The 56,500-nt window shown below is 70.4% G+C and carries 48 protein-coding genes and 8 pseudogenes (1 of these 56 cut by a window edge); 29 read left to right on the top strand and 27 right to left on the bottom strand.

The window, feature by feature from the left end; translation table 11 throughout:
* From ACWD6R_RS24180 to ACWD6R_RS24165, 4 genes are all read right to left on the bottom strand, one after another.
* Nucleotides 1-648, bottom strand: partial view of a sensor histidine kinase gene (locus tag ACWD6R_RS24180; protein WP_451820604.1) — the beginning only. Its footprint begins 675 nt before the window's first position; only the first 648 of its 1,323 coding nucleotides appear in the window; its start codon is at nt 646-648; the stop codon falls past the left edge of the window.
* Nucleotides 649-834: 186 nt separating this feature from the next.
* The gene (locus ACWD6R_RS24175) at nt 835-2,001 is read right to left on the bottom strand and encodes an acyltransferase family protein (protein ID WP_451820603.1); all 1,167 of its coding nucleotides are present in this window, start codon (nt 1,999-2,001) and stop codon (nt 835-837) included.
* Nucleotides 1,994-2,995 (bottom strand): alpha/beta hydrolase, encoded by a 1,002-nt coding sequence (locus ACWD6R_RS24170; protein ID WP_451820602.1) that lies wholly within the window; start codon nt 2,993-2,995, stop codon nt 1,994-1,996. The genes ACWD6R_RS24175 and ACWD6R_RS24170 overlap by 8 nt, the downstream gene beginning before the upstream one ends.
* 229 nt (nt 2,996-3,224) lie before the next feature.
* Nucleotides 3,225-4,439 carry a thiamine pyrophosphate-binding protein gene (locus ACWD6R_RS24165; RefSeq protein ID WP_451820601.1) on the bottom strand — a complete coding sequence of 405 codons (1,215 nt, stop codon included), beginning with the start codon at nt 4,437-4,439 and terminating at the stop codon, nt 3,225-3,227.
* Between the two features lie 313 nt (nt 4,440-4,752).
* Between ACWD6R_RS24165 and ACWD6R_RS24160 the strand changes: the two genes are divergently transcribed.
* Nucleotides 4,753-5,466, top strand: a complete 714-nt coding sequence (locus ACWD6R_RS24160; RefSeq protein WP_451820607.1) for a hypothetical protein — start codon at nt 4,753-4,755, stop codon at nt 5,464-5,466.
* A gap of 211 nt (nt 5,467-5,677) precedes the next feature.
* Here the strand turns inward: ACWD6R_RS24160 and ACWD6R_RS24155 are convergent, their stop codons facing one another.
* Nucleotides 5,678-6,793 (bottom strand): PP2C family protein-serine/threonine phosphatase, encoded by a 1,116-nt coding sequence (locus ACWD6R_RS24155; RefSeq protein WP_451820600.1) that lies wholly within the window; start codon nt 6,791-6,793, stop codon nt 5,678-5,680.
* A 360-nt stretch (nt 6,794-7,153) separates the two neighbouring features.
* Nucleotides 7,154-7,723, bottom strand: coding sequence for an RICIN domain-containing protein (locus ACWD6R_RS24150; protein WP_451820599.1), 570 nt, complete (start codon nt 7,721-7,723; stop codon nt 7,154-7,156).
* 588 nt (nt 7,724-8,311) lie between these two features.
* Between ACWD6R_RS24150 and ACWD6R_RS24145 the strand changes: the two genes are divergently transcribed.
* Entirely contained in the window at nt 8,312-8,818 is a 507-nt protein-coding gene (locus ACWD6R_RS24145; protein WP_451820598.1) for a GNAT family N-acetyltransferase, read from the top strand.
* 125 nt (nt 8,819-8,943) lie between these two features.
* A complete protein-coding gene (locus ACWD6R_RS24140; RefSeq protein WP_451820597.1) occupies nt 8,944-9,165 on the top strand; it encodes a hypothetical protein in 222 nt (73 codons plus the stop codon).
* 33 nt (nt 9,166-9,198) lie between these two features.
* Here ACWD6R_RS24140 and ACWD6R_RS24135 read toward each other — a convergent pair.
* Nucleotides 9,199-9,671, bottom strand: a pseudogene (locus tag ACWD6R_RS24135) (AMP-binding enzyme); the annotation flags it as partial.
* Between ACWD6R_RS24135 and ACWD6R_RS24130 the strand changes: the two are divergent.
* Nucleotides 9,564-9,989 (top strand): annotated as a pseudogene (locus ACWD6R_RS24130) (recombinase family protein); the annotation flags it as partial. The pseudogenes ACWD6R_RS24135 and ACWD6R_RS24130 overlap by 108 nt on opposite strands.
* Before the next feature lie 198 nt (nt 9,990-10,187).
* On the opposite strand, the pseudogene ACWD6R_RS24125 reads toward ACWD6R_RS24130, so the two are convergent.
* Nucleotides 10,188-10,406: pseudogene (locus ACWD6R_RS24125) on the bottom strand (FAD-dependent thymidylate synthase); the annotation flags it as partial.
* Between ACWD6R_RS24125 and ACWD6R_RS24120 the strand changes: the two are divergent.
* The 3 genes and pseudogenes from ACWD6R_RS24120 to ACWD6R_RS24110 form a co-directional block, all read left to right on the top strand.
* A pseudogene (locus ACWD6R_RS24120) lies at nt 10,314-11,003 on the top strand (N-acetylmuramoyl-L-alanine amidase); the annotation flags it as partial. The pseudogenes ACWD6R_RS24125 and ACWD6R_RS24120 overlap by 93 nt on opposite strands.
* A 72-nt stretch (nt 11,004-11,075) precedes the next feature.
* Nucleotides 11,076-11,345, top strand: a pseudogene (locus ACWD6R_RS24115) (peptidoglycan-binding protein); the annotation flags it as partial.
* A 4-nt stretch (nt 11,346-11,349) separates the two neighbouring features.
* Nucleotides 11,350-11,556, top strand: a complete 207-nt coding sequence (locus ACWD6R_RS24110; RefSeq protein ID WP_451820596.1) for a DUF7439 family protein — start codon at nt 11,350-11,352, stop codon at nt 11,554-11,556.
* A gap of 48 nt (nt 11,557-11,604) precedes the next feature.
* On the opposite strand, the gene ACWD6R_RS24105 is transcribed toward ACWD6R_RS24110, so the two are convergent.
* Nucleotides 11,605-11,919: a hypothetical protein gene (locus tag ACWD6R_RS24105; protein ID WP_451820595.1), complete on the bottom strand. Its 315-nt coding sequence runs from the start codon at nt 11,917-11,919 to the stop codon at nt 11,605-11,607.
* A gap of 103 nt (nt 11,920-12,022) precedes the next feature.
* Here ACWD6R_RS24105 and ACWD6R_RS24100 point away from each other — a divergent pair, with 103 nt between their 5' ends.
* The 6 genes and pseudogenes from ACWD6R_RS24100 to ACWD6R_RS24075 all read left to right on the top strand — a co-directional run bounded on the left by ACWD6R_RS24100 (nt 12,023) and on the right by ACWD6R_RS24075 (nt 15,452).
* Nucleotides 12,023-12,499 carry a hypothetical protein gene (locus tag ACWD6R_RS24100; RefSeq protein WP_451820594.1) on the top strand — a complete coding sequence of 159 codons (477 nt, stop codon included), beginning with the start codon at nt 12,023-12,025 and terminating at the stop codon, nt 12,497-12,499.
* 102 nt (nt 12,500-12,601) lie between these two features.
* Nucleotides 12,602-13,045: a hypothetical protein gene (locus tag ACWD6R_RS24095; protein ID WP_451820593.1), complete on the top strand. Its 444-nt coding sequence runs from the start codon at nt 12,602-12,604 to the stop codon at nt 13,043-13,045.
* A 43-nt stretch (nt 13,046-13,088) separates the two neighbouring features.
* Nucleotides 13,089-13,526: a hypothetical protein gene (locus ACWD6R_RS24090; RefSeq protein WP_451820592.1), complete on the top strand. Its 438-nt coding sequence runs from the start codon at nt 13,089-13,091 to the stop codon at nt 13,524-13,526.
* Between the two features lie 75 nt (nt 13,527-13,601).
* Nucleotides 13,602-14,078, top strand: a complete 477-nt coding sequence (locus ACWD6R_RS24085; RefSeq protein WP_451820591.1) for a deoxycytidylate deaminase — start codon at nt 13,602-13,604, stop codon at nt 14,076-14,078.
* 492 nt (nt 14,079-14,570) lie between these two features.
* Nucleotides 14,571-14,993 (top strand): annotated as a pseudogene (locus tag ACWD6R_RS24080) (transposase); the annotation flags it as partial.
* A 21-nt stretch (nt 14,994-15,014) separates the two neighbouring features.
* Nucleotides 15,015-15,452, top strand: a complete 438-nt coding sequence (locus ACWD6R_RS24075; RefSeq protein WP_451820590.1) for a cytidine deaminase family protein — start codon at nt 15,015-15,017, stop codon at nt 15,450-15,452.
* 192 nt (nt 15,453-15,644) lie between these two features.
* Here the strand turns inward: ACWD6R_RS24075 and ACWD6R_RS24070 are convergent.
* Nucleotides 15,645-15,909 (bottom strand): annotated as a pseudogene (locus tag ACWD6R_RS24070) (AMP-binding protein); the annotation flags it as partial.
* Nucleotides 15,906-17,582, bottom strand: coding sequence for an AMP-binding protein (locus tag ACWD6R_RS24065; protein ID WP_451820589.1), 1,677 nt, complete (start codon nt 17,580-17,582; stop codon nt 15,906-15,908). The pseudogene ACWD6R_RS24070 and the gene ACWD6R_RS24065, both read right to left, overlap by 4 nt.
* Nucleotides 17,583-17,692: 110 nt before the next feature.
* Between ACWD6R_RS24065 and ACWD6R_RS24060 the strand changes: the two genes are divergently transcribed.
* On the top strand, nt 17,693-18,535 hold the full coding sequence (locus ACWD6R_RS24060; RefSeq protein ID WP_451820588.1) for a response regulator transcription factor: 843 nt from the start codon (nt 17,693-17,695) through the stop codon (nt 18,533-18,535).
* A gap of 132 nt (nt 18,536-18,667) precedes the next feature.
* Nucleotides 18,668-19,315 carry a LysE family translocator gene (locus tag ACWD6R_RS24055; protein WP_451820606.1) on the top strand — a complete coding sequence of 216 codons (648 nt, stop codon included), beginning with the start codon at nt 18,668-18,670 and terminating at the stop codon, nt 19,313-19,315.
* Nucleotides 19,316-19,489: 174 nt separating this feature from the next.
* On the opposite strand, the gene ACWD6R_RS24050 is transcribed toward ACWD6R_RS24055, so the two are convergent.
* Nucleotides 19,490-20,656: a winged helix DNA-binding domain-containing protein gene (locus tag ACWD6R_RS24050; protein WP_451820587.1), complete on the bottom strand. Its 1,167-nt coding sequence runs from the start codon at nt 20,654-20,656 to the stop codon at nt 19,490-19,492.
* Between the two features lie 130 nt (nt 20,657-20,786).
* On the opposite strand from ACWD6R_RS24050, the gene ACWD6R_RS24045 reads away from it, so the two are divergent.
* Nucleotides 20,787-21,665, top strand: coding sequence for a DMT family transporter (locus ACWD6R_RS24045; RefSeq protein ID WP_451820586.1), 879 nt, complete (start codon nt 20,787-20,789; stop codon nt 21,663-21,665).
* A 550-nt stretch (nt 21,666-22,215) separates the two neighbouring features.
* Here the strand turns inward: ACWD6R_RS24045 and ACWD6R_RS24040 are convergent.
* Nucleotides 22,216-23,109, bottom strand: coding sequence for a DUF2510 domain-containing protein (locus ACWD6R_RS24040; protein ID WP_451820585.1), 894 nt, complete (start codon nt 23,107-23,109; stop codon nt 22,216-22,218).
* Between the two features lie 236 nt (nt 23,110-23,345).
* Between ACWD6R_RS24040 and ACWD6R_RS24035 the strand changes: the two genes are divergently transcribed.
* Both ACWD6R_RS24035 and ACWD6R_RS24030 read left to right on the top strand, forming a co-directional pair.
* Nucleotides 23,346-24,188, top strand: a complete 843-nt coding sequence (locus ACWD6R_RS24035) for an alpha/beta fold hydrolase (RefSeq protein WP_451820584.1) — start codon at nt 23,346-23,348, stop codon at nt 24,186-24,188.
* Between the two features lie 137 nt (nt 24,189-24,325).
* On the top strand, nt 24,326-24,694 hold the full coding sequence (locus ACWD6R_RS24030) for a nuclear transport factor 2 family protein (protein WP_451820583.1): 369 nt from the start codon (nt 24,326-24,328) through the stop codon (nt 24,692-24,694).
* 127 nt (nt 24,695-24,821) lie between these two features.
* Here ACWD6R_RS24030 and ACWD6R_RS24025 read toward each other — a convergent pair whose 3' ends face one another.
* The gene (locus tag ACWD6R_RS24025; protein ID WP_451820582.1) at nt 24,822-26,024 is read right to left on the bottom strand and encodes an FAD-dependent monooxygenase; all 1,203 of its coding nucleotides are present in this window, start codon (nt 26,022-26,024) and stop codon (nt 24,822-24,824) included.
* Nucleotides 26,025-26,135: 111 nt separating this feature from the next.
* Here ACWD6R_RS24025 and ACWD6R_RS24020 point away from each other — a divergent pair, with 111 nt between their 5' ends.
* From ACWD6R_RS24020 to ACWD6R_RS24010, 3 genes are all read left to right on the top strand, one after another.
* On the top strand, nt 26,136-26,855 hold the full coding sequence (locus tag ACWD6R_RS24020) for a TetR/AcrR family transcriptional regulator (RefSeq protein ID WP_451820581.1): 720 nt from the start codon (nt 26,136-26,138) through the stop codon (nt 26,853-26,855).
* A 215-nt stretch (nt 26,856-27,070) separates the two neighbouring features.
* Nucleotides 27,071-29,476: an endonuclease/exonuclease/phosphatase family protein gene (locus tag ACWD6R_RS24015; RefSeq protein WP_451820580.1), complete on the top strand. Its 2,406-nt coding sequence runs from the start codon at nt 27,071-27,073 to the stop codon at nt 29,474-29,476.
* A gap of 456 nt (nt 29,477-29,932) precedes the next feature.
* Nucleotides 29,933-31,492, top strand: coding sequence for an N-acetylmuramoyl-L-alanine amidase (locus tag ACWD6R_RS24010; RefSeq protein WP_451820579.1), 1,560 nt, complete (start codon nt 29,933-29,935; stop codon nt 31,490-31,492).
* 246 nt (nt 31,493-31,738) lie between these two features.
* Here ACWD6R_RS24010 and ACWD6R_RS24005 read toward each other — a convergent pair whose 3' ends face one another.
* A complete protein-coding gene (locus tag ACWD6R_RS24005) occupies nt 31,739-32,224 on the bottom strand; it encodes an SMI1/KNR4 family protein (RefSeq protein ID WP_451820578.1) in 486 nt (161 codons plus the stop codon).
* A 462-nt stretch (nt 32,225-32,686) separates the two neighbouring features.
* On the opposite strand from ACWD6R_RS24005, the gene ACWD6R_RS24000 reads away from it, so the two are divergent.
* The gene (locus ACWD6R_RS24000) at nt 32,687-33,907 is read left to right on the top strand and encodes an MFS transporter (protein ID WP_451820577.1); all 1,221 of its coding nucleotides are present in this window, start codon (nt 32,687-32,689) and stop codon (nt 33,905-33,907) included.
* A gap of 294 nt (nt 33,908-34,201) precedes the next feature.
* On the opposite strand, the gene ACWD6R_RS23995 is transcribed toward ACWD6R_RS24000, so the two are convergent.
* Entirely contained in the window at nt 34,202-37,849 is a 3,648-nt protein-coding gene (locus tag ACWD6R_RS23995) for a S8 family serine peptidase (protein ID WP_451820576.1), read from the bottom strand.
* A gap of 516 nt (nt 37,850-38,365) precedes the next feature.
* On the opposite strand from ACWD6R_RS23995, the gene ACWD6R_RS23990 reads away from it, so the two are divergent.
* A complete protein-coding gene (locus ACWD6R_RS23990) occupies nt 38,366-38,971 on the top strand; it encodes a hypothetical protein (protein ID WP_451820575.1) in 606 nt (201 codons plus the stop codon).
* Between the two features lie 200 nt (nt 38,972-39,171).
* Here the strand turns inward: ACWD6R_RS23990 and ACWD6R_RS23985 are convergent, their stop codons facing one another.
* The 6 genes from ACWD6R_RS23985 to ACWD6R_RS23960 all read right to left on the bottom strand — a co-directional run bounded on the left by ACWD6R_RS23985 (nt 39,172) and on the right by ACWD6R_RS23960 (nt 45,712).
* On the bottom strand, nt 39,172-39,792 hold the full coding sequence (locus ACWD6R_RS23985) for a hypothetical protein (RefSeq protein ID WP_451820574.1): 621 nt from the start codon (nt 39,790-39,792) through the stop codon (nt 39,172-39,174).
* 1 nt (nt 39,793) lies between these two features.
* Nucleotides 39,794-40,327, bottom strand: coding sequence for an RNA polymerase sigma factor (locus ACWD6R_RS23980; RefSeq protein ID WP_451820573.1), 534 nt, complete (start codon nt 40,325-40,327; stop codon nt 39,794-39,796).
* 79 nt (nt 40,328-40,406) lie between these two features.
* Nucleotides 40,407-41,558: an XdhC family protein gene (locus ACWD6R_RS23975; RefSeq protein WP_451820572.1), complete on the bottom strand. Its 1,152-nt coding sequence runs from the start codon at nt 41,556-41,558 to the stop codon at nt 40,407-40,409.
* Nucleotides 41,559-41,838: 280 nt separating this feature from the next.
* Nucleotides 41,839-44,223: a xanthine dehydrogenase family protein molybdopterin-binding subunit gene (locus ACWD6R_RS23970; RefSeq protein ID WP_451820571.1), complete on the bottom strand. Its 2,385-nt coding sequence runs from the start codon at nt 44,221-44,223 to the stop codon at nt 41,839-41,841.
* A gap of 2 nt (nt 44,224-44,225) precedes the next feature.
* Nucleotides 44,226-44,819 carry a (2Fe-2S)-binding protein gene (locus tag ACWD6R_RS23965; protein ID WP_451820570.1) on the bottom strand — a complete coding sequence of 198 codons (594 nt, stop codon included), beginning with the start codon at nt 44,817-44,819 and terminating at the stop codon, nt 44,226-44,228.
* A gap of 2 nt (nt 44,820-44,821) precedes the next feature.
* Nucleotides 44,822-45,712, bottom strand: coding sequence for an FAD binding domain-containing protein (locus tag ACWD6R_RS23960; protein WP_451820569.1), 891 nt, complete (start codon nt 45,710-45,712; stop codon nt 44,822-44,824).
* A gap of 260 nt (nt 45,713-45,972) precedes the next feature.
* On the opposite strand from ACWD6R_RS23960, the gene ACWD6R_RS23955 reads away from it, so the two are divergent.
* Nucleotides 45,973-47,718, top strand: a complete 1,746-nt coding sequence (locus tag ACWD6R_RS23955; protein WP_451820568.1) for a PucR family transcriptional regulator — start codon at nt 45,973-45,975, stop codon at nt 47,716-47,718.
* Between the two features lie 202 nt (nt 47,719-47,920).
* Nucleotides 47,921-48,706: a hypothetical protein gene (locus ACWD6R_RS23950; protein ID WP_451820567.1), complete on the top strand. Its 786-nt coding sequence runs from the start codon at nt 47,921-47,923 to the stop codon at nt 48,704-48,706.
* Between the two features lie 187 nt (nt 48,707-48,893).
* Here the strand turns inward: ACWD6R_RS23950 and ACWD6R_RS23945 are convergent, their stop codons facing one another.
* Nucleotides 48,894-49,349 carry a hypothetical protein gene (locus ACWD6R_RS23945; protein ID WP_451820566.1) on the bottom strand — a complete coding sequence of 152 codons (456 nt, stop codon included), beginning with the start codon at nt 49,347-49,349 and terminating at the stop codon, nt 48,894-48,896.
* A gap of 86 nt (nt 49,350-49,435) precedes the next feature.
* Entirely contained in the window at nt 49,436-50,257 is an 822-nt protein-coding gene (locus tag ACWD6R_RS23940) for a GntR family transcriptional regulator (protein ID WP_451820565.1), read from the bottom strand.
* Nucleotides 50,258-50,402: 145 nt separating this feature from the next.
* Here ACWD6R_RS23940 and ACWD6R_RS23935 point away from each other — a divergent pair, with 145 nt between their 5' ends.
* Nucleotides 50,403-51,251 (top strand): (2Fe-2S)-binding protein, encoded by an 849-nt coding sequence (locus ACWD6R_RS23935; RefSeq protein WP_451820564.1) that lies wholly within the window; start codon nt 50,403-50,405, stop codon nt 51,249-51,251.
* A gap of 191 nt (nt 51,252-51,442) precedes the next feature.
* Nucleotides 51,443-52,523: pseudogene (locus tag ACWD6R_RS23930) on the top strand (DUF2637 domain-containing protein).
* A 69-nt stretch (nt 52,524-52,592) separates the two neighbouring features.
* Here the strand turns inward: ACWD6R_RS23930 and ACWD6R_RS23925 are convergent.
* On the bottom strand, nt 52,593-52,994 hold the full coding sequence (locus tag ACWD6R_RS23925) for an ATP-binding protein (RefSeq protein ID WP_451820563.1): 402 nt from the start codon (nt 52,992-52,994) through the stop codon (nt 52,593-52,595).
* A gap of 387 nt (nt 52,995-53,381) precedes the next feature.
* On the opposite strand from ACWD6R_RS23925, the gene ACWD6R_RS23920 reads away from it, so the two are divergent.
* Nucleotides 53,382-53,774 (top strand): ribonuclease, encoded by a 393-nt coding sequence (locus ACWD6R_RS23920; protein WP_451820562.1) that lies wholly within the window; start codon nt 53,382-53,384, stop codon nt 53,772-53,774.
* Nucleotides 53,775-53,886: 112 nt separating this feature from the next.
* Nucleotides 53,887-54,276 (top strand): barstar family protein, encoded by a 390-nt coding sequence (locus ACWD6R_RS23915; protein ID WP_451820561.1) that lies wholly within the window; start codon nt 53,887-53,889, stop codon nt 54,274-54,276.
* 392 nt (nt 54,277-54,668) lie between these two features.
* Here ACWD6R_RS23915 and ACWD6R_RS23910 read toward each other — a convergent pair whose 3' ends face one another.
* Both ACWD6R_RS23910 and ACWD6R_RS23905 read right to left on the bottom strand, forming a co-directional pair.
* Entirely contained in the window at nt 54,669-55,382 is a 714-nt protein-coding gene (locus tag ACWD6R_RS23910; protein ID WP_451820560.1) for a GntR family transcriptional regulator, read from the bottom strand.
* Nucleotides 55,383-55,469: 87 nt separating this feature from the next.
* The gene (locus tag ACWD6R_RS23905) at nt 55,470-56,327 is read right to left on the bottom strand and encodes an ornithine cyclodeaminase family protein (protein ID WP_451820559.1); all 858 of its coding nucleotides are present in this window, start codon (nt 56,325-56,327) and stop codon (nt 55,470-55,472) included.
* Nucleotides 56,328-56,500: the final 173 nt, after the last annotated feature.

Raw genomic sequence — 56,500 nt, 5'->3', positions numbered from 1 at the left:
CCGCTCCCCGGCGGTGAGCTCCTCCTGGACGACGAGCTGGGTGCGGGCCACCCGCAGGCCGCGCAGCGCGGCGCCGAGCACCACGGCGGCGATCAGGACCGGAGTGGCGCGGTCGATGTCGTAGTTGTGCGACGTGGTGGTGAAGAGGGTGCAGGCCAGTCCGGCGAGGAGAGTGATCACCAGCGCCCCGGCCGCGCGGCGGGGCGGGACCCGCAGCGCCAGCAGGAAGAGCACCCCGCACTGGAGCGCGAGCCCGGAAACGCTCCATGGGAACAACTGGTCCCCGCTCATATCGGGCTCGTTGAGCCGCACGGTGACGACCATGAGGACGGTCGACGCCCACCAGGCCGACACCGGGCGGAACATCGCGGCGACGAGCGCCGCGCCCTGGGCGATGCCCAGCCGCACCGCGTACTTGGGTATGGCGCCGCCGTCGACCGGACTCAGCTCGTTCACATGGAGCACGGTGACGACGGTCGCGCAGATGACCAGCAGCATCCCGAACACCGGCCGCCAGATGGGCCATCCGGGCTGACCCATGCCCGGCAGCGGGTCGGCGGGCGTCGTCAGATCCTTGAGCAGGACGCGCGGCGCCCTCCGCAGGGCGGCCTTCAACCGCTCCTTGTCCCCCACCGATTCCCACGTCATCCCGACCACCCTATGGGTTGTCCCGTCATCCCCGGCAGGCGCCCGACGACAGTTGCGGCACCTTGCCGCGTTGCCGGAACGCCCGGATGCGCCCAGTACGAGGACGCTCCTCCGGCGCCTTGCGATGCACCGCGTCCGATGCCGCGCGGCCGCCCTCGGACGACGACGGCAGTGTGACGACAGGAGCTAGGCACGGCGCATCACCGACGTCCTGGTGGGACGGTTCTCGCGGACGATCCGCCCCTTCCCGCGTCGCGGCCGCCCCTCCTCGTACTTACGGAACGCCGCCCAGCAGACCAGCAGCGCCACGGCGAACGCCGGCAGCCACGCCAGACGGGCGAGCACCCAGCCCGAATCCCTGGGCACGGTGTGCAGTCCGGGCAGTGCCTCGCCCGCGAGCAGACCGATGGCGGTGACCGCCATCATCGCGGTCTGGTGCCAGAGGAAGACCGTCATCGCGGAGAGGTTGACCAGTGCCACCGCCGCCAACGCCGCGGGGCGGCGCAGGACCCGCCGCAGCGGGCCGAGCAGCAGCCGGGCCGCGCCGCACTGGGCAAGACCGAAGGCGACGGCCGCGAGGGTGGGCGGGTCGAGGTTGGAGATCCTGCTGCCCGGCACCCCGACCATGGACGCGGGGTAGCCGGCCCACAGAACGAGTCCGACGGTGGCCGCGGCGCCGACCAGCAGCAGCGCCCATCCGGTGGCCCGGCTCTGCAGGCCACCGCGGGCCCAGGTCGCGCCCAGGCAGTACGGGACCAGCCAGCCGGCCGCCACATTGATCCATCCGAGCCAGGCGGGCCCGCCCAGTCCGAACCGGATCAGGTCGACATGGAGCACGACGGCGAGCGGCCAGAGCGGATGGAGCCTGGAGACCAGCGGGGTCACCACGGTCAGCGCCGCGAAAACGAGCAGGAACCAGAGCGGCGACAGCACCAGCTTGAGCAGCGCGTGCACGGTCTCCGTGCCCACCCCGGAGGCGAGCAGCGTGCCCGCTATCACGGTCCACACCACCAGCACGGCGGCGACCGGCCGGAACAGCCGGAGCGTCCGGGCGCCGAGCCACTGCCCGTACGTGGTGCCGCGGGCGCGGGCCGAGGCGTAACTCTTCGCGGCCATCTGTCCGCCGACGAGGAAGAATACCGCGAGGGTCTGGAACAGCCAGGAGACCGGGATCAGTTCGGGCATGTGCTGGAGGGGGCTGGCGGCGCGCACCGTGCCGGTGTCGGCGATCAGCGCGGTGACCAGCCAGTGGCCGAGCACCACGCCCAGGATGGCGAGGGCGCGCAGGGCGTCCACGGCCCGGTCGCGGTCGGGCGGGGTGGCGGCGTCGATCCGCCGGACGAGTTCACGCATGGCGGCCCTCCTCGGCAGGGGTCCGGCCGGAGACGATCCGGGCGAGGTTCTTCAGGGACAAGGAGCCGGGCTTCAGGTAGTCGCTGTGGCCGCCGTCGCCCGCCGCGAAGTGCCGGGCACCGAACCCGGGCGAGACCGGGTCGGTCCCGAACCCGAGGGTGACGAAGGGAAGTCGGAGCTGTTCGTGCGGTACGTCGGCGATCCAGTCGCTGCCGCCCCGGCCGGCCCAGACGGTGGCCGGGGTGTGCAGCGCGGCGACGCTTCGCGCGCCGGTGCCGGGGCTGCCGTACAGGACGATGCCCGCGGCCTCCAGCCCGGACGCGGCCTTGGCGCAGACGACGGATCCGTAGGAGTGGCAGAGCAGCGTGATCCGGGCGGACGGTTTGGATGTCTTCAACTCGTCCAGGAATGCGCGTAGTTCGGGGGCGGCATGCTCGGCCAGGCCGGACGTCACCGCTTCCGGGCTCACCGTGGCCGGCGTTGCGTACCCGAGCCAGCCGATGACCGCCGAGCCGTCGCCGAGCTCCCGCCGGAGCGCGACACCACCGGCCCTCAGCCGCCAGTACTTGTCGAGACCGATGCCCGCGCCCGGGACCAGCACGGCGATCCGGCGTGCCGTGGACAGATCACCGAAGACCTCGACGCCGCGTCCGCCGTCGCGGCCGTCGAAGGAGAGGAAGTGGCGTGCCGGGTCGGCCAGTTCGCGCAGCGCGGCAGCCCGCTTGCGGTCTCCGTGGCCGGTGGCCATCCGTTCGGCCGCCCGGATGGAACCGCGGTTGACGGCGTACCGCTCGGCCAGGGCGGCGGGGGTCGCGCGCAGTGGGGCGAGAGCGGCGGGGGCGGGCGCCGGGACGGCGGAGGGGCGGGCCGCACCCGAGACGGGCACGGTGACCGCGGCGATGACGAGAGCGGCGAGGAGGGTACGGGCGCCGCGCGGGCGGCTCGTGAAGAGCCGGCGCGTGCGCGGGCGGCTCCTGGGCTGGCGGGGCGCCATAAGGGGATGGTCCTTCCGTACCGGATGTCCGTCGTGCTTCCGGTACAGAAGCTAGGGAGCGGACCGTGTCGTCGGCGTCCACCCGTGGAGGGCACCTTCCGCGTAGCTCTGAAGTACTACGGGTAGGGGCGTCGGCCGTGTTCGGCCTGGCCGGGACGGGCAGGTGGGGGCGGATCACCGGGTTCCGGTGATCCGCCCCCACCTGGGAGACGTACCGAGGAGTGGTGCGTCAGCTCGCGACGAACGGGCGGATCGCCGTCGGGGCGTGGCCCGGCTCGGTGGCAATGCCCTCCCACTTGTTGACGGCGTCGATCCCGGCGCCGCTCATCGAGATGTTGGTGATGCGCTCCAGGATCGCCTCGACGACCACCGGGACGCGGAATTCGGCGGCCAGCTTCTTGGCCTCCTCGAACGCGGGCAGCAGCTGGTCCGGCTCGGTGACCCGGATCGCCTTGCAGCCCAGCCCTTCGACGACCTTGACGTGGTCGACGCCGTAGACGCCCAGTGCCGGGGAGTTGATGTTCTCGAACTCCAGGTTGACCTGGAAGTTGATGTCCAGGTTGCGCTGTGCCTGGCGGATCAGCCCCAGGTAGGAGTTGTTCACCAGGACATGGACGTACGGGCGGTTGTGCTGCGCGCCGAAGTTCGCGTTGCCGTAGCGGTGCGAGGTCTGGAGGCCGACCATCCCGGCGTTGAGCTCGTGGTCGTCGGCGAGGATGCCCCAGCCCATCAGCGTCGGGATGACCGGGGTGCCGGTCAGCTCGGCGAACTCGACGGGGAGTTCGGAGGCGTCGGCGTTGATGATGCCGCCACCGGCGACGATCACCGGGCGCTCGGCGGCGAGCAGGAACCCGATCGCCTTCTCGATCTGGGCACGGGACGCGGCCGGCTTGTAGACGGGCAGCGGCTGGTACGTCTCCGGGTCGAACTCGATCTCGGTCAGCTGGATGTCGACGGGCAGGTCGATGAGGACCGGACCCGGGCGGCCCGAGCGCATCAGGTGGAAGGCCTGCTGGAAGACGCCGGGCACCTGCGCGGCCTCCAGGTCGGTCGTCGCGGCCTTGGTCACCGGCTTGGCGATCGACGCGATGTCGACGGCCTGGAAGTCCTCCTTGTGGAGCTTGGCCACCGGCGCCTGGCCGGTGATGCAGAGAATCGGGATGGAGTCGGCGATCGCCGAGTAGAGCCCGGTGATCATGTCCGTGCCGGCGGGTCCCGACGTACCGATGCAGACGCCGATGTTGCCGGCCCCGCTCCGGGTGCAGCCCTCGGCCATGTGGGACGCGCCCTCGACATGGCGGGCCAGGGTGTGGTCGATGCCGCCGCCGGCCTTGAGCTCCGCGTAGAAGGGATTGATCGCCGCTCCCGGCACGCCGAACGCGTGGGTGACGCCTTCCAGCTTGAGGCTCTCAACTGCCGCTCGGACAGCGGTCGTTCGAGGCATTTGAGTACTCCTGCTCGGACCTGGTGGAGTCGGGCTCCGTCGCGCCACCTGAGAGCGCCAATTCTGTATTACGGAAGTTTATTTCTGCTATACGGAAGCAATCTAAGCGGCGGCCCGTCGGCCGTCAAAAGAGGGCGCCGGGCCGCTGCCACGCGGCGCCGGAAGAGCCGCGAATCCTCCAAGTCACTCCCCCGCGCCCCACTCGTGGTGGAGCATGGGGGCACGGGGCGCGGTCGGACGGTGACGGCCACGGAGCGCCGACGCGCCCGAAGACAGGCACCGGGGGCGGCAGCGGTGCCGGAGGGAGGCCATGGTGGAGTCCGTGCCGGTACGCTGCCCGGCCTGCCGCCGCGAGCACGCGTACCTCGCACCGGTCTACCCGTGCCCGTGCGGGTCCCCCACCGCTGCCCCGATGCTGCGCGGCACCGCGCCCGAGCCGATCACGCACCGCACCTGGAACGACGACTGGGTGACCGTGCGCTGCCGCGCCTGCGGGCGCCACGACCAGTGGCCGCAGCCGGAGCTGTGCTGCCCGTGCGGGACGGTGCTGCGGATCCCGGTCGGACCGGTCACGGCGGCCGGCGCCGACCCGGCGGACGGGTTCCGGCCGTCCCACATCCCGCTGCCGCGTACGGCGTCCGCGCCCCGCCCGTCGTTCCGGCCGATGACGATCCGCACCGGCCGCGACGCGGTCACCACCGCCGCGATATATCTGCGGTGGCTGGGCTACCGCGACGTCGTCATGCCGGCGGAGCGGCCCTCGTCCCGGATCGGTCTGCGCGCCGCAGGACTGATCGCCCAGGTCGACTCGACCACCCGGCCGAGCACCCTGCGCGACGTCGAATGTCTCTGGCTGAACGCCCTCAACGCATCGGTGACCAGTGTCTTCTTCTCGCTGGCGGGGTATGCGCAGGACGCCAGGGCGCGCGCCGACGGGCTCGGTATCCCGCTCTTCGTGATGGACCTCACCGGGACCCCGCAGCCGGTGAACAGCCCGGCGGACGAGCTGCTCTCCACGGGGGCCTGAGGGTGTCCGCAGAGTATCGCCGTCCGGCCGAAGGACGGGACCCGCGGCGACCGGTGCGGTGCATCGCAAGGCGCCGGAGCGCCCTGCCGGCGGAGCGGTTCGGGCGCGGTCCGGTCCGGCGCGGACCGGGGTCCGCTGACCGGTCCCGGGGCGCCATGCGGCGGGGCAATCAAGGCAGCTGAACCACGCTGCTGCGGACACGGCGGCCGGGTCAAAGCTGCACGACGACCAGGGCGGTGTCGTCGGTGACGCCGCAGAGCGGGAGCAGGTCGGCCAGCAGGGCGTCCGCGAGGGTTTCGGGGTCGGTTGTCCGGTGGCCGGCCAGGGAGCGGGCGAGCCGCGCGAGACCGGTGTCGATGTCTTCGCGGCGGCGCTCGATCAGGCCGTCGGTGTACAGCACGAGGACGGACCCCTCGGTGAAGGGCACGGTGGCCTGGGGCCGGGGAGCGGGTTCGGGGCGGGCGCCGAGCGGGGGGTCGGTGGCCCGGTCCAGGAACTCGACGGTTCCGTCCCCGTGCAGGAGGGCCGGAGGAGGGTGGCCCGCGCTGCTGTAGGTGATGGTGTGGGTGTTCCAGTCGATGAACGTGTTGGCCACAGTGGTGTTCTCGGCGCCGTCGACCGAGCGGGCGTACAGCCCGAGGACTTCCAGGGCACGGGCGGGGCCGTCGGTGACGCGGAAGGAGGCGCTGAGCGCGCTGCGCAGTTGCCCCATCACCTGGGCCGCAGGCAGGCCGTGGCCGACGACGTCGCCGACGGCGACCGCGATGCGGTCGCCGGGCAGTTCGACCAGGTCGTACCAGTCACCGCACACGTCCAGCGCGTCGACGGCGGGCCGGTAGCGTGCGGCCGCCGGGTGGCGCCCGACCGGGCGGAGAGCGGGCAGCATCGCCTCCTGCAGGCTCAGCGCCACCACGCGGGCGCGGATGAGTTCGGTGACCTCCTCCACGCGGTGCATCAGCAGCGTCACCCGCCCGTCCGAACCGAGGACGGGAATGTTGATCATGGTCCAGTAGCGCTCGCCCAGCACCCCGGGCCGGTCGGGATCCTTCATGTCGTAGCGCTGCAGCTCCATGGTGTCGCGCTCACCGGTTTCCGTCGCCCGACGTAGTGACGCCTCGATGTTGCGCACCACGGCCGCGCCGGGGTCGTTCGGTCTGTGGGCAAAATCGTCGCGCATGCAGCGTCCGATGACTTCGCTGCGGGTGCGGCCCATCACGCGCAAGAACTCTTCGTTGACGTCCGCGTAGACCAGCTGCGGGGTCAGCAGCGCCACCGCACCGGGAAGGGCCTGGAACACCGCTGCGTAATCGATCTCCGGTTCCGTCACGTCTGCCCCGCCTCGACGCCGCCGCTGGTGTGTCTTTTCACGATAGGCACGGCAAGCCGAGGCAGCGGGCCTCCTCTTCCCGTGGAGCTGGGCAGGTCACACGGTTGGCCCCCGGCAACCGCCGGCGAGGACCGGGAGAGCCGGATAGGCAGCCTGGCAGGCACGTCACAGAGGAGCAGCCGGTACGCAGTCGTCCCCGGAGCCCCGCTGACCGCCCAACGGATCGATCCGTGCGACCAGCGGCGTGCCAGATCTTCGCGCTGTCCGTCGTCCGCTGCCCACGACCGAATGTGGCTGGGTCCCCGAAGGAGAACCCAGCCACACGGTGTCAACGCCTGCCCCACGGGCTCCCGCGAGGACTCAGAGGTTGTTGGGTTCCCAGACGGGCAGCCAGACATCGTTGGTCGCACCCTGGGCGGTGCAGTCGTACTGGATGAGGGGGCGTCCGGCGCCTACTCCCCCCGCGACGTTGAGGCACTTGTTGCTGGACCTGACGACGATTTGGTAACCGATGCCCTTGGGCACGAGCCTCCACAGGTCGTTGTCGGCGTTGCTGCAGGTGTACTGGATGACCGGGGCGCCGTTGGCGTTACCGCCGCCGTTGACGTTGAGGCATTTGCCGCTGCTGACGGACTTGAACCGGTAGTAGGCGCCCCCGACCGCATTCGCTTCCCAGCGCTCGTTGGCCGTACCGGACCACGGGTACTGGATGATCGGGACGCCGTTGCCCTGGGCCGCTCCCTGCACATTGGCGACCTGGCCCGGATCCGCGGCCAGTCTCAGGGTCAGCTGCCTGGCGACGACGGACCGTGGGGCTGCCCCCGCGGAGTCGCTGGCGACGGCCGGGCTGAATGCGCCCGACATCAGCCCGGCACTGATCGCGACGGCTCCCAGGCCCACAGCCCACCGCTTGCAAGTTTTCACGTTCATTTCTCCGATCCCGCTGCTGCACACACCAACCCCAATGTCGCCGTACGCAATCAGCTCGCTACAGAAGGTAGCCAATCGACTGCATGCGCCACAGATGACATTGGGGTCGCGCGGGAATCGACAAACGCCTCCACACGCCCCCTCAGTACCAGCAGCATCACCCTTGGCGGGCGTTTGTTTTTGTTGTGGTTGACCGCCCGCCAAGGAGCCCTACGCGGTCCGGCCCGTCCACGACGGAACCGGACCGCGCGAGGCCGAGGCCGAGGCCGAGGCCGAGGCCGAGCCCGAGCCCGAGCCCGAGCCCGAGCCCGATCCCGGCTCCGGCTCCGGCTCCGGCTCCGGCTCCGGCTCCGGCTCCGGCTCCACCACGAAGACCCGGCTTTCCGGATTCCGCGACCCCTGATGCCCGTCGTCCGCTTCCCCTGATGCGCCGTGCGCGGCAGCGTGGCGTGTGCCGGGCCGGGCGGACACCAAGTGAACCGGGCGGACACCAAGTGAAGTGGGGGACAGTGCCCGAACGGGCGCCCGCGGGTCCGCAATCCGGGGCCCCTGCCCCCGCGCACCGGCCGCCGACGCCATACTGGCGGCATGCGTATCCGTCCCGCACGCCGCTCCGATCTCCCGCTGCTCCAGGACATCGAACGCGCCGCCGGCGAACCGTTCCGCACCCTCGGCATGTCCGCCGTCTCGGACGACGACCCGCCACCCCTCGACCTGCTGGACGACTACCGCAGGGCCGGCCGCGCCTGGGTGGCCGTCGAATCCGACGACCGCCCCGTCGGCTATCTGATCGCCGACGAGGTCGACGGCGCGGCCCATGTCGAGCAGGTCTCGGTCCATCCGTCCGCCGCCCGGCGCGGCGTGGGCCGCGCGCTCATCGACCACCTGGCCGGCTGGGCGGGCGACCGGCGGCTCGTCGCCCTCACCCTGACAACGTTCTCCCATGTCCCGTGGAACGCGCCGTACTACACGCGCCTCGGCTTCCGTACGCTCGCGGAGGCCGAACTCACCGACGGGCTGCGGAAGATCAGGGCGGAGGAGGCGGAACACGGCCTGGACCGCTGGCCGAGGGTCTGCATGCGACGAGAACTCTGACCCGGCGTCGAACCCCCTGACCCCGGAGCGGAACCGGTCGGCGACAGCGAGTGCAATCGGTCACGTTCGCGCCTGGGGCCACAATTGTTCGGGCTGTGTCAGTGGGCGGCCATAAGATAGCGCCCATGGTCTTAATTCCACGGCACTCTCCCTCTTCCGACCCGCTGCACGCCGCACAGCCGACGCACCCGTCCGCCGTCGAGGCGAACGAGGCGATCCGTGCGCTGGTGGACGCGCGAGCCGGGCAGGACTGGTCGTCCGTGGAGTCCGCGGCGTACGAGGTACTGCTCATCGAATGGGCAGCGGCGACCCGCGGCGCCGCCGGGGACATCATCAAAGCCGCCTGACCGCACCCCGGGCACCGCCTCCCGCCTCACCGACTATCCGTAGTTCTCCCGCAGTTCGATCTTCCGGACCTTCCCGCTGACCGTCATCGGGAAGGCCTCCAGGATCTGCAGCCTCCGCGGGATCTTGTAGTGCGCAAGCTGCTCGCGGCAGTACGCCGTCACCTCGTCCAGGCTCGGCGGGTCCGCCGCGTCCCTGGGGATGACACAGGCGAGGATCTCCTCGCCGTACGTGGCGTCCGGTATGCCCACCACCTGCACGTCCGCGATCTTCGGGTGGCCGTAGAGGAACTCCTCGATCTCCCGCGGATACACGTTCTCGCCACTACGGATGATCATGTCCTTGATCCGGCCGACGATCTGTACGTAGCCGTCTCGCGCATCATCGCGAGGTCGCCGGTGTGCATCCAGCGCCCCGCGTCGATCACCTCGGCGGTCCGCTCGGGCTGCTCCCAGTAGCCGAGCATCACGCTGTAGCCACGGGTGCAGAGCTCGCCCGCCTCCCCGCGCTCCCGGGCGAGCAGAAGGCGGAGCGGCAGAAGCTGGCCAACCTCCAGGCCGCTCGCTCCGGTAAGCCGTACACGGCGGGAATCCGGCCCTTCGGGTACGCCGACGACCACGTGACGGTCCTCCCGAAGGAGGCGGAGGCCATCCGCGAGGGTGCGGCGATGATCCTGGCCGGCGAGTCCCTCTCGGCGGTCGCTCGACGGTGGACCGAGGCCGGGCGCCTGTCTCCGCGCGGAATCGCGGCGGGCGGGAAGGCGTGGACCCTGCGAGGGGTCAAGCAGGTGCTCACATCGCCCCGCTACATCGGGCAGGTGACCTACCGGGGCGAGGTCATGGGCGATGGGCAGTGGTCGGCCATCCTCAACAACCCGGAGCGGTTCAGCGGAGGTAAGCGCACGGGCCGGACGCCTCAGACCCTGCTCACCGGCATCGGCCTGTGCGGGGTGTGCGGGGAGACGGGCAGCGGTCACGGCTACCGAGGCGTGCCGGTCTACGGTTGCGTCGACACTCACACCCAACGCGGCGTGCGTGACGGGCATGTGCGTGGCGAAGTGCTCTTCCATCTGCTCGGCACACATCTCGATTTCCCGCTGGGGGAAGCTCGGGAACTTGCTTGCCTCGTCCGTCGTGCGGAGCGAGAGGAAGTGCATCAGGGAGCGGGCGTTGCAGGTGGCGTAGAAGCTGGTGTAGATGCCGACCGGGAGGACCATGGGGGCCACCTCGCGGGCGATGCCTGCGACGGCGGCACTCCGATCACCTACACCGGGGTCAAGGTCCCGCAGGCGATCGAGCGCACGCACCTGAACCAGGGCTGGGCCGGCGTCGGCTACAACTTCGTCATCGACCAGGGCGGCACCATCTACGAGGGCCGTGGCTGGACCATGCAGGGCGCCCACTGCCCCGACCACAACGTGTCCGGCATCGGTGTCCAGATAGCCATCGGCGGCGACCAGGAGCCGAGCGCGAAGGCTCTGTCTGCGGCTCGTACGCTGTACGACGAGGCGTGCGCCAAGACCGGCCGGACCCTGGCCAAGAAGGGGCACAAGGACGGCTTCGCGACCGCCTGCCCCGGCCCCAAGCTGTACGCATGGGTCCAGGCCGGGATGCCCGCTGACGGCTACGTGGCGGCACCCAACCCGGGCGGTGACGCTGGCGTGGCCCGCTACCAGGTCACGATCAACGGCCTGAAGTACGGGTACGACGCCTACGGCAACCACGTCACCAAGGTCGGCAAGGCGCTGGTCGCGAAGGGCTTCGGCAAGCACTACACCGAGGGCCGCGGCCCTCGTTGGACCGACGCGGACACGCTGAACTACGCGGACTTCCAGCGCAGCATCGGCCACTCCGGCTCGGATGCTGACGGCGTCCCCGGCGAGTCCAGCCTGAAGCAGCTCCTCGGTACGCTGCCCGGCGCGGCCGCGGTCGTGCGGTACGAGCCCTTCCCCGGCGCCACGTTCTTCAAGAACAAGCCGAAGTCGGCGATCGTCACCGCGATGGGCAAGCGCCTGGTCGCCGAGGGCTGCTCGGCCTACTCCTCGGGTCCTGGCCCGCAGTGGACGGAGGCCGACCGGCTGTCGTACGCGAAGTGGCAGCGCAAGCTCGGATACTCCGGTGTGGACGCTGACGGCTACCCGGGCAAGTCGTCCTGGGACAAGCTCCGCGTCCCGGAGGTGTGAGGTGGTGGCCAAGCACGGTAAGCCCGTCTCGCTGATTCTTCCGCTCCTGCCGAAGAAGGTGCAGCCGTACGCCAAGGCGGCTGTCGCCACGATCGGTACGCTCGCCGGCCTGGCCGCCCTGTACTTCGCCGACGAGCCGAAGGTTGCTGTCGCCGTCCATGTGCTGACCGCGCTGGGTGTGTACGCGCAGCCCAACGGAGAGTCCGAGTAACGCAGAACGCCCCCACCGACTCCGGTCAGTGGGGGCGTTCTTGCCGTCTCAGACCTGCTTCTTCGCCTCGATCTCGGCGAGCGAGGTGATCTTCGGGCGCCTGCGGGCGGTCGTCTTCTTCGCCGGGGCGGGCTTCTGCTGTGTGGGGACGGCTTCCCTGAACTCCGGCCGGACACGCTTCTCCGGCTCGGCCTCGGGCTCCGTCTCCTCGGCCTGGCCGAAGTTCGTGAGCAGATCCTCGATGCTCTCGGCGTGCATCTCGCACAGGTCTGCCTTCACGGTTCGCCCATCGCTGGCCGTGATGGTGTACGTCAGGGCCGGAACCTGCCGGTCGACATCGCACGCGATGACTTGGATCTTCATGGCCACTCTCCGGTGTGATTCTTTCGCGACGTGTCCCACGATACCCCTGCGATCTTGACCCTGCCGGAGTATTGTGCAAGTGTAAGCGAGACGTAAGGTGATCATGAATTCGGGAAGCGGGAGCCGCATGGCGAAGAAGAAGATCCAGGATGAGCAGGAGGTCATCCGCTGGTTCGAAGAGGGCAAGACGTACCGGTGGATGATCGACGAGTACAAGCGCAAGTACAACATCGAGACGGTCCCGTCGATGTGGGGCAACTTCCGGCGTCGCCGGGGGCTGGATCGGCGGATCACTCGGGATGACGACCTCATCCCCTGGTTCGTGAAGGAGGAGCACCGCTGGCTCTACCCGCTGGCGATGCTGCGACTGGAGGCTCGCCTCCGCGACGGCCGGAAGCTGTCCGACCCGGACAAGGCCCGGCTTGATTCATGGAAGGAGATGCTCACTGAACAGGACGCGGTTGTGCACTACGACCTGGACACCGAGGAAGGCTTCTTCTATGTGCCACGGCAGGCCGGCGACGATGACCTCATCCATCGCCCGAAGCACAAGACCACCCAGCGCAAGCGGGTGGACTGAGCGTCATCCCGGGTGAACCCCTCGCACAGAGTGCGGGGGGTTTCTTCGTGTCTGGGGACGGCTTAGCCGGGGGTATGTGAATCTTCAAGTTTCTCCCCTGTAGTGTGCAACAGCCTGATCGCCACGGCGCTCGGCGCCACGGTCGTCGAGGAGACGACAAACGACGAGCCGGCCAAGCCGGAGGGCGACCCGTGGGCGGCTGCGGCCAACGTGCAGTCCGGACCCTGGCCCGGTAGTGCAAGTGGGACGGAGGCGAAGGCCGAAGACCCCAGCGCCTACATCCTCGGCGAGATCGAGAAGCAGACCTCGGTCGACGGGCTGAAGAAGCTGTGGGCCGAACCAGTCCTTCTTCAAGGACGCGGCGGTCATGGCCGCTTGGAAGGCCAAGGGGAAGTCGCTCCAGTGAAGAACTGGCCCGAGGTCGTAGCCGGCCTCTGCTTCGCCGGCCTGCTGGCCCTGTTCGCCTGGGTCTGGGCGTCCGCTCCGTGCGGGCTCTGGACCTTCGCAAAAGTCGGGGACGTCCCGGCGCGCTGCATCACCAAGTAACCGAACACCCTTCACAGAACACCGAACAAAGGAGATCGCCACAGTGGCACTCAACCTCATCGACATCCCGGTCCAGGGCGGCGGCTGGTTCAAGCCGAAGGACAACGTCAACGCGGTAGCGATCCTCATCGAGGTCCACTCCTACGACCGTCAGCGCCCCACCCCGAACGGCCCGAAGGACTCCGCCCTCGCCGACATCACCGTCTTCCAGGACGCGGCCTCGCTCACGGCCGGCTCGCCCCAGGCGACCAAGGGCCAGAGGATCGAGCAGACCATCCTCGCCCGCGACCTGGAGACCATCGTCGGCGGCGCAACCATCGTGACCCTGGCGCAGGTTCCCCCGAAGAAGCCCGGCGCGGACCCGGCGTGGGTGTGGCGTCCGCTAACCGACGCGGCTGCCCGTACCGCCGTGATCGAGTACGCGAACAAGCGTGAGGCCGAGGCCGAGGCGGCTGTCGCCGACGTCCCCGACTTCGACTGACCTAATGTGCTAGTTGGACCCACCGAGCGAGAGGAGGTCGATGAGCGGGCGCCTGCCCGCAGGAAGGAGGTCCCGGTGAGACCGAGTCGGGACGAGTGGGCCCTGAACGTCGCCAAGGCGGTGGCTACGGGAGCCGACTGCACGCGCGCCCAGGTGGGTGCCGTCATCTTGAACACGCGCAAGCGGGTCATCGGACTGGGCTACAACGGACTGCCCTCCGGAGTGCCTGGCTGCGCGAGTGTGGGCAACTGCCCGCGAGGACAGCTCTCCGTCGAGGAGTGCGCACGAGACAGCGACTACGCCAACTGTGCGGCCACACACGCCGAGCGGAACGCGATCGAGGACGCCATCGACAAGGGCATCGACGCCACGCAGTTCGACGCCGCGACCCTGTACGTCACGCGCAAGCCGTGCCCTGCTTGCACCACGCTCATCGCCGCCGTTGGTATCCAGCGGGTCGTCGTCGCCGAACGAGAGGAGTCCGGTAAGTGCTCACCCCAGGAAGGTCCCTGGCGCTCCATGCCGAATCAGGCCGAGAGCTCCCCCGCGTAGAGGCGTTCGACGCGCTGTACGCGATGGGCGTCAGGCCCCGGCACGGCGAGGTCATCATGATCGCCGGCCGCTCCGGTGCGCAGAAGTCGGGCCTGGCCCTGTTCTGGGTCGCCAGCATGAACCTGCCGACCCTGTACTCCTCGGCCGGCATGAGCGCCTTCACGGCGTCCTCGCGGCTTGCGTCGACGGCGACGCGGGACACGACGGAGATGGTCGAGGCCGGCATGGCTGAGGGCGGGAAGTACCGCCAGGCGTACCTCGATGCGCTGGCCCACCTGAACATCACCTTCTCCTTCGGTTCGCCGCTGCGCTGGCAGACGGTCGACGAGGAGCTGGAGGCGTACATCGAGCTGTGGGACGCGTATCCCGAGGTGATCGTGTTCGACAACCTGATGGACTTCGAGAACGCGGAGTCGGACTACACCGAGCAGATGGCGGTCATGTCCAACGCCACCGAGCTGGCGCGCGCCACGGGCGCGACGGTGATCATCACGGCACCTGTTCGCCGCACTCGACCTGGCCAAAGACAAGCTCTACGGCCACATCAAGCCCATCAAGCGGCGCACCCAGTTCCTGGAGTTCTGCCGCTACCTGCGCTCGCTCTACCCACCGACGGTGCGGATCGCGATCGTCTGCGACAACTTCTCACCCCATCTGACCACGAGGAAGTGCCAGCGGGTCGGCACCTGGGCCGTAGCGAACAACGTCGAGATCGCCTACACCCCTACCAACTCCTCGTGGCTGAACCGCATCGAGGCCCAGTTCACCGCCCTGCGCTACTTCACCCTTGACGGCACCGACCACGCCAGCCACAAGGAGCAGGGCAGCATGATCCGCCGCTACATCATCTGGCGGAACAAGCACACAGCCGATATTCGCTTGCGCACCATCGTCACTCGGGTCAACGTCGCCTGACACCCTACGAAGGCAGAGAAAATGACCACGCAGACCCACCACGTCGACCACGAACTCATCCAGGCCGCAGCCCAGGTCGCGCGCACTTGCTGCCGGGGTGACAACCACACCATGGCGGCCGCAGCCCGTGCGCAGGACGGCCGGATCGTCACCGCAGTGAACGCATACCACTTCACGGGAGGCCCCTGCGCCGAGCTGGTTCTCATCGGCGCGGCAGCCGCCCAGGGCGCCTACGAACTGGACACGATCGTCGCCGTGGGCGACCGCGACCGGGGGGTCGTTCCCCCATGCGGACGGTGCCGCCAGGTCCTTGTCGACTACTTCCCGGACCTGAAGGTCATCGTCGGGGCAGGCGACCGCCTCCGGACCGTTTCCATCACCGACCTGCTTCCCGAAAGCTACATCTGGGCCGATCACCAGCTCGACACTGAGCAAACCGAGCCACTCAGCACGAGCTGACACCGCCAGACGTCAACAGCTCGTGGGCACCCCCGGCTGGTTCTAGCCGGGGGTGTTCGTCGTACCGTCCGTCGGCTTGAAGAACAGGGCGAGGGCCGCCAGCCCGAAGCCGAAGACAGCGCCCGCAACGACGGACCCGCCTGTTACACAGTCCTTCGCCTGATCGCCGAACGCGGCCAGCGTCAGACCGCCGACGAGCACCCACTCGGGGCAGTTGATCGCCCAGATTCCGACGCGGTCCCCCTTGGCCACCCCGGAGCCCATCAGCCCGCGCGCCAACTCATCGACCCCCGCCGAATTCTGCGTACGTCCAGCGCCGCCCCGAGGCGACGTCGACGAGCGCCTCACGTTCCGGGTACGCCTCGATCGCCCGGTCGAGATTGCGCCCGATCGTGTCGCCGAGCAGAGCGGTGGTGCCGGTGCCGTGCGCGTAGGACAGCCCGGTCCGTCCGGTCACCGCAGGTCCCCCTCGTCGTATTCGGTGCCGGCGCCCTGGGCCGTGCGCTCGCGCAGCTCGATCCGGCGGATCTTTCCGGAGACGGTCTTCGGCAGCTCGGCGAACTCCAGACGGCGGATCCGCTTGTACGGGGCGAGGACCGCCCGCGAGTGCGCGAACAGCACCTTCGCCGTGTCCGGGCCGGGCTCCCAGCCCTCCGCCAGGACGACGTACGCCTTCGGGACGGCGAGCCGGACCGGGTCGGGCGCGGGCACGACCGCGGCCTCGGCGACCGCTTCGTGCTCCAGCAGCGCGCTCTCCAGCTCGAACGGCGAGATCTTGTAGTCGGACGCCTTGAACACATCGTCGGCGCGGCCGACATAGGTGATGTAGCCGTCCTCGTCGCGGGAGCCGATGTCGCCGGTGCGGTAGTAGCCGCCGGCCATCGCCTCGGCGGTACGGTCCGGGTCGCCGTGGTAGCCGGTCATCAGGCCGACCGGGCGGTACGACAGATCGAGGGAGATCTCGCCCTCGATCGCACCGGGCTCACCGGTGACCGCGTCGAGGAGCTCGACCTTGAAGCCGGGGCTGGGCCGTCCCATCGAACCGGCCTTCAGTACCTGGCCGGGGGTGTTGGCGACCTGGACGGCGGTCTCGGTCTGGCCGAAGCCGTCCCGGATCGTGACGCCCCACTCGCGCCGGACCGTCTCGATGACCTCGGGGTTCAGTGGCTCTCCGGCGGCGACGACCTCGCGCGGCGGGGTGTTCAGCTGGGAGAGGTCGGCCTGGATCAGCATCCGCCAGACGGTGGGCGGGGCGCAGAAACTGGTGACGCCCGAGCGGTCCATTTCGGCCATCAGGCGGCCCGCGTCGAACCGGGTGTAGTTGAAGATGAAGACGGTCGCCTCGGCGCTCCACGGCGCGAAGAGGTTCGACCAGGCGTGCTTGGCCCAGCCCGGTGACGAGATGTTGAGGTGGACGTCCCCGGGCTTGAGACCGATCCAGTACATCGTCGACAAGTGACCCACGGGGTAGGAGACATGGGTGTGCTCGACCAGCTTGGGGCTGGCGGTCGTGCCGGAGGTGAAGTACAGCATCAGTGGCTCGTCGGCGTCGGTCTCCCGGTCCGTCTCGAAGCTCTCCGGCTGCTCGTCGGCGCCGGTGTAGGGGAGCCAGCCCGGTACGTCCTCGCCGACGGCGATCCGGGTGTAGTCGCCGGGCACCTCGTCGAACTTGGCGGCGTCGGCGTCCCGCACGATCACATGCCGGACCCGGCCGCGCTCCACCCGGTCGCGCAGGTCGACGGGGCCGAGGAGCGGGGTGGCGGGGATGACGACGGCGCGCAGCTTCATCGCGGCGAGGGCCGTCTCCCACAGTTCGACCTGGTTGCCGAGCATGACGAGGATCCGGTCGCCGGCGCGTACCCCTTGGGCGCGGAGCCAGTTCGCGGCCCGGTTGGAGCGGGCGGACATGGCGGCGAAGGACACCTCGGTGCGGCGGCCGTCCTCCTCCACGATGTGCAGGGCGGTGCGGTCGTTGTTCTCGGCGATGACGTCGAACCAGTCCAGCGCCCAGTTGAAATGGTCGGCCCGGGGCCAGCGGAAGCCCTCGTACGCCGTCGCGTAGTCCTCGCGATGCTGCAGCAGAAAGTCCCGGGCGGCCCGGAACGTTTCCGTCGCGCTGGTTGCCGACATGTGCCCTCCTTATTGCGGACCGGACCGGTCCCTTAACATCATGTAAACAGTGACCCAGGTCTCACCACCCCCGAACGGGGGTACCGCAGGCGGGGCAGAGAGGCGACAGCGTGCCGGAACCGGTCGATGCGGTCGAGATGCAAGCGGCCCTGCTGCGGTTGCGCCGGACGAGCGGGCTGCCCGTGGCGTTCGGCGGACTGCTGTCGGATGCGCGTCACGCCAGGATCGCGGAGCTCAATGGGGCGCAGACCACGGCGCTGCGCGGCCTTGTCATCACTGCGGGCAGCGGGCTCGGCGGCAAGTCGATCGCCCTGTCCCGGCCGTGCGCGGTGACCGACTACCCGTCGTCGCGGCACATCAGCCACGAGTACGACACCGCGGTCGCCGCGGAGGGGCTGCGCTCGGTGGTGGCGGTGCCCGTCGTCGTACGCCGCAAGGTACGGGGCGTGCTGTACGGGGCGCTGCGCGAGCCCCTCACTCTCGGGGACCGTACGTTCGACGCGGCCGTTGCGGCGGCCCGCGACGTGGAACAGGCGCTCGCCGTGCGCGACGAGGTGCAGCAGCTCCTGGCCGTCACCCGGGACCAGGTGACGGACCCGCGGGCGGCGCCGGGTGCTTGGGAGGACGTCCGCGAGGCGCACCGCGAGCTGCGCGCGCTGGTCCCGAGGGTGACCGATCCGGCGCTTCGCGAGGAACTCCTGTCGGTGTGCGGGCGGCTGGCCTCGGCGTCCGGGACATCGGTGCCGGGCGCCCGCGGGGTGCAGCTGGCGCCGCGCGAGATCGATGTCCTCGCCTGCGTGGCGGCGGGCGCGACGAACGCGGTGGCGGCCGACCGGCTGGGGCTGCGGCCGGAGACGGTGAAGGGGTATCTGCGCGCGGCGATGCGGAAGCTGGGGGCGCACACCCGGCTGGAAGCGGTCGTGGCGGCGCGCCGGGCGGGGCTGCTGCCGTAGGTGCGCGCCGGGCGTCCGCCTCGGTCGCGCGCCGGGCGTCCGCCTCGGTCGCGCGCCGGGCGTCCGCCTCGGTCGCGCGCCTGACGTCCGCCGGGGTCTCTGCCGTACGGTCGGGGCCAGGGGGTGACGGACATGGTGTCCACGCATCAATATCTTGCCTTCGCGGCGATGTCCCTGCTGGTGGTCGTGATCCCGGGGCCGAGCGTCCTCTTCGTGATCGGCCGGGCGCTGGCCCACGGCCGCCGCACCGCGCTGGCCACGGTGCTGGGCAATGTCGCCGGTTCGTACGCCCTGGTGGTGGCGGTCGCGCTGGGCATCGGTTCGCTGGTCGAACGCTCGATGATGGTCTTCATGGCGGTGAAGCTGGCGGGTGCGGCGTATCTGGTCCTCCTGGGGGTGCAGGCGTTCCGGCACCGCAAGGAGCTGAGGCTGGGGGTTGTCGAGGCGTCGCCGGAGCGGCCCGCGCGCGGTGATCTGCGGACGGTGGTGGACGGTGTGGTCGTCGGCGTCACCAATCCCAAGGGCATCGTCTTCTTCGCCGCGGTACTCCCCCAGTTCGTGGACCCGTCGACCGGTCATCTCCCGGCGCAGATGCTGCTGTTGGGGCTGGTGCCGATCGCGATCGGACTGGTGACGGACACGCTCTGGGGGCTCGGCGCGTCGGCGGCCCGGAGCTGGTTCGCCCGGTCGGACAGGCGGCTGTCGATGATCGGCGGGGCGGGTGGCTTCGCGATAATCGGTCTGGGCGTGACGGTGGCGACGACGGGTCGCGCCGACTGAGACCGGCCGGCAATTGAGGGGCGGCGTCACGGGGCTGGGGCACGCACCTCGCGGCGTTGTCGTCCATCACCATGGCTCCGCCATGGCTCAATCCTCCGCCTTGCGATGCACGCACCCCAGCCCCGCTCCTTCACCCACCCCCCAATGGCCGGTCGGTCTGAGCCCCGCTCCCGGTCAGTCCCCGAAGTCGACGAAGGGGGCGAACCGGATGTCGTGTGCGGCCGGGTCCGCGGGTCCCATCGTGGCGAGCATCCGCAGCCCCTCCTCCGTGACGGCTTCGCGCTCCGCCGGGCTCAGCCTCCCCAGCGCCTGCACGGTGACGGTCCCCTCGCCGCCGGGCTTCTGCCCGGGCGCGCCGAACCGCCAGATCGCCGCAAGGAAGCCGTCGACGAGCACGGCTCCGTACGCCTGATTGCCGTTCCCGTTGCGTCCCTTGAACTGCGGCGGGATGACGCGCGTACGGTCCGCATGGCCGAGCAGGACGTTGTCGAACTCGGGCAGGAAGCGCGGCGGGGCGGGGGTGTCCGGGTCGGGACGCGGGGCGTCCGGCAGGTCGAAGAGTTCCACGCCGTGCTCGTCGCGGAAGGTGATCAGCCGCGGCCGCAGTCGTTCGAAGACCTCCCGCAGCCGGGCCAGTCCGGCCCACATCTGCATGTCCTTCACGGAGGCGGGGCCGAAGGCGCCGAGGTAGCGCAGCACGGTTGCGCCGGGCGTGGGTGCCGGCTCCGACGGCCGGCCGAGCCAGTGCTCGGCGGTGGTCAGCGCGACCTGTCCGCTCCGGCCCCAGAGCCCGCGCGGGGTGACCTGGACCAGGGGCAGGGTGCAGCGGGCGGCCACGGTCAGGGCCTGCGGGTCGGCGTCCGGCCAGTGGGCGAGCAGCGCCTCGCGGAGTTCCTTCGGGGTGCGCGGGCGCTCCTCGACAAGCTCTCTGCCGATCGCCGCGAGCCGGTCCAGGTCCACACCGCCGAGCCCCTGCCGGAATATCTTCAGCTCCCGGCTGCGGGCCGGCTGGACCAGCGGACGCAGGGTCAGCGCGTCGTCGGCGGTGTGGGTGTGAATGGTGGAGCGGAGGGTGACGATGCGGACCACCTCGCGGGACCCCATCAGCGCGGAGAGCTCGGCCGGATCGAAGCCTTCGAGCCGGGCGAAGAGCTGGTAGTACGGCGGCTTGGTGTTCTGCGCCTGGAGCCCGACGAGATGCCCGACGGCTTCCTTCGCGGACATCGGGCTCCGGCGCAGGAGCAGTTGGCGCTCCAGGGTGGCCCGGCCCAGTGCGCGGGGCGTGAGCCGCGGGGGCTGGGCGGATGCGGCTCGTGCGGCGGGGTTCGTCTTCGTGGCCATGAACGGCACGGTACGCGGATATGCGGACAACTCCCGTCCGCAACCACATCGTCCCCTCCCTTCTCATGTCCGCCGCACCGCAGGCCGACAGGACCCCGGATTGCCTGCGGGCCGCCCGCATCATGGACGGGTGATCAGCGTCCTGTTCGCCATCCTGACCGCACTCAGCAACGGCGCCGCGTCCGTACTGCAACGCCGTGCCGCCCTCGCCGTACCCGGCACAAAGGCGATGCACCTGTCGCTGATCGGCCATCTGCTGCGCCAGAAGGTGTGGCTGGCCGGGATCGGGCTGGTGATCGTCGCCGCCGTCTGCCAGGCCGTCGCGCTGGCCACCGGCCCGATCTCGGTGGTCCAGCCGATCTTTGTCATCGAACTCCCGGCGACGCTGCTGCTGGCCGGTTTCGTGATGCGGGTCCGGGTACCGCGCGAAGTCTGGTGGGGCGTGGTCGCCGTGACCGTCGGGCTGGCCCTCGGCATGGCCTCCGCCGCTCCGGGCGGCGGCAGCACGTCGGTGCAGGGCGCGGCCTGGGTCCCGGCGCTGATCGTGACGGGGATCTTCGAGGCCGCGCTGATCACCGGCGCGATGAGCACCCGCGGGAACCCCCGGGCGGCGCTGCTCGGGCTCGCCGCCGCGTGTGGGTACTCGCTCACCGCCGCCCTGATGAAGGACGCCATGGGGCGGCTCGGTGACGGCGGGGTGACCGCGCTCATGACGTCCTGGCAGCTGTACGCCACCGCCGCCGCCGGGGTTGGTGCGCTGTTCCTCCTTCAGAACGCGCTCCAGGCGGGCACCCTGGTCGCCGTCCAGCCGATGCTGACGCTGGGCGACGCGCTGATCAGCGTCCTGTACGGGGTGACGCTGTTCGGCGAGGAGCTGCGCACCGGCTGGTGGCTGCTGCCGGAGCTGGTCGCGATCGTTCTCATCGCGCTGGGCTGCATCGAACTGGCCCGTTCGCCGCTGGCGTCCGGGAACGCCGTACCGCCGCGGCGCAGCACCCGCGTGTCGTGACGGCGCGGGCCCCGGGGTCGGGCGTCCGGGTTCCGGTGGCCGGCGAGGTCGAAGCCGGGGTGGCCGGCGAACAGCACGACGGCGATCGGGCCGAACAGGTGGCAGACGGTGCACGCGGTGGCGGCGTGGCCCTGCTCCGTACTCACCTGTTCGGCGGAGAGCCCACTGAGTCCGGCACGACAGGGAGAGTGCGAGTTCCGGATGGTCCCGGACGACGCCCATCCGGCCTCGCCCGCCCGTGGGTGTATATGCGGTCAATCAGCGCATGGAGGTGACATGGACAGCGGGGTGCCATGACGGCATCCCGCATACGGCCGCCGGCCCCTGCGACGCTCGCCCGACGCGCGGAACCGGCCCGGGGAAGGAATCCCGTGGGCCGGTTCCTGCCGAGTCGCTTCAGGGCAATTGGGGGGTGGGTGAAGGAGCGGGGCCGGGGTGCATGCATCGCAAGGCGGAGGATCGAGCCATGGCGGAGCCATGGTGATGGACGACAACGCCGCGAGGTGCGTGCCCCGGCCCCGTGACGCCGCCCCCCAATTGCCGGTCGGTCTCAGGTGGTCTGCCCGGATCCCGAGCCTGTCAAGGCCGCCGCCTTGATCCCCTTGGTGATCTCGTCCATCACCGAGAGCGCGGGCGCCTTGGGGCTGACGTCGAAGCCGGACCGTACGACAACCAGCATGTCCGCTGAGTGCGGGGAGACAAAGGCCAGCGACTGGACGTAGCCGTCGTCGCCCTCCTTCGTGACCACCTTCCAGCGCACCAGATAGCCCTTGCGGCCCGCAACGGTGACCGCCTCGGACTTGAGCTGCTCGTGCGAGGTGATGGCACCGTAGGCCTTGCCGCCGTACGACGACGTGGCGTTGACGGAGATGTCCGCCTTCGCCGCCGCCTCCGCCGTCTTCGCCGTGATCTTCAGCGCCTGGGCCGGGGCGACGAACGCCCCTCCGCGCTCGCACTTCTGCGAGGCGTCGGCCGGGCATGTGTACGATCCCGTGCTCACCGAGGCACCGATCAGGGCCGACTTGCCGGTCCAGCCGTCGGGCACCGGCAGGCTGATACCACTGCTGGCGTCCGTGGCATACCCCTCCTCGGACGGCGGTTGCTGCTGGTCGGGCGCCGGACTTCGGCCACCGGGACCACCGGGACCGCCCTGGCCGTTCTGTCCCCCGGGGGAACTTGGCGCCGGCGACACGGCACCGCGGGAGGTGTTCTCGGAACTGTGGGATCCATCGGTCAGCAGGATGGCGCCACCCGCGATCGCGGCCAGCACCAGCACGCCCGCGGTGACGCCGACGCCGATCCGGATCCGACGGCGCCGGACGGCCGCGGGCGGCATCCGGAGCTGATCCGTCCACTGACTCCCGTCCCACCAGCGTTCCTGGACAGGGCCTGTTCCTGTATACCCGGGGTCCGTATGCCAGCCGGGAGGGCTCATCTCGGTCACGACGCCCACCGTAGAGGTGCTCCGTGAAAATCCCATGAAACGGTGCGAGGAACCCGCTCAGGGCCGCCGGCAGTGCGCGGACCACCGAATGGGGGCGTAATGGGCTTGGACCTCTCTTTTCGGATCAGGCTGCGGCCTAAGGAGTGCAGGCAGGACCCGGCGCGCCGGGCACGCTCCGAAGAGAGGCCCCAGGAGCACCGGACCACGACGGGACCGGGCCGTGCGATGGGAGAGCCATGCCGTACATCACCGTTGGCGAGGAGAACTCCGCCGGCATCCATGTGTACTACGAGGACCACGGGACGGGGCAGCCCGTCGTCCTGATCCACGGGTTCCCGCTGAGCGGCGCATCCTGGGAGAAGCAGCTCCCGGTCCTGCTGCGCGCCGGGTACCGGGTGATCACGTACGACCGGCGCGGCTTCGGCCGCTCCTCGCAGCCCACCACGGGGTACGACTACGACACACTCGCCACGGATCTCAACGCCGTCCTGGAGAAGCTCGACCTGCAGAACACCGTCCTGGCCGGGTTCTCCATGGGCACCGGCGAGGTCATCCGTTACCTGGGCAATTACGGATCCGCCCGGGTCGACCGGGCGGCACTGATCGCCCCGATCCCGCCGTTCCTCCTGAAGACCGGGGACAACCCCGAGGGGGTCGACCAGAGCGTCTTCGACGGCATCATGAGCGCCATCGCCTCGGACCGTCCCGCGTATCTGACGACCTTCCTCCATGACTTCAACAACGTCGACAAGCTCGGTGGCACCCGGATCAGTGACCAGGCGCTGCAGCTCCAGTGGACGGTGGCCGCCGGTGCGTCGGCCCACGCCACACTGGCCTGCGTGCCGGCCTGGCTGACGGACTTCCGCGACGACCTGCCCAAGATCGACGTGGAGACGCTGATCGTCCAGGGCGACGAGGACCGCATCCTGCCCATCGAATCCTGCGGGCGGCGGCTGCCCGGCCTGATCAAGAACAGCCATCTCGTCGAGATCCCGGGCGGCCCGCACAACATCGGCTGGACGCACGCCGAGGAACTCAACGCAATTCTCATGGGGTTCCTGGGCCGGACAGCCTCCTGAGCGCCGCACGCCGCCGGGGCGTCCGGCCATGCCCCGGGAGGTAATCGACGCTTCTTCCCGCGTCGGACATCGTGTTCCTCACGAGCCGCACAGGAGCCCGGCCGCAGGGCCGGGACCGTGACCGAGAGGACAGCACGATGACTGCATACGAGGACGCCGTTCAGCGCTACTTCACCGCCTGGAACGCGGCCACCCCCGAGGATCTGGCGAAGGCCGTCGCCGCCGCCTTCACCGAGGGCGCCACGTACACCGACCCGCTGGCCTCCGTGCGGGGTCACGACGAGCTGGTGGCCGTGATCAGCGGTGCCCATCAGCAGTTCCCCGGCTTCGAGTTCAAGCTGACCGGCGCCCCCGAAGGACGCCACGACATCGTCCGCTTCAGCTGGGACCTGGTCTCCACCGCCGACGGCTCGGCGCCCGCCGCCGGGTCCGACGTCGTCACCCTCGACGAGGACGGGCGCATCACCTCGGTCAGCGGCTTCCTGGACCGGGTCCCGGGAGCGTGACCGGCGCTGCGCGGGTGGCGCACACGTAGCCGGAATGGCGTAACCCGGTCGAACTGCTTCCCGCATCATGGACACCCTTACGAGCGGCGCGTGTTGCCCGCGTGTCACTGCCGTATGACCGGTCCCTTCAGCGCATGGCCGGCGGGGATTTCCGGTGCGCCCGGTAGTCGGGCAGTTCGATGTTCGTGACCTTCCTCCCCTCTGCCAGCATCCAGTTGAGGACGAACGTGCGGCTGAGCATCCAGTTGCGCATGCGCAGCGCGAACGCGGAGCCGGGGGCGAGGAAGGGGCCGGTCCGGTCACCGCTCTTCTGGCAGCCCTGCGCGTAGGTACGCAGCAGGCTCTCGTAGCGGGCGAAGGCGGCGGCGTGGTCGCCGCGGTGGGCGGCCAGCTCCCCCGCGAGCACGTACGCGGCGACAATCGCGGTCCCGGTGCCCATGCCGCCGATGGTGGCCCCGCAGGCGGCGTCACCGAGGAGGGCGACGCGGCCCCGGGACCAGGTGTCCACGTCGGCGCGGCTGATGGAGTCGAAGTACAGGTCGTCGGCGTCGTCCAGGGTGGCGAGCAGCCGGGGCACGTCCCAGCCGATTCCGGCGAACGCCTCGGTGATGAGGGCCTTCTGCGCCTGCTGGTCGTGCCGGTCGTGGTCCAGCCGGTCGGCGGCGAAGACGAAGAAGGCGCGGGCGGTGTCCCGGTTGCGGTTGTCGGTGCCGACGGAGGCGAGGCGGCCCGGGGTGTTGCAGCCGATGGAGCCCTCGCCGAAGCCGAAGCCGGCGTAGTTGGGCAGGCTCCAGGTGGCGGCGTAGTGGCCGAGGTGGCGCACGTACGCGTCCTCGGGGCCGAAGGCGAGGCCCCTGACGTTGGAGTGCAGCCCGTCGGCACCGATGACGAGGTCGAAGGTGCGGGTCGCGCCGGAGCGGAAGGTGACGCGCACTCCGTCCTCGTCCTCGTGCAGCGCGGCGATCGACTCCCCGAAGAGGTACCGCGCGCGGGGCAGGCTGTGCTCGTACAGGACGCGGGCGAGGTCGCCGCGCAGGACCTCGATGTCTCCGCCCGCGAAGTCTGCGGGCAGTTCGAGCCGGAGCCTGCCGGTCTCGTCGACGAAGCGCATGGGGCTGCCGCCGGTCCGCAGCCGCCGGAGCTCGTCCAGGATTCCCATGCGCTCCAGGACGGTCAGATGGGTCCCGCCGCGGAAGTCGACGGCCTGTCCGCCCTCACGGAGGGCCGGGGCGATCTCGACGACGGTGACGTCGAAACCGTACTCACCGAGCCAATGGGCGAGTGCGGGGCCCGCGATGCTCGCGCCGGAGATCAGAACCTTCTGGGCCATGGCAGGTGCTCCTGTGTCGGGGATCGTCGACCCACATGAATTGCGTCCCGCAGACGCCGTTTCTTGTTGTGTACGATAGACACAGTTTCTGTTCCTGGCAAGGAGATAGCGGTGACGGACGACCCGACGAACCTGATGCGTCTGCTCTGGGGACCCGGACCACAGCCCCGGCGTGGACCCAAGCCCGCACTCACCCTCGACGGCATCGCCCGCACCGGCACCGAGATCGCGGACGCGGAAGGCCTCGGAGCCGTGTCCATGCAGCGGGTCGCGGAGCGGCTCGGCAAGACGAAGATGTCGCTCTACCGATACCTGCCCGGCAAGGCGGAGCTGATCGCCGTCATGGTGGAAACGGCGCTGGATGACGCACCGGAGGGCGGGGAGGGTGACTGGCGGACGCGCCTGACGGCCTGGTCGCACGGCCTGGTCGAGATGCTCCGCCGCCACCCCTGGCTACTGGAGGCGACGGTCGGCCCGCGTCTGATGGGCCCGAAGGAACTCGGCTGGATGGAGCGGGCCCTCTCCGCGCTGGACGGCACCGGGCTCACGGGGGCGGAGCGCATGGACGCGGTGGTGCTGCTCACCAGCCATGTTCGGGGCATCGCGCTCCAGAGCCGCGCGGCCGCCCCCTCCAACGCACCGGAGGCCCAGCTCCTGGCCGCGCTCGGCACGGTGCTCCGGGACCACGGCGCGGACTACCCGCACCTGGCCGCGGCAACGGCCTCCTCGGTCCGCTCCGGAACCCAGGGACAGGACCAGGCCCTGGAGTTCGGCCTCGACCGCATCCTGGACGGCCTGGAGGTCCTGGTCGCCGAGCGCGCCCGGAGCTGATCCACGCGAGGGCCCGCAGCGACACAGCTACTGCAGGGCCGTGACGGGCGGATGCCTTCTCCACGTTCTTCGACTACCGCGACCCCGGCCGTAGTCCGAGTGCGGACCCGGGGATCGGCGGAGCGTTTTCTGGAATTAACCTCTGATGCCTTGTCACAGCCAGGTCTACGCGCATAGCTTGTGGCCCCTCATCACACTTTGAGGGGCAGCTCACCGTGCACATATCGAGACCTCGTTCCATCCTGCTGGCCGGCGCGGTCGCCGTGACCCTCTCGGCGACCGCGCTCCCCGCCGCATTCGCGGCCCCGTCCTCGACCGCCGTGATCTCCGAGGTTTACGGGGGCGGGGGCAACTCGGGTGCGACGCTCACCCGCGACTTCGTCGAACTGGCCAATGCCGGTTCGGCGGCGTACGACCTGTCGGGCTTCAGCGTCCAGTACCTGCCCGGCACACCGTCTGCAGGTTCGACCTGGGGCGTCTCCGCGCTGACCGGATCCGTCGCGCCCGGCGGCCGCTACCTGGTCGCCCAGGCCGCGGGCACCGGCGGCACCGTCGCCCTGCCCACCCCGGACGCCACCGGCACCCTGGCGATGTCCGCGACCAGCGGCACCGTCGCCCTCGTCTCCGGAACCACCCCGCTGACCTGCAAGACCGCGGCCGACTGCGCCGCCGACACCCGCATCGTGGACCTCATCGGCTACGGCTCCGCGGTCGTACGGGAGGGCAGCGGCCCGGCGACGGGCGCCTCCGCCACCGCCTCCGTGGCGCGCGGTACGTCGCTCGCCGACACCGACAACAACGCCGCCGACCTGACCGCGGGCGCCCCGACACCGGTCAACGCGGCCGGTGAGACGTCCGGCGGAGCGGGACCCGGCGACCCCGGGAACCCGACCGAGCCCGGCACCGTGCGGGTGCACGACATCCAGGGCACCACCCGCGTCTCGCCGCTGAACGGCCAGTCGGTGACCGGGGTCCCCGGCATCGTCACCGGCGTGCGGACCACCGGTTCGCACGGCTTCTGGATCCAGGACGCCACGCCGGACGCGGACGCCCGTACCAGCGAGGGTGTCTTCGTCTACACCGGCTCCACCGCACCCACCGTCGCCGTGGGCGATTCCGTGCTGGTCAGCGGCACGGTGGACGAGTACTACCCGTCGGCCACCACCCAGTCGATCACCGAGATCACCGCCCCCAGGGTCACGGTCCTGTCGTCGGGCAACGCGCTGCCCGCGCCGGTCGTGCTCGACGCGGCGTCCGTGCCCGACGCGTACGCCCCCTCGGCAGGCGGCGGTTCGGTCGACGCGCTGGCCCTCGACCCGGCGGCGTACGCCCTCGACCTGTACGAGTCGCTCGAGGGCGCCCGCCTACAGATCGCCGACACCCGGGTCACAGGTGCGACGACCGCGTACGACGAGGTCTGGGTGACGGTCAAGCCGAACGAGAACCCGACGGGGCGCGGCGGCACGCTCTACTCCTCGTACACCGACCAGAACACCGGTCGCATCAAGGTGATGTCGCTGGACACCACCCGCCCCTTCCCCGTCGCGAACGTGGGCGATGAGCTGTCCGGCACCACCACCGGTGTCATGGACTACGCCTCCTTCGGCGGCTACAACCTCCAGGCGACCGAACTGGGCACGCTCACCGACCACCACCTGCGGCGCGAGGTCACCCGGAAGCAGAGGGACAAGGAGCTCGCGGTCGCCACGTACAACGTGGAGAACCTGGACGCGCTCGACCAGCAGGCCAAGTTCGACACGCTCGCCGCGGGCGTCGCGGTCAACCTCTCCTCCCCCGACATCGTGTCGCTGGAGGAGATCCAGGACGACAACGGTGCGGTGAACGACGGCACGGTCGGCTCCGAGGCGACGCTCAAGCGGTTTACCGACGCGATCGTCGCGGCGGGCGGTCCGCAGTACGCGTGGCGCTACATCGCCCCCGTGGACGGCAAGGACGGCGGCGAGCCCGGCGGCAACATCCGTAACGTCTTCCTCTTCAACCCCGAGCGCGTCGAGTTCGTGGACCGCGCGGGCGGCGATGCGGCCACCCCCGTGACCGCCGTCAAGACAAAGAAGGGCGTCGCTCTCTCGGCGTCGCCCGGCCGCATCGCCCCGACCAACGACGCGTGGGCGGACAGCCGCAAGCCCCTGGTCGGCGAGTTCCGCTTCCACGGGAAGCCGGTGTTCGTCATCGGCAACCACTTCACCTCCAAGGGCGGCGACCAGCCCCTGCACGGCCGCTACCAGGAGCCGAAGCGCAGCTCGGAGACGAAGCGCGTCAAGCAGGCGACGGAGGTCAACACCTTCGTCACGTCGCTGCTGGCGGCGGACAAGTCGGCGCGGGTCATCACCCTCGGGGACCTCAACGACTTCGCGTTCTCGCCGACGATGGACGCGCTGACCGACGGCCAGGTACTCAAGCCGCTGATCACCACGCTGCCTACGAGCGAGCAGTACAGCTATGTGTACGAGGGCAACTCGCAGACGCTGGACCACATCCTGACCAGCCCCGGCGTGAGCCGCTTCGACTACGACGTGGTGCACATCAACGCGGAGTTCGCCGACCAGGCGAGCGACCACGACCCGCAGATCGTGCGCGTGGACGTGAACGCACAGAACTGATCCCGTACAGCCGGAGGGGGCCGCCCGGTCGACGGGCGGCCCCCCTCTGTCGACCGGTCGAACGCGCGGGTCGGGGCGGGTCGGCCGCGGCGCGCGGGTGCGTCGCGATCGAGCGCGGGCCCGTCGTGTACTGCCTGTGGAAGGTGGGTGAGGCGGGGCATGCCGGCGGTCAGGAAGACATGATCATCGACGTCGCGCTGCAGCTTGTCGCGGAGCGGGAGCGCGGTGCGGTGCACATCTGACGCCTTGTCAAGCCGCCCGGCGACCGGTCGCGCGGTCGCCGGGCGGCTCGCCGTCTCGCTGGTCAACCCTGTTGGAGTGAAAGGGAGTTCGACACGCAGGCAAATGTTTGTCATGCCCTGGACGCATGGATAGCCTGAGCCCGCTTCGCGGCCCCCGACCCACCCCACTCGGGTCCGGGGGCCGTTCTTTCTCCCCCACAGAGCAGGAGCAGGTATGCCCAGACGCGCCGCAGCCCACACGAGGGGCCGCGCATCCGTGCTGGCGGCCCTCACCGCCACCGCGCTCGCCGCGACCGTCACGCCGGTCCTCGCCGCACCCCCTCCGGTCGCCGCCCGCCACTCCATGAACCAGGCGTTTGCGCAGGCGGCACGGGAGTTCGACGTACCGCGCGATCTGCTCGCCGCCGTCGGCTACGGCGAAACGCACCTCGACGACCACGCCGGGCGCCCCAGCCAGGCGAACGGGTACGGCGTGATGCACCTGGTCAGCAACCCCAGGAACCACACGCTGGAAACGGCAGCCGCACTCACCGGCGCGCCGCTGTCGAAGCTCCGGCGGGACACCGCGGCCAATATCCTCGGCGGCGCGGCCGTGCTGCGCGCGTACGCGGACCGCATCGGCCTCGACAGCGACGAACGCGATGACATCGACGCCTGGTACCCGGCCGTGGCGCGGTACAGCGGCACGACGGGCCGCGCCGCCGCCCTCTACGCCGACGCCGTCTACACGTTCCTCGCGAACGGGATCGTCACCACCGTCCCCGGCGGCGAGCGGGTCTCGGTGACCGCCCGCCCGGTCGCCCCGGAGAAGAGCGCCTTCCCCGACAGCGGGGTACGCACCCAGAGCCCCGACTACCCGTCGGCCCTGTGGGTCCCGGCCGACCCGAACAACTTCACCAAGGGCCGGTCGGCGCCGGTCGACAAGGTGATCATCCATGTCACGCAGGGCTCGTACTCGGGCTCGATCAACTGGTTCCAGGACCCCACGTCCGAGGTGAGCGCCCATTACGTGATCCGCTCCTCCGACGGGCAGATCACCCAGATGGTCCGCAACAGCGACACCGCGTACCACGCCCGGGGCGCGAACGCCTCGGCGCTCGGCATCGAGCACGAGGGATTCATCGACGACCCGTCCTGGTTCACGGATGCGATGTACCGCTCCTCGGCCGCCCTGACCCGCGCCCTGTGCGACAGGTACGGGATCCCGAAGGACCGGGCGCACATCATCGGCCACAGCGAGGCACCGGGCAACGACCACACCGACCCGGGCCCGTACTGGGACTGGGCCCGCTACATGAGCTACGTCGGGGGCGACAACAGCGGTGGCAGCAGTGACGGGCTCAGCTTCGCCTCGTACGCCACCCAGCAGAGCGGATCGACGGGCGCTCAGGTCACTGCGGTGCAACGGCTGCTGACAGCGCAGGGCTTCGACGCGGGCGCAGCGGACGGGAACTTCGGCCCGGCCACACTGTCCGCGGTGAAGAGGTTCCAGACGGCCCGCGGACTGGGCGCCGACGGCATCGTCGGCGCGAGGACCTGGACGGCGCTGCTGTCGGCCGGGACCGTGCCGACGCTGAAGCAGGGCAGCTCGGGCGCGGACGTGAAGCGGCTCCAGCGCTCGCTGACCGCGGCGCTCGGCACGACAGTGGACGCCGACGGGACCTTCGGCCCGGAAACGGTGACGGCGGCACGCACCTATCAGAGCGGCCGCGGGCTGACGGCCGACGGGATCGTCGGCAGCGGCACCTGGGCGGCGCTGCAGGCAGGGCGCTGACCTGGCAGAACGGCAGCAGACGCCGGTACGGGCGGTGCAGCGCGGATTCCGCCCGCACAGCCCGTCCGCATGTCACGCCCGGCCGAGATGGACAGTGCCACTACCAAACCGTGCAGGTGAGACGTGCGATGCCCACTCTGCCCTGGGTCACTGGGAGGCCCCGGTCGAGCACCTGCCGGTCACCTGGGCCGAGGCCAAGCGGCGCATCGCGGAACAGGAACAGCCCGAAGCCGCCTGACACCTGCGCTACGCGGCGCCGGACTCGTCCTCCGGAGCATCGAACCACGGCTTGTTCGCGGCCCAGTGCGCCACCCATCCCGCGAATCCCGGTTCAGCGGTGGTGAAGCCGAACTCGGCACCGAACGGAAGGGCCCCCTCACCGGCGATGTGCCAGATGTGACCGCGATGGGGTCCGGTGACGACGAGGTGCCAGTCCATGCCGCAGCCATCAGTGCCCAGGACGATCGAGCCATGATCGAAGATCTGGTCGAGGAGCGGTTCGAGCTCCTCCTCCGGGCGCGGGTCGTCCTCCCACGCCCATGCCTCCGTCAACGGGAACGGCTCGGCCAGGCACCGCTCGTCGCCGGCCTCCCTCCCGTCGTCCGGCAGCTCGGCCAGCGGCATCAGGCCGTAGTCCGGCGGCCCTGCGTACGAACCGTCGGAGATCTCCGCGACGAAGGTGCGGTACGGCTCCGGCAGGACGATGCCGTGCTCCGCCTCGAAGGCACGCACCCGGTCCCAGCCGAGGGGGCGTCGGTCTCGAAGGCCGCGCGGAGTGAGGCCAGTTCCGCGGGGTGGGCGTGATCGATATTCATGTGCCCATAGGTACCAGCGGACACTGACAACGCCCAGCCGCGCAGCGAACATCGCGAGCCTGGAGACCGTGCACTGCGGTCCGGCCGGTCACCTGGCGCCGGAGGACCAGCCGGAGGCGATCGCCATGGCGCTCACCGCGTGGGCGGAGCGGCACGGGTTCGGTTCGCGCGCCGGGTGAGCCGGCGGGACGGCCGCGCGGCCGGACATCGGCCGAGCCATGTACCACTCGCCGGCCAGCTGCTAAATTTGCGCGCATGTTCCTCCTCCGTGCCTAGGACCCCGCACTGACCGCACCCGCCATACGGGGTGCGGCACTCCGGTGTCCCTGCACGCACACAGCGCGGCCGGTCCGCGCTGCTTTCCCGAGGAACGATCCTCATGCTTTCGCCTTCGGCCACGCCCTCTCGCGCTCCCTCGTACGCGGCGGTCCTGCGCACCCGTCATGCCTCCCGCACCTTCGGGGCCGCCCTGCTGGGACGGCTCTCGTACGGGATGGTCTCCCTCTCCCTGATGCTGGCGGTCAAGGACGCCACCGGTTCGTACTCCGTGGCGGGCGCCGTCATGGCCCTGTTCGGGGTGACCAGCGTCTTCCTCTCCCCCGCCCGTGCCGCGCTGATCGACCGGTACGGGCCACGACGCGCGCTGCCGCCCCTGGCCATCGCGTATGCGCTGCTCCTCTCGGTCCTGGCCCACGTCACCTGGCAGCCCGGTGCGTCGGGTTTCCGGCTGGGCGTGTGGGCCGTGCTCGCCGGTGCCTGCACACCACCGCTGGGGCCCGTGATGCGGACCGTGTGGAGCAGCCTCATGCCCGACCGGGAGCTGCTCCAGCGCGCCTACAGCCTGGACGGCGTGGCCGAGGAACTCCTCTTCGTCACCGGGCCCTTGCTGGTCGGGCTGCTGGTGAGGTTCGCCGAACCCGCGGCCGGTGTGGCGGTCAGTGCCGCGCTGGTGCTGGTCGGGGCGTTGGCCCTGGTGACCTCTCCGGCAGTACGCGCTACGGGCCCCCGTCCGCCGAGGACGAAGCCACTTCCCACGGCACCGTCCGGGAAACCACTGCTCTGCGTGGCCGGGTTGCGTCACGCGGTGGTGGTTGCGGCCGGGGTGGGGCTGTGCCTGGGGGCGCTGGATCTGCTGGTGGTGGCCTTCACCGACCACCATGACCAGGATGCGGCCGTGGCCTGGGTGCTGGCGGCGCTCTCCGCGGGGAGCGCGGTCGGCGGCCTGGCCTACGGCGCCGTCTCGTGGCGCGCGTCGAGTCGGCTGCGACTGACGGCGCTTGCCGTCGCCCTGGGGCTGTGCCTGCTCGCGGCCGGGCTGTCACCGAACCTGTACGTGCTGGTCGGCACGGTCGCCGTCGCCGGGCTGTTCGTCGCCCCGGCCATGACCACGGCGTATCTGATCGCGGACGAGTCCGTCGGCGCGGGCAGCCGTACGCAGGCCGGCGCATGGGTCAACACCGCCATCAATGCCGGGTCCTCGGGCGGAACAGCCATGGTCGGTCTGGTGCTGGGGCATCTGCCGCTCGCGGCGTGTTTTGCCCTGGCCGCGGCCCCGGTGCTGCTCTGCGCGGCGTTCACGGCCAGCGGCGACCGCCGGTGAGGTCCCCCGCCCGGAGGCACGCTTCGAGTTCGTCCGCCGAATAGGGCGCCGTCTTGCTCCCGGCCGGCATGCGCTGACGGAACCCGCGCAGAAGGAGGGCCGTCGGCGCGTGCCGGGTGAGGAGGTCTGCCAGGGGTCCGGTGGCGTCCGGGGGCCGGACACCTGTCGGCGAGGTGACCGGAGGCATGAGGAAAGGTGGCTCCACACCCCTGTCGGGGGGTGTGGAGCCACCTCGTCGAAGCCCTCCGGAGCACTCTCAGGAGGGGCTGTCAGCAGGTCGGTTCAGGCAGCAGGTCACTTCAGACCGAACGCCCGGATGATCTCCTGGTCGATGCCGAGCCCGTTCCCGTCCTCGGCGTGCGCCTTGATCGAGACGAAGCCGCCGGCCTTCTTGGGCGTCTTGAACAACGCGGTCCAGTTGCCCTCGGAGGTCCTGCGCAGCTCGGTCGCGCTCCAGGTCCTGCCGTCGTCGTAACTGACCGACAGCGAGGCCTTCTTGGCCTTCACCGCACCGTCGAGCCACTCCTGCGTACCGGAGGAGAGACCGACCTCGGTCCACTTGCCTGCCTCGATGTCACCGGCGAGGTCGGTGTCGGCCTTGTAGTCCAGCTGCAGCAGCGGGAGGTCGGCACGCCACGGACCGTTCTGGTCCAGCCGGCCCGAGATGAAGTTCCACTCGGTGTGCGTGCGGGTGGAGGTCTTCCACACGTCGCCGTCGCGGGTGGAGTCGAGGACGAAGCGGTACGGCAGCTTCGCGGCGGACACGTCCCAGGCGAACCCGGATCCGCCTGCGCTCTTCTTGATCAGCGTGTCGCCCTGGTAGAAGGCGGTGCTGGTGGTGTCGTACTCGTTCTCCGACATGTCGCCCGCATGGCCGGCACCCGAGTCCGACCACGGGCTGAAGTTGAACTGGATGTCGTTGTAAACGGTGCGGAACGGACCCCAGTAGCCGGTGCCCAGACGCGGGCGGGTGACCGGTGCGAACCAGTTGGCGGGGTAAGTGCGGCCCGCCGTGTAGTCGACCTCCCCGCCGCGCATCTCGTGCGCGAAACCGGACTCCGTGGCGTTGAAGACGGCGTGCTCCTCGTACCAGGAGGAGGCGCCGGGCAGCGGGGTGACCCACTCGGTGCGGGTGCCGGGGAACTTCTCGTACTCCCGGAATCCGAGCCCGGGGCCGTAGTCCGGAACGTCGTAGCGGTAGCCGGCGCCGAGCACGTTCGTGTGACCGTAGAAGGTGTTCTCCACCTTGGCCAGCTGACGGGTGGTCGGGGCGAACGCGAGCGACCGGTCCGGGACCGTGCCGTCGTGGCGGTCGACCAGGTCGTAGATGTACCGGGCGAACTTCCGCTGGGTGACAGTGAGCTTCTCGCCCCGCCCGGCCGCCTGGATCAGCGTCTCACCCGCGAGTCGCTGCACCGAGGCGACGGGGATGGTGGTCGTGGTGCCGTACTCGGTGTACTGCTCCATCGCCACACCGCGGCCGTCGTTGACGACGAAGAGCGCCTTGGCGCCTGCGGCACGTGCGCCTGCGAGTCGGTCCGCCGGTGCGACCGCGTCGCTGCGACGGATCACGACGGCCTTGCCCCTCACGTCCAGGCCCTGGTAGTCGGCCTCGGCACCGTTGCCCGCGAAGACACCGGTCAGCTCCTGGCTGCTGTCCTCGGCGACGGGGGAACCGCCCTGGACGGCGACCGGCACATCACGGCCGTCGGACGTCAGGTCGATCAGCTTCTCGCCCTGGCGCCAGCGGGTCAGGAAGCTGAAGCTGCCCTGCGTGACCTTCTTGGTGGGGCTCGCCCACAGCTCGTCGTACGTCATGGGGATCTGGTACGCGTCGCGCTGGACGACGCCGTTCGGTGCGGTGCGCGCCATGTCGTAGCGCAGCTGCCGGGTCTCGGTCTCCTCCGGCGTCTTCACGCTGACCTTGCGGGCCGTGGACGCGTCGAGGGTGACCGTGGTCGGCTTGTCGAGGATCGTCTCGGGCGCCGCCAGGAAAGCGAGTGCCTTCGAGTCCGCGCGGTCACCGTCGATGTCGGCGGCGGTCCAGGCGGTGTAGTTGCCCGGGGGCAGGCGCAGCGTGGTGTCACCGGAGACCGCGACGACACCGAGGTTCAGGTCGCCGAGGGCGCCGAAGACGACGTAGCCGTCCATCGGCTTGCCTGCGCGGTCGCGGAGCCTCAGCGTGAGGTCGTAGAGCTCCTGCTCCTTGTTCAGGGCGAAGCCGGTGTGCGCGACCGTGGTGCCGGCCGCGGCCTTGGCGACGACCTGACCGGAGAACGTGGTGTTGACCGCCACCTTCGCCGGGTTCAGCGAGAGCACGGCGTCGGCGGTGGAACCGGCCGGGACGGTGAGCTCGGACGTGGAGAGCGTGTACGCGGCCGAGTCCGTGTCGGTGGCCAGCTTCAGCGTGACGTCCTCGGTACCGGTGTTGCGGTACGTGATCTTCCGCTCGGCGACCGGGTCGGAGGCGCTGTGCGGCCAGTCGTACGAGGCGACGGCGACGGAGCCGGTGGCCTCGATCGTCGTGTCGATCGCCGCCTTCACGTCGAGCCGACCGGTGCCCTGCTGGTACGGGGTGTAGTCGGAGAGCTGCTTCGACGAGCTCATCAGCGCGTCCTTGATGCGCTGACCCGACCAGTCGGGGTGACGCTGCTTCAGGATCGCTGCGGCGCCCGCGACATGCGGGGTCGCCATCGACGTACCCGACATCTCCTGGTACATGCCGCTGATGCCGGGAACCGCCTGCGAGGCGGCGGCGTTGATGTTCACTCCGGGGGCGGACAGGTCGGGCTTCAGCCCGTACGACCGGGTCAGCGGGCCCATGGAGGAGAAGTCCGCGCGACCGTCCTGCTTGTCGACGGCGGCGACGGTGAGCGCCTTGTCGGCAGAGCCGGGCGAACCGATGGTTCCCGCGCCGTACGCGTTGCCGGCGGCGATCACGAACAGCGGACCGCCGTCCGCCGAGAGGGTGTCGACCGCCTGCGACATCGGATCGGTGCCGTCGTCCGGGATGCTGGAGCCGAGGCTCATCGAGACGACGTCGGCGCCTTCGGCCTTCGCCCACTCCATGGCGGCGATGATCCCGGAGTCCGCGCCGGAGCCCTCGTTGCTGAGAACTTTGCCGATGATCAGGTCCGCACCCGGGGCGACTCCCTTGTTGACGCCGTCCGACGCGGCGCCGGAGCCCGCGATGGTGGAGGCGACGTGCGTACCGTGGCCGTTCTTGTCGAGGACTTCCTCGCCGGGCACGAAGCTCTTGGAGTCGAGGATGCGGTCCTTGACGTCCGGGTGGGTCGGGTCGATGCCGGTGTCGAGGACGGCGACCTTGGTGCCCTTGCCGTCGTACCCCTCGGCCCATGCCTGCGGGGCGTTCACCTGCGGCACCGAGTCCTTGAGCGAGGCCTCTGCGCGGCCGTCGAGCCACAGCTTGGCAATGCCGTTGTCCAGGGAGCGCGCGGTGGGCGTACGCGCGATGTCGTTCCAGAAGGAGCGGGCGGCGTCCTTGTCGGCCTTCAGCGCGACGCCGTGGATGCTGTCGAGCTGACGGACCGTCTCGGCACCGCGGGGCGCGGCGGGCAGCGTGCGGGCCTTGCTCGCCGGGTAGGTGGCGATCAGCGGGATGCCGCCGGTCTTCTTGTCGTCGTACCCCATCTTGGCGAGAGCCGTGACGTTGAACAGCCGGCGGTCCAGCTTCCCGGCCGCCAGCAGGGGGGTCGCCTCGTCGGGCAGGACGTAGACCTCGTCGCCCGTCTGCTGCACATGCACACCGCCGACCGCGCCGTCGGGGCGGTCCACCGTGACGGTGTCCTGCCGCCCGACACCGTCCGTGTAGTGCACGACATCGCCGGTGACCAGAGTGAGGTCGTACTGACGGGCGTCGATGCCCCGAAGGGCCGGGCCGCGGCGGTCGGCCGCAGAAGCGGAACCTGCAGCCGGCAGCACGGGCTACAAGCCCACCTGGAGCTGGGGCGTCTTCCCGAGCGGCGTCGTGGGTGTGACCTGGTGCAATGACGCTGTGACCAGCCGCAAGTGCGACCAGCACTACGTCGCCTTCAAGTCCAGCACCCCCAGTACGAACCTGGCCTGCCACGAGACCGGGCACGCCGTGGGCTCACGCACGGACAGGACGCGAGCCCACGTGTGCAGAACACGAATTCCGGCCTCGCGTGCATGGTCACGCCCCTGAACGGGATCACGTATCTCGGGTCCAGCAACAAGGAACTGATCAACTCCACTTACTAATACGCGAGGCTGACAGTGCGAAACTATATGAGAGTTGCCCTGACAACGAGCGGATTGGTTGCCGCCGGGGTGATCGGAGCGGCATGGGGGCTGCTCGGCCCGTCCGCTCCGAATGCAGGAGACAAAATCGTTCTCGCCGGAGGAAGCGACGCACTTCCGACAAATACGGCGTCCGACGTCGTGTCGTTCTCCGACGCAGTGGTTGTGGCCACGGCCATGAGCGACAAGCAGGTGACGGACACGCAGACCGATCTTTCTGCGGACGAATTGATGATCGGTCGTTCGGTCACCCTCAAAGTCACCTCGATCCTCTGGGTGAACACCAAGCTTCCGGACTACAACCCCGCCGTCCCCGTCCCCGCGCAATTGACCATCGGAACGGCCGGCTGGTCGAAGCTCGCCGGTGTCCAGCACGAAATGGCACTGCAGGATTCATCGAGGATCGAGACGGGCAACACCTACATCGTTCCGCTGACCAAATACCGCACCGGTGAGGGATGGGGTCTTACCAGCGCCAGCGGCGTACTTCCCTACAACGGCGGTGTCATCGGCAAGGGTGAGCACCAGGGCGTTGCCGGCGTCACTCTCCAGGCCTCGGATGTGGAATTCAGCCCGCTCGCCGTCTCGACCCTCGGGAAGAGCGCAACAGCCATGACCACGGCGCTCTCCAGCGCCCAGCCGCACGCCGGTGTCTCACCGGTCGACACGCCGGACGACCGGCTCGCTGCCTACAACGCCGCCACCTACCCCTCGGATCCTGCCGAGGAGGAGCCCGAGCCGCCGGCGGACTTCCCGCCGGTCAGCGACCCGGGGGTGGACTGACGGCACAAGCGCGTGACAACGGCGCCGGTTGGGCCGTGAGGTGAGGAGAGCCGTGCGGGACGGGGGCTGTGAGATCTCCCCCGCCCGTACGGCTCAGCCCTGTCTCAGCCGCGGCACCGGAACCGCGCCGCTTCGGCGCAGGGCCTCGTCGCGAACCGCCGACCACGGGCTCCGGTCACCGGACGGCAGGCCGGAACCGCTCACTTTCCCGCGTCACGCCATGTTCCGGTGAGCTCGCATTTCTTCCCCTCGGACTCCTTGAGGTAGGGCGCGATCGCCGCTCGCGTCACCGCGATCTGATCCCCGCGGAAGTAACTTGCCTGCTGATCACGGAAATTGTAAACAACGAGCAGCAGATGCTCGCCCGGTTTCCAGCGTGCGGAGCCGGGCTCCGCCGCGGGATCCAGGACATCGACGTCGATCCGCTCTCGGCCCTGCGCCGGCCTCAGCCAGTCGTCGACGGCGAAGGTCAGAATGACCCTGCCGGAATCGGGAGCATCACGGACCGACACCACATCGCCTTCGACGATCACGCGCGTACAAGGGATCACGGCCTCCCACGTCATTCCGGCCTCCGCCTCACGGCCCGCCGGACTGCGCGACGGTGTGCCGGACCCGTCGGTCCACGCCCCGTAGGACAGGGCGATGCCGGCGACCACAGCGGCAAGAATCAGCGCCGGCAGGTACTTTCGGCGTGCCGGACGCCGTGGGCCGACCGGTGCCGGCACCGGTTCGCGATCCGCGTCGGCGCTGTCCCTCGCCGCCTCGGCCCCGATCATGCCGAAGGCCAGGCGAATGCGGTCTTCGTCCGCTGCCTGCATATCAGAGCACCTCCATTTCCCGAAGCCGTGCCCGCACGGCAGTGACGGCGGCATGCAACCGGCTCTTCACCGTTCCCTCCGGAATGTCCAGCAGCCCCGCCATGTCCCTGACAGTGAGGTCGGCGTAGAAGCGCAGGGTGAGTACCTGCCGCTGTGCCGGGGGGAGGGAGTCCAGGCCCTGCGCGACGGTCAGTGCGAGCAACCGGTGTTCTTCCGAATGGTCGGCGGGCGGATGCTGCTCCCATCGGCCGGCGAGCCGCTCCCGCAGTCCCGCGTCACGGGTGCGCGCACGATGCCAGTCGATCGCCACCCGCGACGCGACGACGCTGGTCCAGGCCGCGGGTTCCCTAATCTGCTGACGCCCCCGTTTCGATTCCTCCTCTATCAGCTTCAGCCGTACCTGCTGGACTCCGTCGTCGAGCTCGTCCCAGGGCACGCCGCCGAGGGCGAGTACTGCCCGTACTCTTCCGCTGTCCAGCGCTTCCGCAAGGGTCGGTCCACGGTCCGGGGACTCGGCTCTGCGCCATCGGGCCATTCCCAGCTCCTTTTCTCACACCTATGACGGAGCAGGCGCCGGAAACGTTCGATCTCCCTTGTCGCGGTCCGGGAGCCGATCAGGCCACCGAGGAGATGCGGCCCGACACCGGCCGACCGCCCTCGTGGTGGATCGGGGTGTGTGCGCCGGTGAGCGGGACGCCGCTGCCGCCACGCCGGTCGGCGACGATCTCGGCGGCGATGGAGAGCGCGGTCTCCTCGGGGGTACGTGCTCCGAGGTCGAGGCCGATCGGCGAGTGGAGCCGGGCCAGTTCGAGTTCGGTGACGCCGACCCTGCGCAGCCGTTCGTTGCGCTCCAGATGGGTGCGGCGCGAGCCCATCGCGCCGACGTACGCGACCGGGAGCTTCAACGCCATTTCCAGCAGCGGAACATCGAACTTGGCGTCATGGGTGAGCACGCAGAGCACGGTGCGCGCGTCGACGGCGGTCGCCGCAAGGTAGCGGTGCGGCCAGTCGACGACGATCTCGTCGGCGTCGGGAAAGCGGGCCGCCGTGGCGAAGACGGGGCGGGCGTCGCACACGGTGACGTGGTACCCGAGGAATGTGCCGGCCTTGACCAGGGCGGCGGCGAAGTCGATGGCCCCGAAGACGATCATCCGGGGCGGCGGGACGCTCGATTCGACGAGCAGGGCGAGGGGGCGGCCGCAGCGTGAGCCCTCGGTGCCGATGTTGACGGGGCCGGTGCGGCCCGCGTCCAGCATGGCGCGGGCCTCGGCCGCGGCGGTGCGGTCCAGCTCCGGGTGTCCGCCGAGCCCACCCTCGTACGAACCGTCGGGGTGGACGAGTTGGGGGCGGCCGAGGAGTTCGGCGGGGCCGTCGGTGATCCGTACCACCGCCGCCGCCCGCCCTGCCGCCGCGGCGGCGAGCGCGGCGGCGAACACCGGGCGTGCGGGGTCGTCCGCGCGGACCGGCGTCACCAGGATGTCGATGATGCCGCCGCAGGTCAGACCGACCGCGAAGGCGTCCTCGTCGCTGTAGCCGAACTGCTCCCGTACGGTGATGCCGTCATCGAGGGCCTGTTGGCACAGCTCGTACACCGCACCCTCCACACACCCGCCGGAGACCGAACCGATCGCGTTGCCGTCGCGGTCGACGGCGAGGGCGGCTCCCGGCTGCCGGGGCGCGCTCCCGCCGACCGCCACGACCGTGGCGACGGCGAACTCGCGTCCGTGCCCGACCCACCGGTGAAGCTCTTCGGCGATGTCCAGCATGGCGTATCTCCTTAAGCGAGGTGTGGAGGGGCGGGGGGCCGGTTGATGCCCAGCCGGCTCTCGATCGGGTGCAGAGCGAAGCAGATGACGAAGATCACCGTGAGCCCCACATGAAGCCGCCTGCCTCCCGGGCCCTGCCCTGGGCCGCCTTGATGGCCACCGGTGATGCCGAGCACCGCGAGCGGTGCGGTGCATTGAGCTCTCCGGGCGGTACGGGCGGCGGACGTGTGACGTTCCTACGAGGCACGCACCGCCCGGAGAGTTCGGCGGGAGCTGTCGGTCAGGTGCCGGTGAGGTGCTCGGGGCGCACCGGCGTCCTGTTCAGCTCCAGACCCGTCGCGTTCCGGATCGCCGCGAGGACGGCCGGGGTCGACGACAGGGTCGGGGCCTCGCCGATGCCACGGAGTCCGTACGGGGCGTGGTCGTCGGCGAGTTCGAGCACATCGACAGGGATGGTCGGCGTGTCGAGGATGGTGGGGATCAGGTAGTCCGTGAAGGACGGGTTGCGTACCTTCGCGGTCTTCGGGTCGACGATGATCTCCTCCATGACGGCGACGCCCAGGCCCTGGGTGGTGCCGCCCTGGATCTGTCCTTCGACGGACAGCGGGTTGAGGGCCTTGCCGACGTCCTGGGCGCAGGCCAGTTCGATGACCTTGACCAGGCCGAGTTCGGTGTCGACCTCGACGACCGCGCGGTGCGCGGCGAAGGAGTACTGGACGTGGCCGTTGCCCTGGCCGGTGCGCAGGTCGAACGCCTCGGTGGGCCGGTGGCGCCACTCCAGCTCGATGTCGACCGCCTCGTCCTCCAGTACGTCGACCAGATCGGCGAGCACCTCGCCGCCGTCGGTGACGACCTTGCCGTCTTCGAGGAGCAGCTCGGCGGTGGCCCAGGCGGGGTGGTACGTACCGAACTTGCGGCGGCCGATCTCCAGGACGCGTCCGCGGACGGCCTCGCAGGAGTGCTTCACGGCGCCACCGGTGACGTATGTCTGCCGGGAGGCCGAGGTGGATCCGGCCGAGCCGACCTGGGTGTCGGCCGGTTGGATGGTGACCCGGGCGACGCCGAGCTCGGTGCGGGCGATCTGGGCGTGGACGGTGACGCCGCCCTGCCCGACCTCCGCCATCGCGGTGTGCACGGTGGCGACCGGTTCGCCGCCGACGACCTCCATGCGGATTCGGGCGGTCGAGTAGTCGTCGAAGCCCTCGGAGAAGCCGACGTTCTTGAGGCCGACCGCGTAGCCGATGCCGCGTACGACGCCTTCGCCGTGGGTGGTGTTGGACAGGCCGCCAGGCAGCGCCCGTACGTCGGCCTGCTCGCCGGCGACCTCCCACTGGCGCTCGGGCGGCAGCGGCCTGGCCTTGACCCGGCGCAGCAGCTCGGCGACCGGGGCCGGTGAGTCGACGACCTGTCCGGTCGGCAGGAGGGTGCCCTGTTCCATGGCGTTGAGCTGTCTGAACTCGACCGGATCCATGCCCAGTTCGGCGGCGAGCTTGTCCATCTGCGCCTCGTAGGCGAAGCACGCCTGGACCGCGCCGAAGCCGCGCATGGCGCCGCACGGCGGGTTGTTGGTGTAGAGCGCGATCGCTTCGATATCGACGTCGTCGATGACGTACGGGCCGACGGAGAGCGAGGAGGCGTTGCCGACGACGGCCGGGGAGGAGGAGGCGTAGGCGCCGCCGTCCAGCACGATGCGGCACTTCATGTGGGTGAGCTTGCCGTCGCGGGTCGCGCCGTGCTCGTACCAGAGCTTCGCGGGGTGGCGGTGGACGTGTCCGAAGAAGGACTCGAACCGGTTGTAGACGATCTTGACCGGCTTGCCGGTGCGGAGCGCCAGCAGGCAGGCGTGGATCTGCATCGACAGGTCCTCGCGGCCGCCGAAGGCGCCGCCGACGCCGGAGAGCGTCATGCGGACCTTGTCCGCGGGCAGGCCGAGGACGGGGGCGATCTGGCGGAGGTCGGAGTGCAGCCACTGCGTGGCGACGTACAGATCGACACCGCCGTCCTCGGCGGGGACCGCCAGACCGGACTCGGGGCCGAGGAAGGCCTGGTCCTGCATGCCGAAGACGTACTCGCCGCTGACGATCACATCGGCGCGGGCCGCGGCGGCGTCCGCGTCACCGCGGACGATGGGCTGGCGGTGGACGATGTTCGGGTGCGGGACGTGCCCGGCGTGGTGGTCGTCGCGTCCCTCGTGGATGAGGATCGCGTCGGGTGCGGTGGCGGAGGCCTCGTCGGTGATGACGGGCAGCTCACGGTAGTCGATCCTGATCTTCGCGGCGGCGCGGCGGGCGGTCTCCGGGTGGTCGGCGGCCACGAGCGCCACCGGTTCGCCGTGGTGACGGACCTTGCCATGGGCGAGAACGGGGGTGTCCTGGATCTCCAGGCCGTAGTTCTTCACCGACGTCGGCAGGTCGTCGTAGGTGAGCACGGCATAGACGCCGGAGGTGGCCAGCGCCTCGGAGGTGTCGATCGAGACGATCTCGGCGTGCGCGACCGTGGAGCGCAGCGTATGGCCCCAGAGCATGTCCTCGTGCCACATGTCCGAGGAGTACGCGAACTCGCCGGTGACCTTCAGGATGCCGTCGGGGCGGAGCGTGGACTCGCCGATGCCGCCCTTGGTGCGGGTGCCCTGGTTGATGTTCGTGGGGGAGCCGGTAACACCCATCGTCAGACCGTTTCTTCCGCGCGGGCGGCCGCGAGGCGGACCGCGTCGAGGATCTTCTCGTAGCCGGTGCAGCGGCAGAGGTTGCCGGAGAGCGCCTCGCGGATGTCCGCGTCGGACGGCTCCGGGTTGCGCTCCAGCAGCTCATCGGCGGCGACCAGCAGACCGGGGGTGCAGAAGCCGCACTGGACGGCGCCCGCGTCGATGAACGCCTGCTGGATCGGGGAGAGTTCACCGGTGTCCCGGGGCTGCTTACCGGTCGGCTTGGCCTCCCACCGGCGGGCCTGGTCGAGCGTGGTCCCGCAGGCGCCGGAGGCACAGCCACTGCCGGGGTGCGCCTCGGAGCGGTGGGCGGCGAAGTCGGCGAGGCCCTCCACGGTGACGACCTCGCGGCCCTCCACCTGACCTGCGGCAACCAGACAGGAACAGACCAAAACGCCGTCCAGGCGGACCGTGCAGGAGCCGCATTCGCCCTGCTCGCAGGCGTTCTTGGAGCCGGGCAGGCCCATCCGCTCGCGCAGCACGTAGAGGAGGGACTCGCCCTCCCAGACGTCGTCGGCCTCCTGCTTACGGCCGTTGACCGTGAAATTGACGCGCATGATCAGGCAGCTCCTTCGGTGCTGCGGCCGTTGCCGCGGTACGACTCCCAGGTCCAGCCGAGGGTGCGGCGGGCCATGATCCCCACCGCGTGCCTGCGGTAGCTCGCGGTGCCGCGCACATCGTCGATCGGGTTGCAGGCGCCGGCGGCGAGCGTGGCGAACTGCGCGGCGATGGACGGTGTGATGATCGTGCGGCTGTCCCAGAACCCGCCCTCTTCGAGCGCGGCGTTCAGAAATTCCTCGGCCTCCTTCGCCCGGATGGGTGTCGGGGCGGCGGAACCGATGCCGGTACGGACCGTGCGGGTCTCCGGGTGCAGGGCCAGGCCGAAGGCACACACGGCGATGACCATCGCGTTGCGGGTGCCGACCTTGGAGTACTGCTGCGGCCCGTCGGCCTTCTTGATGTGCACGGCCCGGATCAGCTCGTCCGGTTCGAGGGCGTTGCGCTTGACGCCGGTGTAGAAGGCGTCGATCGGGATCATCCGGGTTCCGCGTACGGACTCGGCCTCGACCTCGGCGCCCGCGGCGAGCAGGGCCGGGTGGGCGTCACCGGCGGGCGACGCGGTACCCAGGTTGCCGCCGACGCCGCCGCGGTTGCGGATCTGCGGGGATGCGACGGTGTGCGAGGCGAGCGCCAGACCGGGCAGCTCGGCCCGCAGGTGCTCCATGATGTGGCTGTACGGCACGGAGGCGCCGAGCCGCACGTTCTCCTGGCCCACCTCCCACTCGGACAGCTCACCGATGCGGTTCAGGTCCAGGAGGTACTCGGGCCGCCGGTGGTCGAAGTTGATCTCGACCATCACATCGGTGCCGCCCGCAATGGGCACAGCCGTCGGGTGCTCGGCCTTGGCGGCGAGCGCCTCCTCCCAGCTGGCGGGGCGAAGGAAGTCCATGAGTGGCTCTCTTCTTCTCATTCGGGTCGTTCGCTGGGGCTGGGGACGGCCGGCCCTCGATCGGCTTGTTCATGTGCTGTTGACGCGTTGTGCGGCCCAGTACACAACCGGGACTCCACACGGTGCAGTCACCGAAACCACGAAGGAGTTGGCTGGCCGCCGTCCTCGTCTTGTAGATTCGAACGAATGGCGGGGATCAGTAACCTCACCGCATTACCCAGTTTTCACCCGCACCAACGAAAGAGATCGGCGGCAACGAGATGCGGCTGCGCGCACTGCTGGAAACCGATGCGCTGGGCCTGCGGCTGCTCGGTGGCGAGGACGAGCTCGACCGGTCCGTCCGCGGTGTCATGACCACCGACCTGCGGGACCCGAGCCGCTACCTGGCGGGCGGGGAGCTGGTCCTGACGGGCCTGGCGTGGCGCCGGGACGCGGCGGACTCGGAGCCGTTCGTACGGATCCTGGTGGGCGCCGGGGTCGCCGGACTCGCGGCCGGCGAGGCGGAGCTCGGTGACATCCCCGACGATCTGGTCGAGGCGTGCGGGCGGCACCGGCTGCCCCTCTTCGCCGTCCATGAGACCGTCGCGTTCGCAACGATCACCGAGCATGTGGTGCGCCAGGTGTCCAGCGAGCGGGCGGGCGACCTGGCGGCGGTCGTGGACCGGCACCGCCGGCTGATGACCTCGGGTCCGGCCGGCGGCGGCCCGGAGGTGGTCCTTGATCTGCTCGGCTCGGACCTGGACCTGCACGCCTGGGTGCTCTCCCCCACCGGCCGGCAGATCGCGGGCGCCGGCGCGCCGCTGCCCGGCCCCGTCGGCGCGGTGCTGGCCGGCCACCATCTGGCCGCCACCCGCACCGGCCGCCGGGGTCCGCACCGGGCCACGGTCGACGGCACCACATATTCGCTGTTCCCGATCCGGAACACGGGCAGGGGTGCCGACCCCGCGTCCCGCGATGTCCGCGAGTCGGTCCTCTCCGACTGGCTGCTCGCGGTGGAGGCCGACGCGAGCGACTGGCCGGCTGCCCGGCTGGATCTGCTCCAGGGCGTCACCCAGCTGATCGCGGTCGAACGGGACCGGCGCGACGCGGCCCGCACGGTACGCCGCAGGCTCGCCCAGGAGGTCCTGGAGCTGGTCCAGACGGGCGCCGCGCCCACCGAGATCGCGGCCAGGCTGCGGGTCGCCGCCCCGGTCCTGCTGCCCGGTCTCGGCACCGCCCCGCACTGGCAGGTCGTCGTCGCCCGGGTCGACTGGGACGTGGAGGGCGCCCCGGGCTCCACGGGCACATCCGCCATCGCGGGCGGCCCCGTCGCCCAGGCGCTGCTGGAGGAGATCCTGGTCGACCCGGCGGTCACCGGCCCCGACTCCGCCGACCGGATCGCGGTCGCGCACACGGGCGACGAGGCGGTCGCCCTCGTACCGCTGCCCGCTGTCGCCGCACCGGTGCCGGACCTCACGGACGCCGAGAACCCGGACGCCGGGGACGCCGCGGCCGGCGCCAAGGACGACCCGGCGCTGCACGCCGACGCGCTGCTCGCCGCCGTCCGCGAACCGCTCTCCGCAGGCCTCGCCGACGACGGCCGCCTGACACTGGGTGTCAGCGCCGCCGTGCACTCCCCCGAGGGGTTGCGCGGCGCCCTGGAGGAGGCCCGGCACGCCCGCCGGGTGGCGGCGGCCCGTCCGGGCCGGGTCTGCGCGGCCGGCCACCACGAGCTTGCCTCGCACGTCCTGCTGCTGCCGTTCGTCCCGGACGATGTGCGCCGTGCGTTCACCGCACGGCTGCTCAACCCGCTGCGCGACTACGACCGGCGCCACCGGGCCGAACTGATCCCGACCCTGGAAGCGTTCCTGGACTGCGACGGTTCCTGGACCCGCTGCGCGGCCCGATTGCATCTGCACGTCAACACCTTGCGCTACCGGGTCGGGCGAATCGAGCAGTTGACGGGGCGTGACCTTTCGCGCCTCGAGGACAAGCTCGATTTCTTCCTCGCCCTGCGTATGAGCTGACTCCACGCGTCTACCACAGCCCTCCCCGCCACCGGCCGATTGTGAATTCATTCACCTGACCCCTTGGCCCGGCGTGCCATTCCGTGCTGAGATGCCGCCAGACTCAATGCCTGTCTTCGAACCTGGGTCGTGCCCCGGTTCGAGGACAGGTCCTCAACAGCTCAATGGCGCGCTCGGGGAGGGCAATGTGGCGTATACCGCCATGTCTGGTTCCGGAACGACAGCAGATGACGATCCGCCGCTCCAGACAGCGGTATGGCGGCTGCGGTCACGCGCCTGCTGGACGGACGCCGCTGCGCTGCTCGATCACGACGCCGCCACCGACCCGGCCGCGGCGCTCCAGCGGACGGCGCTGCTGATCGAGCGGTGCCTGTACACCGGCGATGGCTGGACCGACGCCGAGGACGCCCTGCGCACCGCCGAGGCCCTCGCCCACGACGACGCCGAGCGCGGCGCCGCTGCCTGCGAACGCGGCCATCTGGCATACTCGTCGACCCTCCTCGGGGTACGGGACCGGGCCGACGAGGCCCGGGTCGCGCTGAGCCGGTCCGCCGCCCTGCTCTCCCCCGCGGCCCCGGGCCGTCCGCTGCTCGACTTCCGCCGCGGCCTGATCGCGCAGAACATCGCCGACTCGCCGCAGGCCGCCCGTGCCGCGTACCGCAGGGCGCACGCCGGCGCGACGGCTCAGGGCGACGAGCTGCTGCTCTCCTCGACCTGGCGTCACCTGGCGCTGCTGTCGCTGCGCGAGGGCGAACTGGCCGAGGCCCGGCACGGGTTCGCCGAGTCGCTGCGGATAAGGGAGAAGCTGGGCTATCTGGTCGGCACGGCCCCGGCGCTCATCGCTCTGGCGGACACCGAACCGGAACCGGAGGCGGCGGCACGGCTGCGCGCCGAGGCGGGGCGTCTCTTCCGCCTCCTGGGCGGCGTACCGACCTGGCTGGCCCCGCACCTGGAGCCGCCGGCGCCCGGAACGGCCGAGGCGAACTGACGGCCTCCCCCGCGATGGGGAGTGGATCAGCGAGCGGCGTCATGCGGCTTCGATGGCAAGGCGGAGGACGGAGTCGACGCGGAGCGTCGGTGACCGACGACAACGCCGCAAGCGGAGTCGCAGGGCGCCGGGAGCCCACTCCCCACCGCGGGGCAGGCCGTGAGCACGGGTCCGCCGCGGAGGGCCGTCAGGTACGGTCCTCGACCGGATCGCCGGGCTGCCATCCCGCGTCGCTCCACTCGGGGGTCGGCGTCGGACGGGGCGGCGCGGGCGGCGGGTTCGGGCCACGGTTCGGGTTCTGCGGCACCGCGGCGGCGGGCTTTCCGTCCTGCCCGCTGCTGTCGCGCCGGGGCGGCGTCACCGGGGACTTCGGCGGTGCGGGCTTCCTCGTCGGCGGCACGGAGACCGCGACCGGAGCGGAAGCCGACGGCGCGGAGTGCGTCGGCGAAGGCCCGGCGGGCCCGGAAGGTGGTCGGCCGGGGCTCGCGCTCGTCGTCGGCGTCGCGGCAGCGGGCGTCCCGGAAGGCTCCCTGGTGGGCTTCCCGGACTCGGCTTCGTGCGAACAGCCCGCCGCGGCCAGCACCAGTCCCAGCACCGCCACCACCAGCCCGGACACCGACCACGGTCCCCGGTTCCGTACCATCCCGCCCCCTCAAGAACGATCATGCGATGAGAGGCACAGGGTAGCCACAGCGGTCCGTGGAAGTGACGGCGATCCCTACCGTGGTGTCAGCGGTCCGCGCCCGCGAAGTGTTCGCGTACGAGCGACTGCACGACGGCGAGATCCTGGGCGATCAGCGCGTCGAGCAGCGCGGTGTGCTCCGCGGCGTCGGCGAGCAGATCGGCGCGGCGGGTGGCCGGGTTGTTCTGCAGGGGCCACTGGGAGCGCCGGTGCAGATCGTCGGCGACCATCACGAGCTGCTGGTTGCCGGAGAGCGTGAGGACCGCACGGTGGAAGGCGCGGTCGGACTCGGCGTAGCTCGCCCGGTCCCCGACCGCGGCGGCCGCGACGGTGGCCTCGGCCAGCGGGCGCAGGGCGGCCCAGCGGGCCTGCGCCACGGTGCGAGCCAGCCGCAGCATGACGGGCACCTCGATCAGCGCGCGCACCTCGGCCAGCTCGGCGAGCTCCTGCGGGCCGCGCTCGGCGACCCGGAAGCCGCGGTTCGGCACGACCTCGACGGCACCCTCGATGGCCAGCTGCTGCATCGCCTCACGGACCGGCGTCGCCGACACGCCGAAGCGGGCGCCGAGCACCGGGGCGGAGTAGACCTGCCCGGGCAACAGCTCGCCGTCGACGAGAGCGGCACGCAGGGCGTCCAGGATCTGGCCGCGTACGGAGTGCCGCTGCACCACGACGCGGGGCGCGGGCGGCTCGCTGTGGGTGTGCTCGCCACGCACCGGCTCGGCACCGGCCCGCTCGGCAGATGGCTGATTGCCGCGCGCCTGTTCCGGCATCCGGACGGTGGGTACCGACGGCGGCGTGGTCGCGGACAAGGACGCGGCGGACGTGTACGGCGTCCGCACCTGCTCACGCGCTCTGCCCTGCTCCACTCGGACCTCCTCGGCCGGCCGTGGGCCGGCTCGCATGCGCCATGCCCGTTGTGCACGATAAGCGGACGAGGCCGCAGTTCAAACACCGATCAGTTCGGGTAAGGTAAGGCTTACGTGCAAACGATCGCGATTCGGTGGTCCCTGCATGACCCTCCCCACCCTGCTCCCCGGCACCTCGCTGTCCGCCGTGACGGACGCGTACGCCCGCCTGACCGACGTCTTCCCTGGGCTGCGTGCCGAGGTTCTCGGGGACGGCGGGACGACCCCGTCCGGCGCCGGCTGGGTGGGCGCGGACGAGCTCGCGGCCGGCGGCGCGGCCCTGGACACGTTTCTCGCCTGGGACAACGCGCAGGTGCTTCGGGACTACGGACAGCAGGCCCGCCCCGACGTGGTCGCCGGCTTCGGACTGCACCGCTACGCCTGGCCCGCCTGTCTGTTGGTGACCGTACCGTGGTTCCTGCACCGCAGGGTGCCGCGGATCCCCGTCGAGGACATCGCGTTCCAGCGGGCCCTGGGCCATCTGACCGTACGCGTGAGGGAGTTCGCGTGCCTGCCGGACGATCCGGCGGCCGCACTGCCGGGCGCCCGGGTGGTGGCGGACGAGGCCGCCCTGCGGGCCGAGGTGCTTGCGGCGGTGGCCGAACACCTCGGCCCGGTGCTCGACGGCTTCGGGCCCCGGATGCGCCGCGGCAGGAGGGTGCTGTGGGGCATGGCGACGGACGAGATCGTCGAAGGCCTCTGGTACATCGCACATCTGCTCGGCGAGGAGCGGCGGGCAATGGCCGAGCTGGAGGCGCTCCTGCCCGGCACCACGAAGCCGTACGTCGGCACGGCGGGCTTCCGTGAACTGACCGGACCGAACGGCGAGTCGCTGCCCACGCGCGACCGCACCAGCTGCTGCCTCTTCTACACGCTGCGGCCCGAGGACACCTGCGTCACCTGTCCGCGTACGTGCGACACCGACCGGGTGCGGAAACTGACGCCCGCACCCTGATCCGCACCGATCGCACGAGTGGCACAAATCGAACACAACTCGCTTGCCACAGACGGCAGTTCGACAGGAACGCACCTATCCGTATGCCCCGCCACCCCAATGGCGTTCTCTTGCCCCGAAACCCCCTGGGCTCGTTGGGAATTCCGCCACTATGGCGCCCGAAACCCCTAACGCGATGCAAGGGACCGCGCATGAGACTGACCGACATATCGCTGAACTGGCTCCTGCCGAGCGCTGTGCTGTTCGTGGGGGGTCACGGCGGCGGTGGCGAAGGTCGCGCGCGGGAAGCGCGTCGCTGACTCGTCCGCGGCCGACGACAGCTGGGAACGCAGCGAGGAACGCCGCAGGCGCAAGGAGGCGCTCTACGCCACCGCCTCGTACGTACTGCTGTTCTGCTGCGCGGCGGTCGCCGCCGCGCTCTCCTTTCATGGGCTGGTCGGCTTCGGGCAGCAGAACCTCGGTCTCGCCGGCGGCTGGGAGTACCTCGTCCCGTTCGGCCTCGACGGGGCCGCGATGTTCTGTTCCGTGCTCGCGGTGCGCGAGGCCAGTCATGGTGACGCGGCGCTCGGCTCACGTCTGCTGGTGTGGACCTTCGCCGGCGCGGCGGCCTGGTTCAACTGGGTGCACGCGCCGCGCGGCATCGACCACGCGGGCGCCCCTCAGTTCTTCGCGGGGATGTCGCTGTCGCCGGCAGTGCTCTTCGACCAGGCGCTGAAGCAGACCCGCCGTGCGGCACTGCGCGAACAGGGCCTGGTGCCCCGTCCGTTGCCGCAGATCCGGATCGTACGGTGGCTGCGCGCACCCCGGGAGACCTTCGGCGCCTGGTCGTTGATGCTCCTCGAAGGCGTACGCACGCTGGACGAGGCGGTCGACGAGGTGCGCGAGGACCGGCGGGAGAAGGAGCAGAACCGTCTCCGCAGGAAGGACCAGGAGAAGCTGGACCGGTCCCACATCAAGGCGCTGAACCGGCAGAACCGCGCCTGGAGCCGGGGGGGCCGGGGCGGCGCCCAGGTCGACGTCCAGTCCATCGCCCCGGCCACGGGCTCCTCGCAGTCCGTCGTGGAGCCCGCCATAGCGGAGCCCGGACAGCTTCCTCTGCGCCCCCGGCCATCCCTGCAAGCCGTGAACGGCACGAGCTCGAAGGCCGCCTCGGACCGGAGCACGAGCGACCCGAGGACCGTCGATCTCACCGCCGAGGACGACACCCAGACCCTGCCCCGGCTCGACTCGCTGGAGCGGAAACTCAAGGACCTGGAGCAGCAGTTCGGCTGAGCGCCACGGGTGGCTGTACGGACAGACGTCCGCGCAACCACCCGTTCGGGCAAGGGCACGAGGGGTCGCTCAGGTGCGCCCTTCGCTTTCCAGCTCGAACCAGACCACCTTGCCCAGCGCGTGCGCCGTCACCCCCCAGGCGTCCGCGAGAGCATGCACCAGGACCAGTCCCCTGCCGTGCGTACCGTCGTCGGCGTTCGGTACGTACGACATGGGCAGTCCGGGGACGAAGTCCCGGACCTCGACGCGTAACGTCGCCGGCGTCACGTTCACAGTGACGACGGCTCCGTGATCCGTGTGGACCAGTGCGTTGGTCACCAGTTCGCTGAGCAGGAGCTCCGCCACTTCGACGGAATCCTCCTGCCATCGATATCGCAGGAACTCCCTCAGCGCACACCGCACTTCGGCCACGGCCGACAGGTCGGTGCGAGCCAGTCTGCGGCGCAGCTGAACATCGTTCTGACGCTCCATCGTCTCCCCCGCGTGCACAGTCGATCGCCCCCTTCTCGTCGAACATCCTCCCGGGATGCATGCCCCACACAGGGGCTGTCACGCTTGTCGACTCATCAATATGTGCACAGGGGGCGGGCGCACTCCGGATTCGCGTGACACACGGCTGTGGCATTCACACCGGTCCGGTTAAGACCGAACGGCCATTGGGGGGTGGCGTCACGGGGCTGGGGCACGCACCTCGCGGCGTTGTCGTCAATCACCATGGCTCAATCCTCCGCCTTGCGATGCACGCACCCCAGCCCCGCTCCTTCGCCCACCCCCCAATGGCCGTTCGGTCTAACTTCCAAAACATTCACACGGGTTGGCGTTGACGTGACCATGTCTACGCGCGTCATCATGGTGGACATGCGAATCCCCCCACGGATCACCATGCTCGGCGGCGTCGCCGCCCTCCTGTCCGTCCTCTTCGTCGGCGGCCCGGTCACGGCGTCCGCCACCGCCGCGGCCACGTCGGTCGGCAGCATCTGCTACTCGGACCTGCCGTCCCAGGCGCACGACACCCTCGATCTGATCGAGGCGGGCGGACCCTTCCCATACTCGCAGGACGGCGTCGTCTTCCAGAACCGTGAAGGCGTGCTGCCCAGCCGGAGCACCGGCTACTACCACGAGTACACGGTCATCACCCCGGGCTCCCCGACACGCGGCGCGCGGCGGATCGTGACGGGCCAGGCATCCCAGGAGGACTACTACACCGCCGACCACTACGCGACGTTCGACCTCGTCGACTACGGCTGCTGAGTCCCGGCGGCCCGCACACGCAAGTCTGCTCCACCCCTCCGGTCCGATCCGCGCCGTAGCCCCCCCACCTGCGGCGCGGATCTCCGGACCACCGAGGAGTTACCCTGCGCCCATGACCGTGACCTATGTGATCGACGGCTCCGAAGTCACCGGCCTGGAGCGATTCTGGCAGGTGATCGGCGAGGCGGTGAACGGTCCCGGCGGCTACTTCGGCCGCAACTTCGACGCCTTCGCGGACTGTCTCGGCGGCGGGATGGGAACTCCGGACGACGGCGACTTCGTCTTCGAGTGGCGGGACCACGCTCTTTCCGCACAGGCCCTGGGCCACGAGGAGACGGCGCGGTATCTGCGACAGAGCCTGAGCCGGGTACACCCCACCAACCGACCCGCGGTCCAGCGGCGGCTCGACGACGCCCTGGCCGGGCGGGGACCGACATTGTTCGACCTGCTCGTGGACGCCCTGACGAGCGGAACGGCGCCCGGCACACTACGGCTGATGTGAGCCGCCGAGGTACGGTCCGGCCGGCCGGTGGAGCGGGATCACCGCTTCACCGGCCGGCCGTTGCCGTGCGTCCGAAGGCGCTCAGTCCCGGGTGGAGACAGTGACGCCCTCGAAGCTCTCGACGGCGTGGGGACTGATGAGGAGCAATGCCCATGTCCCAGTCCCTCTCCCGGGTTGTCCGCATCGACAAGCCGCTTGACGGGCAGCGAGTCTGCCGCAACTGCATCGCCAAGTCCCGTATCGAAGAATGCGTACGCTGCGGAGCCCGGCGCGAACCTGGCACCCGCGATGCGGAACGGCTGAAAGCCTCCGAGCTCCAGCGGAGCTGTGCCGAGCTTCCGTTCCTACTCGGCCCCCGATACCCCGCTGTCTGCGGACATCCGCGTCTCCTCTTACGACGTCACCGTTCTGATCCGGACGCCTCCCGCGCCCGTGTTGTCGCCCTCCTCCTCGGCCCAGAGCGACCTGACATGTGACATATGGGCCAGCATGCAGGTCTCGGCTCGCTGGGCGTCACCGGCGATCAGAAGGTCGAGCAGTTGCACATGCTCCTCGGCCGATGTGACCAGCTGTCCATTCGCGGCAAGTCGGTTCAGCCCGAAGAGTCGCGATCGCTTGCGCAGGTTGCCGACTTCCTCCACCAGCCTGCGGTTACCGGCCAGTCCGAGCAGTTCGAGATGGAAGCGACGGTCGGCCTCCAGATAGCCGATGATGTCGTGCTCGGCAGCGGCGGCAACGATCGCCAGGGCGAGCGGCCGCAGCGCCTTCAGCTCCCTGGTCTTGCCCATCCGGGCGATGCGGCCGACGGTGGGGACCTCGATCATGGCCCGGAGTTCCGTGAAGTCGTCGAGGTCCTGATCGGTCAGCTCAGTGATCCGAAAGCCCTTGTTGCGGACCGCTTCGACCAAGCCCTCACGCGCCAGGTCGAGCATGGCCTCACGGACCGGGGTGGCGGACACGCCGAATTCGGCGGCGAGCGCGGGTGCGGAGTAGATCATGCCCGGACGGAGGTCCCCGGCGATCAGGGCCGCTCTGAGGGCGTTCGCCACTCGGTCGCGCAAGTGCTCTTGCGCCGAGATGGCGCCGAGCGTCGTCAGGCGGGCCATTTTGTTCCTCCAGCGCCGTACGGGCCCTCAGAATACAGTGGTGTGTTTCCGCTGAGGCCCGCCGTTCCCGGCCTGTGGACAACGTGGTCAGGGCGCCGAGTTACGGTACACCGCCGCGGCGACCGCCAGGTCTTCCCAGCCCATTCCGACACTTTTGAAGAACCGGGGACGCTCGAAGGGAGCCACCTTCTCGTCGGGGATCCGACCGGTCACCAGGTCGGCGAGGTTGCCGGTGATGTCCTCGGCGCTGAAGGCTCGTTCCGCCATCGGGATCAGCAGATCGCCCGCCTCCGACAGAGCCGCCGCCCTCGATTCGACGATCACGGCGGAGCGTGACACGAGAGCGGTGTCGACCTCCCGGGCATCCGGGGTGTGCGAGCCGACCGCGACAACCGTCGCCCCGTCCGGTACGAGCATGCCGTCGAACAGCGGAGTGGCGGACGTGGTGCAGCAGAGCACCAGATCTGCCGTGGCAACCTCCCCGGCCCCGTGCTCCTCACCCGCACGGGCGTTCACGCCGAGTTGGCGGGCGTGCTCGACCAGTGCGGCGACCCGGTGCGGGGTACGGCCGATCACGGTGACGCGTTCGACGTGCCGTTCCGCGAGCACCACGGCAACGTGTCCGTACGCCTGGGGGCCGGTCCCGAAGAGCACCAGATGACGCAGGACGGGCCCGGTGAGGTGGCGGATCGCCAGTGCTGACACGGCCGGTGTGCGCAGCGTGGTGAGCGCGGCCCCGTCGAGCAGGGCGAGCGGCAGCAGGGTGGGGCCGTCGAGCAGCAGATAGCTTCCGGTGATCCGGGGCAGGTCGCGTGCCGGGTTCCCGGGGGCGACTCCGGCGATCTTCACTCCGGTCACGTGCTGGGTGGTGGCGGGCATGATCAGCAGTTCTCCGCCGGGCACTGTGACATGGTGCCGTGCCCTCGGTGTGTGAGTCGACCGCATGGAATATGTGACGTGTCTGCAAGGCTCTCCCTGGTTTGTCACTCGGGTACTGACCGGACGTACGACGGTGGGAGCATCGCTCAGAGCCTGTCGGGTGACCTTCGATCGGAAAGCGGACGCGGTCTGGTGCGTGCGATTCCAAGGCGCCGGAAGGCCCTCGGATGGGGTCTCCC

It is taken from the genome of Streptomyces sp. NPDC005151 (genome assembly GCF_053599875.1).
Note: the sequence above shows the minus strand (reverse complement) of the source record. Positions and strands in the feature narration are given on the sequence as shown.

Excerpts from the sequence above, each read along its gene's own strand:
- ACWD6R_RS24175 (WP_451820603.1), bottom strand. The coding sequence starts at position 2,001 with ATGCGTGAACTCGTCCGGCGGATCGACGCCGCCACCCCGCCCGACCGC.
- ACWD6R_RS24170 (WP_451820602.1), bottom strand. The coding sequence starts at position 2,995 with ATGGCGCCCCGCCAGCCCAGGAGCCGCCCGCGCACGCGCCGGCTCTTC.
- ACWD6R_RS24165 (WP_451820601.1), bottom strand. The coding sequence starts at position 4,439 with ATGCCTCGAACGACCGCTGTCCGAGCGGCAGTTGAGAGCCTCAAGCTG.
- ACWD6R_RS24150 (WP_451820599.1), bottom strand. The coding sequence starts at position 7,723 with ATGAACGTGAAAACTTGCAAGCGGTGGGCTGTGGGCCTGGGAGCCGTC.
- ACWD6R_RS24145 (WP_451820598.1), top strand. The coding sequence starts at position 8,312 with ATGCGTATCCGTCCCGCACGCCGCTCCGATCTCCCGCTGCTCCAGGAC.
- ACWD6R_RS24140 (WP_451820597.1), top strand. The coding sequence starts at position 8,944 with ATGGTCTTAATTCCACGGCACTCTCCCTCTTCCGACCCGCTGCACGCC.
- ACWD6R_RS24105 (WP_451820595.1), bottom strand. The coding sequence starts at position 11,919 with ATGAAGATCCAAGTCATCGCGTGCGATGTCGACCGGCAGGTTCCGGCC.
- ACWD6R_RS24100 (WP_451820594.1), top strand. The coding sequence starts at position 12,023 with ATGAATTCGGGAAGCGGGAGCCGCATGGCGAAGAAGAAGATCCAGGAT.
- ACWD6R_RS24075 (WP_451820590.1), top strand. The coding sequence starts at position 15,015 with ATGACCACGCAGACCCACCACGTCGACCACGAACTCATCCAGGCCGCA.
- ACWD6R_RS24065 (WP_451820589.1), bottom strand. The coding sequence starts at position 17,582 with ATGTCGGCAACCAGCGCGACGGAAACGTTCCGGGCCGCCCGGGACTTT.
- ACWD6R_RS24055 (WP_451820606.1), top strand. The coding sequence starts at position 18,668 with ATGGTGTCCACGCATCAATATCTTGCCTTCGCGGCGATGTCCCTGCTG.
- ACWD6R_RS24050 (WP_451820587.1), bottom strand. The coding sequence starts at position 20,656 with ATGGCCACGAAGACGAACCCCGCCGCACGAGCCGCATCCGCCCAGCCC.
- ACWD6R_RS24035 (WP_451820584.1), top strand. The coding sequence starts at position 23,346 with ATGCCGTACATCACCGTTGGCGAGGAGAACTCCGCCGGCATCCATGTG.
- ACWD6R_RS24030 (WP_451820583.1), top strand. The coding sequence starts at position 24,326 with ATGACTGCATACGAGGACGCCGTTCAGCGCTACTTCACCGCCTGGAAC.
- ACWD6R_RS24025 (WP_451820582.1), bottom strand. The coding sequence starts at position 26,024 with ATGGCCCAGAAGGTTCTGATCTCCGGCGCGAGCATCGCGGGCCCCGCA.
- ACWD6R_RS24010 (WP_451820579.1), top strand. The coding sequence starts at position 29,933 with ATGCCCAGACGCGCCGCAGCCCACACGAGGGGCCGCGCATCCGTGCTG.
- ACWD6R_RS24000 (WP_451820577.1), top strand. The coding sequence starts at position 32,687 with ATGCTTTCGCCTTCGGCCACGCCCTCTCGCGCTCCCTCGTACGCGGCG.
- ACWD6R_RS23990 (WP_451820575.1), top strand. The coding sequence starts at position 38,366 with ATGAGCGACAAGCAGGTGACGGACACGCAGACCGATCTTTCTGCGGAC.
- ACWD6R_RS23985 (WP_451820574.1), bottom strand. The coding sequence starts at position 39,792 with ATGCAGGCAGCGGACGAAGACCGCATTCGCCTGGCCTTCGGCATGATC.
- ACWD6R_RS23980 (WP_451820573.1), bottom strand. The coding sequence starts at position 40,327 with ATGGCCCGATGGCGCAGAGCCGAGTCCCCGGACCGTGGACCGACCCTT.
- ACWD6R_RS23975 (WP_451820572.1), bottom strand. The coding sequence starts at position 41,558 with ATGCTGGACATCGCCGAAGAGCTTCACCGGTGGGTCGGGCACGGACGC.
- ACWD6R_RS23970 (WP_451820571.1), bottom strand. The coding sequence starts at position 44,223 with ATGGGTGTTACCGGCTCCCCCACGAACATCAACCAGGGCACCCGCACC.
- ACWD6R_RS23965 (WP_451820570.1), bottom strand. The coding sequence starts at position 44,819 with ATGCGCGTCAATTTCACGGTCAACGGCCGTAAGCAGGAGGCCGACGAC.
- ACWD6R_RS23960 (WP_451820569.1), bottom strand. The coding sequence starts at position 45,712 with ATGGACTTCCTTCGCCCCGCCAGCTGGGAGGAGGCGCTCGCCGCCAAG.
- ACWD6R_RS23955 (WP_451820568.1), top strand. The coding sequence starts at position 45,973 with ATGCGGCTGCGCGCACTGCTGGAAACCGATGCGCTGGGCCTGCGGCTG.
- ACWD6R_RS23950 (WP_451820567.1), top strand. The coding sequence starts at position 47,921 with ATGTCTGGTTCCGGAACGACAGCAGATGACGATCCGCCGCTCCAGACA.
- ACWD6R_RS23945 (WP_451820566.1), bottom strand. The coding sequence starts at position 49,349 with ATGGTACGGAACCGGGGACCGTGGTCGGTGTCCGGGCTGGTGGTGGCG.
- ACWD6R_RS23935 (WP_451820564.1), top strand. The coding sequence starts at position 50,403 with ATGACCCTCCCCACCCTGCTCCCCGGCACCTCGCTGTCCGCCGTGACG.
- ACWD6R_RS23925 (WP_451820563.1), bottom strand. The coding sequence starts at position 52,994 with ATGGAGCGTCAGAACGATGTTCAGCTGCGCCGCAGACTGGCTCGCACC.
- ACWD6R_RS23920 (WP_451820562.1), top strand. The coding sequence starts at position 53,382 with ATGCGAATCCCCCCACGGATCACCATGCTCGGCGGCGTCGCCGCCCTC.
- ACWD6R_RS23915 (WP_451820561.1), top strand. The coding sequence starts at position 53,887 with ATGACCGTGACCTATGTGATCGACGGCTCCGAAGTCACCGGCCTGGAG.
- ACWD6R_RS23910 (WP_451820560.1), bottom strand. The coding sequence starts at position 55,382 with ATGGCCCGCCTGACGACGCTCGGCGCCATCTCGGCGCAAGAGCACTTG.
- ACWD6R_RS23905 (WP_451820559.1), bottom strand. The coding sequence starts at position 56,327 with ATGCGGTCGACTCACACACCGAGGGCACGGCACCATGTCACAGTGCCC.